The 56,593-nt window shown below is 61.3% G+C and carries 53 protein-coding genes (1 of these 53 cut by a window edge); 22 read left to right on the top strand and 31 right to left on the bottom strand.

Annotated elements, in window-relative coordinates; genetic code table 11:
- Positions 1-113 precede the first annotated feature (113 nt).
- The 23 genes from INS80_RS03540 to bchF form a co-directional block, all read right to left on the bottom strand.
- Positions 114-1,061: an acetamidase/formamidase family protein gene (locus INS80_RS03540; protein WP_192964298.1), complete on the bottom strand. Its 948-nt coding sequence runs from the start codon at positions 1,059-1,061 to the stop codon at positions 114-116.
- Between the two features lie 38 nt (positions 1,062-1,099).
- Complete coding sequence (locus tag INS80_RS03535) at positions 1,100-1,840, bottom strand: FadR/GntR family transcriptional regulator (protein ID WP_192964297.1); 741 nt, start codon at positions 1,838-1,840, stop codon at positions 1,100-1,102.
- Positions 1,841-1,932: 92 nt separating this feature from the next.
- Positions 1,933-2,679, bottom strand: a complete 747-nt coding sequence (locus INS80_RS03530) for a DUF1028 domain-containing protein (protein WP_192964296.1) — start codon at positions 2,677-2,679, stop codon at positions 1,933-1,935.
- Positions 2,676-4,466: a gamma-glutamyltransferase family protein gene (locus tag INS80_RS03525; protein WP_192964295.1), complete on the bottom strand. Its 1,791-nt coding sequence runs from the start codon at positions 4,464-4,466 to the stop codon at positions 2,676-2,678. Before INS80_RS03525 ends, INS80_RS03530 begins: the two co-directional genes overlap by 4 nt.
- 18 nt (positions 4,467-4,484) lie before the next feature.
- Positions 4,485-5,366, bottom strand: a complete 882-nt coding sequence (locus INS80_RS03520; protein WP_192964294.1) for an ABC transporter permease — start codon at positions 5,364-5,366, stop codon at positions 4,485-4,487.
- Position 5,367: 1 nt separating this feature from the next.
- A complete protein-coding gene (locus tag INS80_RS03515; protein ID WP_192964293.1) occupies positions 5,368-6,312 on the bottom strand; it encodes an ABC transporter permease in 945 nt (314 codons plus the stop codon).
- 97 nt (positions 6,313-6,409) lie between these two features.
- A complete protein-coding gene (locus INS80_RS03510; RefSeq protein WP_192964292.1) occupies positions 6,410-7,936 on the bottom strand; it encodes an ABC transporter substrate-binding protein in 1,527 nt (508 codons plus the stop codon).
- A 57-nt stretch (positions 7,937-7,993) separates the two neighbouring features.
- Positions 7,994-9,097 carry an ABC transporter ATP-binding protein gene (locus INS80_RS03505; RefSeq protein WP_192964291.1) on the bottom strand — a complete coding sequence of 368 codons (1,104 nt, stop codon included), beginning with the start codon at positions 9,095-9,097 and terminating at the stop codon, positions 7,994-7,996.
- Positions 9,094-10,110, bottom strand: a complete 1,017-nt coding sequence (locus INS80_RS03500) for an ABC transporter ATP-binding protein (protein WP_192964290.1) — start codon at positions 10,108-10,110, stop codon at positions 9,094-9,096. The genes INS80_RS03505 and INS80_RS03500 overlap by 4 nt, the downstream gene beginning before the upstream one ends.
- 478 nt (positions 10,111-10,588) lie before the next feature.
- Positions 10,589-11,803 carry a 5-aminolevulinate synthase gene (gene hemA / locus INS80_RS03495; protein WP_192964289.1) on the bottom strand — a complete coding sequence of 405 codons (1,215 nt, stop codon included), beginning with the start codon at positions 11,801-11,803 and terminating at the stop codon, positions 10,589-10,591.
- Positions 11,800-12,606, bottom strand: coding sequence for a putative photosynthetic complex assembly protein PuhE (puhE, locus tag INS80_RS03490; protein WP_192964288.1), 807 nt, complete (start codon positions 12,604-12,606; stop codon positions 11,800-11,802). Before puhE ends, hemA begins: the two co-directional genes overlap by 4 nt.
- A 78-nt stretch (positions 12,607-12,684) precedes the next feature.
- Positions 12,685-13,827, bottom strand: coding sequence for a magnesium-protoporphyrin IX monomethyl ester (oxidative) cyclase (gene acsF / locus INS80_RS03485; protein WP_192964287.1), 1,143 nt, complete (start codon positions 13,825-13,827; stop codon positions 12,685-12,687).
- Positions 13,824-14,120 carry an O2-dependent cyclase accessory protein gene (locus INS80_RS03480; protein ID WP_192964286.1) on the bottom strand — a complete coding sequence of 99 codons (297 nt, stop codon included), beginning with the start codon at positions 14,118-14,120 and terminating at the stop codon, positions 13,824-13,826. The genes acsF and INS80_RS03480 overlap by 4 nt, the downstream gene beginning before the upstream one ends.
- A gap of 19 nt (positions 14,121-14,139) precedes the next feature.
- Entirely contained in the window at positions 14,140-14,658 is a 519-nt protein-coding gene (puhC, locus tag INS80_RS03475) for a photosynthetic complex assembly protein PuhC (protein ID WP_192964285.1), read from the bottom strand.
- A 6-nt stretch (positions 14,659-14,664) separates the two neighbouring features.
- Positions 14,665-15,294, bottom strand: a complete 630-nt coding sequence (gene puhB, locus INS80_RS03470) for a photosynthetic complex putative assembly protein PuhB (RefSeq protein ID WP_192964284.1) — start codon at positions 15,292-15,294, stop codon at positions 14,665-14,667.
- Between the two features lie 24 nt (positions 15,295-15,318).
- Positions 15,319-16,089 (bottom strand): photosynthetic reaction center subunit H, encoded by a 771-nt coding sequence (gene puhA / locus INS80_RS03465; protein ID WP_192964283.1) that lies wholly within the window; start codon positions 16,087-16,089, stop codon positions 15,319-15,321.
- Positions 16,090-16,104: 15 nt separating this feature from the next.
- The gene (locus INS80_RS03460; protein ID WP_192964282.1) at positions 16,105-17,547 is read right to left on the bottom strand and encodes a PucC family protein; all 1,443 of its coding nucleotides are present in this window, start codon (positions 17,545-17,547) and stop codon (positions 16,105-16,107) included.
- Positions 17,544-18,215 carry a magnesium protoporphyrin IX methyltransferase gene (bchM, locus tag INS80_RS03455; RefSeq protein ID WP_192964281.1) on the bottom strand — a complete coding sequence of 224 codons (672 nt, stop codon included), beginning with the start codon at positions 18,213-18,215 and terminating at the stop codon, positions 17,544-17,546. The genes INS80_RS03460 and bchM overlap by 4 nt, the downstream gene beginning before the upstream one ends.
- Entirely contained in the window at positions 18,215-19,120 is a 906-nt protein-coding gene (bchL, locus tag INS80_RS03450) for a ferredoxin:protochlorophyllide reductase (ATP-dependent) iron-sulfur ATP-binding protein (protein ID WP_192964280.1), read from the bottom strand. The genes bchM and bchL overlap by 1 nt, the downstream gene beginning before the upstream one ends.
- A gap of 52 nt (positions 19,121-19,172) precedes the next feature.
- Entirely contained in the window at positions 19,173-22,742 is a 3,570-nt protein-coding gene (locus tag INS80_RS03445) for a cobaltochelatase subunit CobN (protein ID WP_192964278.1), read from the bottom strand.
- Complete coding sequence (bchB, locus tag INS80_RS03440) at positions 22,732-24,252, bottom strand: ferredoxin:protochlorophyllide reductase (ATP-dependent) subunit B (protein ID WP_192964271.1); 1,521 nt, start codon at positions 24,250-24,252, stop codon at positions 22,732-22,734. The genes INS80_RS03445 and bchB overlap by 11 nt, the downstream gene beginning before the upstream one ends.
- Positions 24,249-25,514, bottom strand: coding sequence for a ferredoxin:protochlorophyllide reductase (ATP-dependent) subunit N (locus tag INS80_RS03435; protein WP_192964269.1), 1,266 nt, complete (start codon positions 25,512-25,514; stop codon positions 24,249-24,251). Before INS80_RS03435 ends, bchB begins: the two co-directional genes overlap by 4 nt.
- On the bottom strand, positions 25,511-26,011 hold the full coding sequence (gene bchF, locus INS80_RS03430; protein ID WP_192964267.1) for a 2-vinyl bacteriochlorophyllide hydratase: 501 nt from the start codon (positions 26,009-26,011) through the stop codon (positions 25,511-25,513). Before bchF ends, INS80_RS03435 begins: the two co-directional genes overlap by 4 nt.
- 303 nt (positions 26,012-26,314) lie before the next feature.
- Between bchF and INS80_RS03425 the strand changes: the two genes are divergently transcribed.
- The 6 genes from INS80_RS03425 (at position 26,315) to idi (ending at position 32,525) form a co-directional block, all read left to right on the top strand.
- Positions 26,315-27,100 carry a cobalamin B12-binding domain-containing protein gene (locus INS80_RS03425; protein WP_192964266.1) on the top strand — a complete coding sequence of 262 codons (786 nt, stop codon included), beginning with the start codon at positions 26,315-26,317 and terminating at the stop codon, positions 27,098-27,100.
- Positions 27,100-28,509, top strand: coding sequence for a transcriptional regulator PpsR (gene ppsR / locus INS80_RS03420; RefSeq protein WP_192964265.1), 1,410 nt, complete (start codon positions 27,100-27,102; stop codon positions 28,507-28,509). Before INS80_RS03425 ends, ppsR begins: the two co-directional genes overlap by 1 nt.
- Positions 28,510-28,581: 72 nt before the next feature.
- Positions 28,582-29,490: a chlorophyll synthase ChlG gene (gene chlG, locus INS80_RS03415; protein WP_192964264.1), complete on the top strand. Its 909-nt coding sequence runs from the start codon at positions 28,582-28,584 to the stop codon at positions 29,488-29,490.
- Positions 29,487-30,806, top strand: coding sequence for a BCD family MFS transporter (locus INS80_RS03410; RefSeq protein ID WP_192964263.1), 1,320 nt, complete (start codon positions 29,487-29,489; stop codon positions 30,804-30,806). Before chlG ends, INS80_RS03410 begins: the two co-directional genes overlap by 4 nt.
- Positions 30,807-30,810: 4 nt before the next feature.
- Positions 30,811-31,989, top strand: coding sequence for a geranylgeranyl diphosphate reductase (locus INS80_RS03405; RefSeq protein ID WP_192964262.1), 1,179 nt, complete (start codon positions 30,811-30,813; stop codon positions 31,987-31,989).
- A complete protein-coding gene (gene idi, locus INS80_RS03400; RefSeq protein WP_192964261.1) occupies positions 31,986-32,525 on the top strand; it encodes an isopentenyl-diphosphate Delta-isomerase in 540 nt (179 codons plus the stop codon). The genes INS80_RS03405 and idi overlap by 4 nt, the downstream gene beginning before the upstream one ends.
- Positions 32,526-32,534: 9 nt before the next feature.
- Here idi and INS80_RS03395 read toward each other — a convergent pair whose 3' ends face one another.
- The 5 genes from INS80_RS03395 to crtA all read right to left on the bottom strand — a co-directional run bounded on the left by INS80_RS03395 (position 32,535) and on the right by crtA (position 37,130).
- A complete protein-coding gene (locus INS80_RS03395; RefSeq protein WP_192964260.1) occupies positions 32,535-32,777 on the bottom strand; it encodes a hypothetical protein in 243 nt (80 codons plus the stop codon).
- An 89-nt stretch (positions 32,778-32,866) separates the two neighbouring features.
- Entirely contained in the window at positions 32,867-33,730 is an 864-nt protein-coding gene (bchO, locus tag INS80_RS03390) for an alpha/beta fold hydrolase BchO (protein ID WP_192964259.1), read from the bottom strand.
- Between the two features lie 3 nt (positions 33,731-33,733).
- The gene (locus INS80_RS03385) at positions 33,734-35,413 is read right to left on the bottom strand and encodes a VWA domain-containing protein (protein ID WP_226892546.1); all 1,680 of its coding nucleotides are present in this window, start codon (positions 35,411-35,413) and stop codon (positions 33,734-33,736) included.
- A complete protein-coding gene (gene bchI / locus INS80_RS03380; RefSeq protein WP_192964258.1) occupies positions 35,410-36,411 on the bottom strand; it encodes a magnesium chelatase ATPase subunit I in 1,002 nt (333 codons plus the stop codon). Before bchI ends, INS80_RS03385 begins: the two co-directional genes overlap by 4 nt.
- Positions 36,408-37,130, bottom strand: a complete 723-nt coding sequence (gene crtA, locus INS80_RS03375) for a spheroidene monooxygenase (RefSeq protein ID WP_192964257.1) — start codon at positions 37,128-37,130, stop codon at positions 36,408-36,410. Before crtA ends, bchI begins: the two co-directional genes overlap by 4 nt.
- Positions 37,131-37,235: 105 nt before the next feature.
- Between crtA and INS80_RS03370 the strand changes: the two genes are divergently transcribed.
- The 3 genes from INS80_RS03370 to tspO are packed head-to-tail and all read left to right on the top strand — an operon-like array spanning position 37,236 to position 40,323.
- Positions 37,236-38,798, top strand: a complete 1,563-nt coding sequence (locus tag INS80_RS03370) for a phytoene desaturase (protein WP_192964256.1) — start codon at positions 37,236-37,238, stop codon at positions 38,796-38,798.
- Entirely contained in the window at positions 38,795-39,844 is a 1,050-nt protein-coding gene (gene crtB / locus INS80_RS03365) for a 15-cis-phytoene synthase (protein ID WP_192964255.1), read from the top strand. Before INS80_RS03370 ends, crtB begins: the two co-directional genes overlap by 4 nt.
- Positions 39,841-40,323, top strand: a complete 483-nt coding sequence (tspO, locus tag INS80_RS03360; protein WP_192964254.1) for a tryptophan-rich sensory protein TspO — start codon at positions 39,841-39,843, stop codon at positions 40,321-40,323. The genes crtB and tspO overlap by 4 nt, the downstream gene beginning before the upstream one ends.
- A gap of 21 nt (positions 40,324-40,344) precedes the next feature.
- Here the strand turns inward: tspO and crtC are convergent, their stop codons facing one another.
- The gene (gene crtC, locus INS80_RS03355) at positions 40,345-41,232 is read right to left on the bottom strand and encodes a carotenoid 1,2-hydratase (protein WP_192964253.1); all 888 of its coding nucleotides are present in this window, start codon (positions 41,230-41,232) and stop codon (positions 40,345-40,347) included.
- Between the two features lie 32 nt (positions 41,233-41,264).
- On the bottom strand, positions 41,265-42,803 hold the full coding sequence (gene crtD, locus INS80_RS03350) for a 1-hydroxycarotenoid 3,4-desaturase CrtD (RefSeq protein ID WP_192964252.1): 1,539 nt from the start codon (positions 42,801-42,803) through the stop codon (positions 41,265-41,267).
- Positions 42,804-42,901: 98 nt separating this feature from the next.
- On the opposite strand from crtD, the gene INS80_RS03345 reads away from it, so the two are divergent.
- From INS80_RS03345 to dxs, 13 genes are all read left to right on the top strand, one after another.
- Positions 42,902-43,816, top strand: coding sequence for a polyprenyl synthetase family protein (locus tag INS80_RS03345; protein ID WP_192964251.1), 915 nt, complete (start codon positions 42,902-42,904; stop codon positions 43,814-43,816).
- Positions 43,816-44,892, top strand: a complete 1,077-nt coding sequence (locus tag INS80_RS03340) for a methyltransferase (RefSeq protein WP_192964250.1) — start codon at positions 43,816-43,818, stop codon at positions 44,890-44,892. Before INS80_RS03345 ends, INS80_RS03340 begins: the two co-directional genes overlap by 1 nt.
- A 122-nt stretch (positions 44,893-45,014) precedes the next feature.
- Entirely contained in the window at positions 45,015-45,992 is a 978-nt protein-coding gene (gene bchC, locus INS80_RS03335) for a chlorophyll synthesis pathway protein BchC (protein ID WP_192964249.1), read from the top strand.
- On the top strand, positions 45,989-47,017 hold the full coding sequence (locus INS80_RS03330; protein ID WP_192964248.1) for a chlorophyllide a reductase iron protein subunit X: 1,029 nt from the start codon (positions 45,989-45,991) through the stop codon (positions 47,015-47,017). The genes bchC and INS80_RS03330 overlap by 4 nt, the downstream gene beginning before the upstream one ends.
- Positions 47,018-47,044: 27 nt before the next feature.
- Positions 47,045-48,610, top strand: coding sequence for a chlorophyllide a reductase subunit Y (bchY, locus tag INS80_RS03325; RefSeq protein WP_192964247.1), 1,566 nt, complete (start codon positions 47,045-47,047; stop codon positions 48,608-48,610).
- A gap of 70 nt (positions 48,611-48,680) precedes the next feature.
- Positions 48,681-50,225, top strand: coding sequence for a chlorophyllide a reductase subunit Z (gene bchZ, locus INS80_RS03320; RefSeq protein WP_192964246.1), 1,545 nt, complete (start codon positions 48,681-48,683; stop codon positions 50,223-50,225).
- 3 nt (positions 50,226-50,228) lie between these two features.
- Positions 50,229-50,450 (top strand): cytochrome PufQ, encoded by a 222-nt coding sequence (pufQ, locus tag INS80_RS03315; protein ID WP_192964245.1) that lies wholly within the window; start codon positions 50,229-50,231, stop codon positions 50,448-50,450.
- Between the two features lie 154 nt (positions 50,451-50,604).
- Positions 50,605-50,754: a light-harvesting antenna LH1, beta subunit gene (gene pufB, locus INS80_RS03310; protein ID WP_192964244.1), complete on the top strand. Its 150-nt coding sequence runs from the start codon at positions 50,605-50,607 to the stop codon at positions 50,752-50,754.
- Between the two features lie 11 nt (positions 50,755-50,765).
- Positions 50,766-50,933, top strand: coding sequence for a light-harvesting antenna LH1, alpha subunit (gene pufA, locus INS80_RS03305; protein WP_192964243.1), 168 nt, complete (start codon positions 50,766-50,768; stop codon positions 50,931-50,933).
- A 174-nt stretch (positions 50,934-51,107) separates the two neighbouring features.
- Positions 51,108-51,947, top strand: a complete 840-nt coding sequence (gene pufL / locus INS80_RS03300) for a photosynthetic reaction center subunit L (RefSeq protein WP_192964242.1) — start codon at positions 51,108-51,110, stop codon at positions 51,945-51,947.
- A 3-nt stretch (positions 51,948-51,950) separates the two neighbouring features.
- Positions 51,951-52,940, top strand: coding sequence for a photosynthetic reaction center subunit M (gene pufM, locus INS80_RS03295; protein ID WP_192964241.1), 990 nt, complete (start codon positions 51,951-51,953; stop codon positions 52,938-52,940).
- Positions 52,941-52,944: 4 nt separating this feature from the next.
- Complete coding sequence (gene pufC, locus INS80_RS03290) at positions 52,945-54,090, top strand: photosynthetic reaction center cytochrome PufC (RefSeq protein ID WP_192964240.1); 1,146 nt, start codon at positions 52,945-52,947, stop codon at positions 54,088-54,090.
- Between the two features lie 278 nt (positions 54,091-54,368).
- Positions 54,369-56,294: a 1-deoxy-D-xylulose-5-phosphate synthase gene (dxs, locus tag INS80_RS03285; RefSeq protein ID WP_192967172.1), complete on the top strand. Its 1,926-nt coding sequence runs from the start codon at positions 54,369-54,371 to the stop codon at positions 56,292-56,294.
- 123 nt (positions 56,295-56,417) lie between these two features.
- On the opposite strand, the gene INS80_RS03280 is transcribed toward dxs, so the two are convergent.
- Positions 56,418-56,593, bottom strand: partial view of a chemotaxis protein CheB gene (locus INS80_RS03280; protein WP_192964239.1) — the end only. The gene runs 3,061 nt beyond the window's last position; the window shows 176 of its 3,237 coding nt (coding positions 3,062-3,237); the start codon falls outside the window, past its right edge; the stop codon is at positions 56,418-56,420.

Here is a 56,593-nt window from a genome sequence, read left to right as displayed (position 1 = left end):
TCGGGAATCCGCAAGGAAGGATAGATCAGGCAGGTTCATTCGCCGATTGTTGAGGCCTCATATTTGCGGACGCCCCAAGTCAATACGGTCGCCCCTTGGCTGTCACATAGAACTTAATGATCCGAGGCGCGTACCAGTTGTGCCTTTGGCATCATCATGTGCACGCCTTTCTCACGATTGACCGTCTGGGTAATACGAAGATCGCCAGCTAGGCTGCACAGCATATAGGCTTCTTCCCTGCTGATGCCGAGACGGGCGCATGCTACTGTGATCATTTGACGAAGGGCCATTTCAGCGCAGACATCCAAGGAGGGATGCATCCCCATGGTGATATAGTGCGTAGGTGTTTCGGCCTGGGGGTAGTCCAAAGCGATATCCCGGCGCAGGGTCAGCCGAAAACGGCCCTGCAAGGCGGTCTCGATAGCCGTGATGCAGACCTCGCCATCGCCCTGTGCCGCATGGCCGTCGCCACACGAAAACAGCGCGCCCTCAGTGTAGACCGGCAGATAAAGGGTGCTGCCCGCCGTGAGTTCCTTGTTGTCGATGTTGCCGCCGTGGCTGCGGGGCTCGATTGTCGAGATACGCCCCCACTCCGGCGGCGGTGCAACCCCCATCACGCCAAAGAAAGGGTTGAGCGGCAACGCCTTGCCCCAGGGCAATTGCGCCACCTGACGTGTCGCGTCGAGCGGCAGAATGGTCTTTACCCGGTTTGGAAACTCCAGCGGCAGGGTTCCCGCTAGGGGGCGGACCATGTTGTAGCCCCAATCCTGTCGCAGCTGAATGTCAAGAACATCGACCTGAAGCACATCGCCGGGCATCGCCCCTTCTACGGCCACAGGTCCGGTCAGAATGTGCCCCGGCATCCCCGGCAGCCCGGCGGCGTGGATGTCGAGCAGCTCGCTCGGCACGTGGAAACTGCCACCCGGTAGCATGTCCGGCCCGCCAGAGACCGTATTGATCACCACCTCCTCGCCACTGTTTATAGTCATGGCGGGTGGGTGTTGCGCGTCGAAAAAACCCCAGTGGCAGGTCTCCGGGGAGGCGTTGAGTTCATGGAGCATACTCGGGTTGTCCTTATTGCATCTGTTCAAGGCGCCAGCTATTTGCCGTTGTCCAGATCGATCAGCTCTGTTTCCCAGCTGCTGTCGGATGGGCCCATTTCATCTCTTAGCGCATCAAACCGCGTTGTCAGGTGGTCCCGCATGGCCGTGCGTGCGAGGTCAGGGTCACCTGCCGCAATCGCTTCGATAATGGTGATGTGCTCGCAGTTGGACACTTCCAGCGATGGTTCGCTTCGGGCCCTGGCCCGGATCCGGATCCAGTCGGGGTTTTCACGTATCTTGTCCAGCAGGGCAAAGGCCGTCAGCAAGGGGCGGTTGCGGGCGCATTGCGCGATCAGGCGGTGAAACGCGCCATCCCAAAGTTCGATCGCTTCGGGGCCGCTCGATTCAAACTGGCGCTGCGCAAGCCTGCGCAGTCGGGCAAGCTCATCCGGGCCCATGCGGCGGGCGCAGAGGGCGGCGAGCTCCGGCTCGATGCACAGACGCGCCTCCATCACTTGAAGCGCATTGGTTTCTCCGGCGATCTTGGCCGCCAGGTCTGCCGTTGGGTCTGCAGGCTGTCCGGCGAAGGTGCCTTTGCCCTGTTTGCGCCAGACAAGTCCCTGCTGTTCAAGGCTGTCGAGGGCCAGACGAACAGACCTGCGACTGACATCGAAATTCTCGGAAAGAACCCGCTCGGTCGGCAATTTTCCGTCAGCGGGAAGGCTGCCTGATTTAATCAGCTCAAGAACCTTCTGTTTGATGGGTTCTATGGGTGCGGAACGAAGTGAAGACGACATGTTTGGGATATTACTCGTGTGGATCTTGTGATCACGCGCAAAAATGCCATGAGGTGGATGCAGCGCGCCATGAGGGATACGCGCTGCGGGCATCACTTGTCCACCGCTTTAGATCGGCTGGCTCGCCCTTCCGCGATGCGTTTTGCCTCCGCATCTGCGATGTCAGCATCTATTCCTTCGCGTGTGGGAAATCCCGAGAAATTGGTGCGTCCGGGCATGCCTCTGGCAAAATGCACGTAGCGTTCCTGCGCGACATCCCAAAGACGGGCCAATTCCTCCAGTGGGTCGCTGTGGTCGTCAGCACGAATGTCCAGCCAGGCGTGATCTTCGCCCCGGTGAATGATCAGGCCCGCTGCCTGGCGGCCGCGTTTGTCGCCCCCCGCGGCCTCGCCAGCTCGCATGGCGGTGATGAGCCGCTCGGCAAAGGGCAGGTTGGCGTGCTTTTGATAGGCCTCAGAGGTGGCTTCGATTACCTGCGGCCCAGTCAGCATGTTTCCCGCAACTGAGTGATCATCTGCAATCAGATGCCCGGCCCAGTTCACGCAGTCGCAGCCTGTGTGCGCAGCAAAACGACCTTGCGCATCCATCATATGAGCCTGACGTATGGCTTGCCCCTGATCGCGGGCGACGAAATCGGCCAGCACATCTTGGGCGGATTCACCGGCTGCCAGACGTGCGCGCCCCTCGGTGCCCCATACCGGATTGCAGAACGCCTGCGAGGCGACGGCCACGGTCGGCCCTACGAATGGGACCGCCGCGCCGCAGGCAAAGAAACGGGAGGCCACAATCAAACCGATTGCTCCATCCGCAGGATCGCGGGCTATCACGGACCAGGTCATCGGCCCACCGCGTAGGCTTGCATCAGACGGGGGGTTGCTGCGGCGCGCAGCATCCCGTCCGGCTCGCGCAGGGCTGCGGTCAGACGCCCCACGGTCCAGGGATCGGCCACCACGACATTGTGCCCGCGGTCACGCAGCTCGCCTATCACTGCTTCGCCAAAGGCTGGTTCGACCATCATTTCGGCGGGGCGCACTTCACGCGGGAAGAAGGAACCCTGGAAATGCATCGAATGGAACAGGGGAGCATCCATACATTGCTGAAGTTCCATGCCCCAATGAACAAAGCGCAGGAACCAGATCAACTGCCACTGATCCTGCTGATCGCCGCCCGGTGTGCCAAACACCAGCTGGGTGCCGTCTTTTTCGGCCAGGCTGGGAGTCAGCGTAGTGCGGGGTCTGCGTCCCGGCGCCAGCGAAGTTGGCAGGCCCTCTTCAAGCCAGAACATCTGCGCCCTCGAATTCAGGGGAAAGCCAAGACCGGGGATCACCGGAGAGCTTTGCAGCCAGCCCCCGGACGGTGTTGCGGCCACCATGTTACCCCAGCGGTCGATCACATCAAGATGCACGGTGTCGCCCCGCTTTTCGGTCAGGTGCGACATGGTCGGCTCTTGCGCTGCAACCGGCCCAACGTTGAAGTCGCGCGCAGAACGTTCAATGTAAGCGTCGGCCAGATGCTCGAACCCCGGCACCCGCCCCGGGCGTTGCTCGGTCGAGGCCTGGTCCGTGATCAGCTTGCGGCGCTCGCTGTTGTATTCCTCGCTCAACAGATAATCCATCGGGATCTCGCTTTGAGCGGGATCGCCGTAATAGGCTTCGCGGTCGGCGTAGGCCAGCTTCATCGCTTCGGTCACGGTGTGCACGAACTCCACGCCAAAGGGGTCCATCGCACCCAGATCAAACCCTTTGAGGATCGCAAGACCCTGTAGCATGACGGGCCCTTGGCTCCAGGCATGGGTCTTATGAACGGTCCAGCCTTCGTATTCGTAGCTCAGAGGAGCTTCATAGGTGGCGCGCCATGACTTCAGATCCTCGGGTGCAAGCACGGCGCTGTGTTTCTTGTCCGACACATCCATGACATATGCGTCCTGCAGGTAGTCGAAGATGGCGTCGGCGACGAACCCCTCGCGCCATTCATGACGTGCGGCGTCGATCTGCTGTTCACGGTTATCGCCTGCGGTCTCTGCAAGCTCGACAAGGCGTTGATAGGTATCGGCCAGATCCGGGTTCTTGAACAGTGCATTGGGTTCGGGCGCCTGGCCGCCCGGTGTCCAGACGGCGGCAGAGCTGGGCCATTCATCGGCAAAGTAGTCGGCGAGTCCCGCGATGGTGTTTGCCACACGGGGCAAGACGGGGTGTCCGTCACGCGCATAGGAAATCGTAGGGGCCATCACCTCGCGCAGGCTGAGCGATCCGTGATCACGCAGCATCAGCATCCAACCGTCAAAAGCACCCGGCACCACTGTGGCCAGCAGGCCTGAACCGGGTATCAGGGTCAGGCCCTGCGCTTTATAGTACTCAATTGTGGCCGCTGCAGGGGCAGGGCCTTGCGCGCACAGCACTTCCGTCTTGCCGGTCTTGGCTGAGTGGAAGATGGCCGGCATATCGCCGCCGGGACCATTCAGATGCGGCTCGACCACCTGCAGTGTCAGCCCCGTTGCCACTGCTGCATCAAAGGCATTCCCTCCCTTTTCCAGAATGCTCATGCCTACGGTCGAGGCAATCCAGTGGGTCGAGGTCACGGCCCCGAAGGTGCCACGGATCTCGGGCCGTGTAGTGAAGTCGGACATAAAAGTCTCCGTGTTGAGTTAATGTTCGCGGGGGTCCAGCGCATCGCGCAGACCGTCGCCGAGAAGGTTGAAACCGAGGACGACCAGGAAGATGGAGATACCTGGCCAGAGCGCCATCCAGGGCGCCTGGTTGAGAAAGTTCTTGGCCGTATTCAGCATGGATCCCCAGCTTGGTGCCGGTGCCTGCTGGCCTAGTCCGAGGAAGGAAAGAGAGGCCTCTGCGATGATCGCGGTGGCAATCGTCAGCGTTGCCTGAACCAGGATCGGCGGCAGAACATTGGGCAGGATATAGCGCCGCAGGATCTTGGGTGTGGGCAATCCGATCGCAAGGGCGCTGTCGACGTAATCCTCGGACCGCACGTTCAGAACTTGCCCACGTGTCAGGCGGATGAAGATCGGCGTTGCCGAGATGCCGATGGCGATCATGGCATTGGTCAGGGACGGGCCGAGAAAGGCCGCCAGTGCGATGGCGAGGATCAAGAAGGGTGCGGCCAACAGCGCCTCGGTGCAGCGCGAGATAACGGCATCGATCCAGCCGCCGAAATACCCAGCAAGAATGCCCAGTGGCACGCCGAGCGCCAGTGCGATGCCGACCGAGACCACGCCCGCCAGCAATGAGGCCTGCGCCCCCCAGACAAGGCGGGACAGGACGTCGCGACCAATCTCATCCGTCCCCATCCAATGGGCCGCGGAGGGCGCTTTGCGCACTGCGCCCCAATCTGTTGCTGCCGGATCCGGGATCGGCAAGATCGGCGCCAGGATCGCGATCAGGATAAAGAAGACGACGAGGATGCCACCAAGAAGGGCACTGCGATGCGCGCGGAACTTTTTCCAGACGCGGTTTTCAGAAGCGCCGCCCAGTGTGGCATCGGCAGAGACAGGGGCTGAGGCATCGTTCATGTCATTGCCCTCTCAGACGCGGGTTGAGGATGAAGTAAAGGACGTCGGCCAGGAGGTTCATCAGGATGAAGCCGACCGCTGTCACGAGAACAATGCCCTGCACCACGGCGTAGTCGCGGTTGAACACGGCATCGACGACCATTTTGCCAAAGCCCGGGATGGTAAAGATCTGTTCAGTCAGAACCGCTCCGGCCACCAATTCTCCGAACAATAGGGCGGTTAGGGTCACGATCGGGGTCAGTGCATTGCGAAAGGCATGTTTCAGGACCACGCGGCGCTCGCTCAGGCCCTTGGCGCGGGCGGTGCGCACATAGTCAGCGCTCAGCACGCCCAGCATGGCCGAGCGCGTGTGACGCATCATCGTTGCGGCAAGCGCCGTTCCCAAAACGAAAGAGGGCATGAGCATGGTTCGTATGGACTGCCCGAAGTCTTCGGAGAGGGGCACGTATCCGGAAGCAGGCAGAAGCTGCCATTTAACGGAGACCAGCAGGATTAGCATGATCCCGAGCCAGAAATTCGGGATCGACAAGCCCGAGAGGGCGACCACGTTCGCCACGTAGTCGGTCAGCGTGCCCTTGCGATAGGCCGACAAAATGCCGGCAGGCACCCCGATCACAAGAGCGAAGATCATGGACATCGCCGCAAGTTGCAGAGTAACGGGCAGTTTTTGCAGCATCAGTTCGGTCACCGGCTGATTGGTGCGAAGGGAAATACCCAAGTCGCCCTGCAAGGCGTTGGTGATCCAGGTGAAATACTGCACATGGATAGGATCGTTCAGTCGGTACTTCTCTCGCAGAAGTTCCAGTACTGCCGGGTCACGCTCTTCCCCTGCGAGTACCAGCAGAGGGTCCCCGGGCAAGAGTTTTTGCAGCGCGAAGACAAAGATTGAGATCAGAATGATCGTCGGCACCGCAATCAAAATGCGGCGCATAAGGAACAAGAGCATTGGCGAAAACCTGGTTTCTTGGGGAACCTCGTCCGAGCCGGGACTGAGACGGAGGGCACGCCGCCCCGGTGTTGGCCAGGGCGGCGAAGAGGCGCTATTACTCGGTCCAGGTGACGCCTTCGAGGCGGATCATCCCGTCCGGATAAGGTGTGAAACCGTCAAGTTGACTGCTATGCGCCCAGATCCAGGTTTGGTGATAGAGGTAAACGATCGGCGATTCCTCGACCAGGATGTCGCGCGCGGTATCATACGCGGCCTTGCGGTCCTCGGTGCTGGCGGCAACGCGCGCAGCATTCAGTGCCTCGTCCACGGCAGGGTTCGAGAAATGACTGTCGTTGATGCCGCCATCAGTGGTCATGAACTGGTGGATATTGCCATCGGGATCGACGCGACCCGACCAGCCGATCTGGCTGGCTGTGTAGTCTCCGGCGGACTGATCTGCCAGCAGCGTTGCGAACTCCTTTGAAGTGATTTTCACGTTGATACCGGCCTCGGCCGCCATGGCCTGCACCACTTGCATCAATTGCAGCGGAACGGTCGTGTTGGGCACCTGCACTTCCAGATCAAGCCCGTCGGGATAGCCTGCCTCAGCGAGCAGAGCTTTGGCCTTGGCCACGTCGCGGGCCGGCACCGGATGGTCGGTGTCATACCAGGGGGAGGTCGGCGGGTAAGGCTGGTTGCCTGCGGCAAAGGCGCCTTCGAACACCACTTGGTTTATGGCTTCGCGGTCAATGGCATAGCTGAAGGCCTGGCGCAGACGTTGGTCGTTGCCCCAGGGGTTGTCACCCTTTGGCCCGTTGTTCACGTTGAAAGTAATGCCCTGATATCCAAGCGAGACTGCGCTGGCGACTTCGATGTCGTTGTTGGCATTCGCTTGCGCCAGATCGGTGGCTGCCAGACGCTCCAGCATGTCGATGTCGCCCGACTGTAGGTTGGCAAGACGGACGGTGGTATCCGGGATCGGCAGGAATGTGACGCTGTCGAATGCAATGGCGTCCGCATTCCAGTAGTCCGGGAACTGCTTCAGTACAATTTTGTCCTGAGCAACGCGCTCTTCAAAACTGAACGGGCCCGAACAAACGGGATTGAGTCCGAAATCCGCGCCAGCGGCTGCGGCAGCGGTGGGCGAGATCATCATGCCGGCGCGGTCAGCCAGTTGCGCCATGAGCGTGGCGTCGGGCCCCTTGAGGTTCAGCTTGATTTCATATTCGCCGGTCACCTCGGTTGACGTGATCGAGGACAGCTCCGACTTGCGGCGTGACTCGTCCATGGTCTTGGACCGCTCGATGTTTGCAGCGACCGCTTCGGCGTTGAATGGGGTACCATCGTGGAAGACGACACCCTCGCGCAATTGCATGGTCACCGTCATGCCATCTTCTGAGACTTGCCAGGCCGTGGCCAGCTGCGGAATGATTTCCAGTTCGGGTGTGATGTCGACCAGCTTGTCGCACATGGAGGCATAGACGATGCGGCCGACAAAGGTGCGGGACTGATCCGGGTCAAGCACATCGGCATCCGATTGCAGGCCGATACGCAGGTCTTTGGCGCTTACGCCAGTGGCGGCCATGCCGATTGCGGTCGCACCCAGCAGGGCGGCCATCAGTGTCGGTTTAAGGTTTTTCATGTCAGTATCCTCTCTGTCGGTTGAGTGTTTTTCTTTGGTTCCAGGTGTTTGTGGTTTTTATGTTCGCGGGGGCTGGGTTGTGCGATGGGTAACGCTGCCGCCCTCGATCGCCTCTCGATAGAGGGCGAAACGCGCTTCGGCGCTCTGGGAGTGCTCAATTTCGGCTGTTGCGTTCGTCATTGGAGCGATCTCTGCCCAGCGGTGACAAGCCACCTGATGATTGTCATCGGCAACAGGATCCAACTGCGGAACAGCCGTCTTGCACCGCGCTTCGGCAAAGGGACACCTGGTATGGAACCGGCATCCGGGCGGGGGCGCGGCGGGGCTGGGCATCTCACCGGTCAGCCGGACCTGCCTCTCCTCCCCTGAGGAACGCGGTCCGGGGATCGAGGCCAACAGCGCCTGTGTGTAAGGATGGCGCGGCTGGGCAAACACGGCCTCTGTCGTGCCCATCTCGACGATCCGGCCAAGGTACATGACCGCGACGCGGTCGCTCATGTGGCGGATCACGCCCAGATCGTGCGCGATGATGACCAGCGTCAGCCCGAGCTCTTCCTTGAGGTCGGCCAGCAGGTTTATCACCTGTGCCTGAACCGACACATCAAGGGCTGAAACCGGTTCGTCGCCGATTACGAGTTTCGGCCCCGAGACCAGCGCCCGGGCGATACCAATCCGTTGACGTTGTCCCCCTGAGAATTCGTGTGGGTACCGATTGGCATGCTCGGCGGGCAATCCGACCTTGCGCATGATTTCAGAGACCCGTGTGCGCCTTTGGCTTGCCTTCAGGTCTGGAGCGTGCACTTCCAGCGGCTCTCCGATCAGCTTGCCGACGGTCATGCGCGGGTTGAGCGATGAGAACGGATCCTGGAAAATGAACTGCATCTCGCGGCGAAGGCGCGTCAATTGGCGGCCACTGGCATCGCTGATGTCCTGCCCGTCAAACATCATCTGTCCAGATGTCGGTGACAGAAGTCGCATCAGCAGCCGCGCAAGAGTGGACTTGCCGCAGCCCGACTCTCCAACGATGGCAAAGGTTTCGCCCTGTTGGATCTGCAGCGAAACATCGTCCACGGCCCGCACCAACGGGGCCTTGTTCAAGAAGCCCTTACCGCCGAAGTGCTTTGTCAGGCCTTGGGCCTCCAGGATCGTGTTCGAAGTCATGCCTGCACCGCCGTGTTCTGCTCCAGTGGTGCGAAATGGCAGGCAACGCTGTGGTCCGTGCCAAATGCCCGCAGCTTTGGGCGCGCACTGCAAGCACTGGCTGAAAAGGCGCACCGGTTGCGAAAACGGCACCCCTTTGGCATGTTGCGGATCGCCGGGACTGAACCGGGAACCGTGCTCAGGCGGGTGCCGGGCTGATCAAAGCGCGGCATCGCGCTCATCAGGCCGATGGTGTAAGGGTGCTGGGGATTGCTGAAAATCTCCTGAGCGCTGCCTTGTTCAACCACTTCACCGCCATACATCACAGCAACACTGTCTGCGATTTCCGCAACCACACCCAGATCATGCGTGATCATGATCGTTCCCATGCCTGTTTCGCGGCGTAGCTCGCAAATCAGGTCTAGAATTTGCGCCTGAATGGTCACATCGAGGGCTGTGGTCGGCTCATCCGCGATCAACAGCTTGGGATCATTGGCCAGGGCCATGGCAATCATAACCCGCTGGCGCATACCACCAGACAATTGGTGCGGATACTCTTTCAGGCGCTGTTCCGGCGCCGGAATTCCAACTTTTTCCAGCATGAGGCGGGCCTGTTGCTCCGCCGAGCTGCGCGTGCTGCCCTGATGCTGCGTAATGGATTCCACAATTTGATTGCCAACCGTAAAGGATGGGTTGAGCGAGGTCATCGGCTCTTGGAAGATCATCGCGATCTGATTGCCACGCTGGTCTGCGGGCAGGTTATCAACCTTCAGGTCATAGGTTTTACCCATAAATTCCAGTTTTCCCGACAAAACATCGGAAGACCCCTTGGGCAAAAGGCCCATGATCGACATTGCGGTAACGCTTTTTCCGCATCCCGACTCGCCGACAATGCAGAGGATTTCACCGGTCGAGACCTTAAGGCTTAGCCCGTTGACCGTGGCAGCATCGTGTCCACGAAATTGGAGCTTGAAGTCCTCAAGCCGCAAAATGTCTTTTGCGGGATCTTCTTCAAGAACTCTTTCCGACGACATGCTCGGATCCTCTCTTTTCTTCTGGATTCGAACCAATTGAACCAATGTAATATTGGTTTGCTATGTTTAGCCTGTCAACTGTCTGAAGTTTTTTTGATTGCCATCAAGAAGGAAGCGCACACAATCGAGGCACTGCCCGGATGTGCGATGGGACATGTCCTGCCGTCTGCGGTACTTTATTTACGGTAAGCGGAAGAGCGCAGGATGCCGTGTGGTGGGCCAAGGCACGCAAAGGTGATGCCTTCGAGAAAGCTCCTTGAGAGTATTCCGGGTCCCTTGGAAAAACGGAAGCGAGCCGATCAGCCGGACTTGATGAGCCATCTTATGCAGCCAATGCGGCTGACCGATCTTCAGTCTCGGATCTGGTTGTGGGGACCAGCGGTCAAAGTGGCCCGACCGACTTCAGTATCCGTTCAATCCAGAACTCAAGGTATTCGCGGGCGGTATCCTTTCCCCGCCTGTGGCCGACGAAGATGGATCAGGCGACGGCCTGAGCAATTGCGCATTGCTTCCAAAGCACGGTGAGCGCTTCGACCAAGTGGTCGATGTCCGCATCCGAATGCAGCGGACCAGGTGTAAAACGCAGCCGCTCCGTGCCTTTTGCTACGGTGGGATAGTTGATCGGCTGCACGTAGATCCCATAGTCGCGCATCAGAATGTCCGCCAGTTGGCGACACTTTACCGGGTCCTTGATCATGACCGGGATGATATGGCTGTCGTTTGGCAGATGCGGGATGCCGCGGGCGTCCAGCTTGGCCCGCAATTGGGCAACCTGGCGGCGCTGAAACTGGCGTTCATGGTCGGAGTGTTTGAGATGGGCAATGGCCGCCTGCGCTCCGGCGGCGACGGACGGGGGAATGGCGGTGGTAAAGATGAAGCCTGATGCAAAGCTGCGCACGAAGTCGCACAGAGCATGAGAGCCCGCGATATAGCCACCCATACACCCGTAGGCCTTGCCCAGGGTTCCTTCGATCAGATCTATGCGATGGGCAAGACCGCGCTCCTCGGAAATGCCGCCGCCGCGCGGACCATAAAGGCCGACCGCGTGCACTTCGTCGAGGTAGGTCATGGCGCCATGCGCCTCGGCGACTTCGATGATCTCTTCCATAGGGCAGATATCGCCGTCCATCGAATAAACAGACTCGAAGGCTACGATCTTGGGGGCATTGGCTGGCAGGGCGGCAAGGTGCCGGTTCAAATCTTCGGGGTCGTTGTGTTTCCAGATGCGTTTTTCTGCCCGCGAATGGCGGATGCCTTCGATCATCGAGGCATGGTTCAAGGCATCTGAAAGGATGACTGCGCCGGGCAGCCGCGACCCCAGCGTTCCCAGTGCGGCCCAGTTCGACACATAGCCCGAAGTAAATAGTAGGGCGTTGTCCTTGCCATGAAGGTCCGCCAGTTCTGCCTCAAGCGCCACATGGTGACAGTTGGTACCTGAAATGTTGCGCGTGCCGCCCGCGCCTGCGCCACATTGGTCGATGACCTCTTTCATGCGTGCGGTCACCGTCTCGCTTTGCCCCATGCCGAGATAGTCATTGGAACACCAGACCGTCACATGGTCAGGGGTTTCGGCATCATGGGATGTGGCACGGGGAAAGGCTCCGCAGTGACGCTCAAGTTCGGCGAAGACACGGTAGTTTCCCTCCTCGCGCAAGGCGTCGAGTTGCTCGGTGAACAAGGCGTCGAATGTCATGATGTTCCCTCCGGTGTCTTTCGTGCTTGTGTGGTCGGCGCGGGCATCATCCAGCGCCAGAGTTTTGCGTCCGGCAGTGGCAGGACCATTAGCCAGTGTTCCAGCAGGGCCAGCGCAGTGATGGCTGCCAGCAGGGCAAATCCCGCCGCCGCGCCTGCGGTCTCGGCCGCCCAGAGCCGCTCCAGCCAGCAGGCGGTCGCAAAGGCCAGCGCGCTGACAGAGACCGGAAACAGCCAGTTGAGCGCCCGCGTTCGGAAATGGCTTGGCAGATGCGCCAGGGCCTGCGGGATGAATTCGGTGCTAAAGCGCGGCACTCCGAGATAAAGGTTCAACTTGGCCGAGATCCGCGCGAAATAGAGAACAATGAAGGTCCACAGACCCACAGGATTTTCCGCGCCCCAGCCGGTGATTGCCATCGTGAGCAGGACTGTTAGCAAGGCCATCTCATGATAGGCCACGGTGCCCCAGGCGCGGATGAACCGCTCCCATTCCGGTAGGTTGGGTGGGCAGGGGCGCTGCACCGGGCCGGTGACGATGCCGGTCAGAAAGGCCAGTTCGATCCACCCCCAGAGCGCAAGCGCGGCCAGAAACCCGAGGTATGCGCCAGACACGTCGCTGCTGGTCAATGTGGCCCAGTACGTCCAGCCGCCCCAGACAGCCAAGGGCAGTGCTGCAAATGTCATCACAGCGGGCAAGCGGCCACCGCGGCGGTCCGCAATGCGCACCGCAAGCAGGATCGCCCCGGTGGAAAACCACCACAGGAACAGGGCGCTGAGCGCTGCGATCCAGGGCTGGGCGAACATCACGGCGCCGTGGCCCTGCGCCCCGCCGGGTGGCGGGGCAGGGGATGTAACCGGACAGGGTGCGGGCGTCGCATGGCCTCAATACGCCGGCTGAAGGCGCGTGTGCTCGGGCACGCGATGGCGTTTTGCCGGGATGGTATAGAGTGAAACAAATGCCAATGCCGCCTTGGCGGATCCTGTCATGCGTCCCATGAACCCGCCGATACCTCCGGCTTCCTTGGCGCGGGCGATCTGCTTGTTGGCGGTATATAGCCGTTCCAGCCCCCGCTGCCAGCGCGGGTTTTCGATGTCCAGCGTGATCGGGAAGATCTGCTCCGACAGTTTAGAGGTCTTGGTAAAGACCTCATGGGCGTACCAGTCAGGATCGACGCCAAGCGCCGCATGAAAGGCTGGGCGCTGGTGATCGCGCACATACATGGTCGCATAGACCGCCGTGAGGAAGAACTTGATCCACAGCACATTGTGCCCCGATGTCAGCTTTGGATCGGTCTTCATCAGTAGGGCAAAGGCCTCACCGTGGCTGAACTCATCGTTGCACCATTCTTCAAACCATTTGAAGATCGGATGGAACCGGTGTTCGGGGTGCGCCTGAAGGTGGCGGAAGATGGTGATGTAGCGCGCATAACCGATCTTTTCCGACAGGTAGGTGGCGTAGTAGATGAACTTGGGCCGGAAGTAGGTGTACTTTTTCTTCTGCGTCAGAAAGCCAAGGTTCACCGCCACGCCCGCTTCGCGCAGGGCATCGTTGATAAAGCCGGCATGGCGCGCCTCGTCCCGGGCCATGAGTTGAAACAGCTGTGTGATATCGGCGTTGGAGCCGCGCCGCTTCATCTCCTTGTATAGAACGCAGCCCGAAAACTCAGCCGTGCAGGAGGAGATCAGGAAGTCGATGAACTCCTTGCGCAGCTGCGGCTCCATCCCGTCCCAGTCCACGTGATACCAGGCGTCGGTCTTGCGAAAGTGGCCCTTGTTCGGATCAGAGACCATCTGCGCGATCAACTCGTCCCATTCGCCGCGCACAGAGCTGACATCCAGAGCGTCCAGCTCGTCGAAATCCGTGGTGTAAAAGCGCGGCGTCAAGAGCGTGTTCTGCATCGCAACTTCGGTGGCGGCGGTGCTGTCGAACTTGGCTTGCTCTTCCTGGATGGCAAGGCCTTCCTCGACGGTGGTGGCATCGGCGGTGTGGCGCGGCGCCGTGGTTTTCGAGGTTTGAATATTCATAGCGTGGCCTCCTCGGAGAAGGAAAACTCGCAGAGCTCCATCACCTCAAGATCCCCGGTCAGCCGGGTCCAGAAACGCTCCAGACGGCTCGCGCGCAGGATCACCGCCACACGGTCCTCGCGGACGATCTGGCCAAAGGGGGCCATGATCTCAGGGCCTTTGACCTGAACCTCGTCGCCGGGGTAGATCACGGCTCCGTTGTTGAACCGCACATGCGCGTGCAGGCTTTCGAATTTATGGCTGATCTCGACGGTGCAGGGTGCCCGTTCGATGTCTCGTGTCAGTAGTCCCATGGCAAAGCCCTCCCAAGGCTTATGGTTTTGCGTCCCCGTCACGGCGCTGGGCCGGGACCGGAACACTTTGCGCAAGCAGCCTGGCGAAGGCCGCTGCGTTGTCGGCGCCAAACCCCATAAGGTCAGCGCGCCACCCCGTTGCGGGGTCGATGATGGCCATGCGGCCATTTTCAAAAGCCTGAAGCGTGACAGCTCCTGTGGCTGGCAGTCCCGCCTTGCGGCGTTCAAACAGCACCACGCGATGCACGCCGGAGATAAACCCGCCGTCTTCGGGCGACAGATCGGCAATAAGTGAGCCGTGCGCATCCAGAACCGTCACGGCGCCAGAGATGTCCGAGGTCAGATGCAGATGCACCTCGCGGATCAAAGCAGATGTCGGCGGCGTGCTTTGCAATGGGCGCCCCATCAGGACGGATAGGGTCGTCAGCACAAGGATCACCATCACCAGAGCGAACATGGCACGCACCATGACCCGCGGCACCATGGTGTCCGTATCGTGATGGATCCGAGGCCTGTCGGGGTGATGCGTATCGCTCATGGCAATCTACTCCGCTGCAACGGGCACGGGCCCGGTCTGATTGTCCTCATGCTTGGACTGGATTGCGGATCGCGCGTTCACACTCAGAAGGTCCGCCACCTCTTGCGCTGCCGGAATGCAGCGCAGGGCAGGCTGGGCCGGAAAGCGCCAGGGGCGCACATGCGGCCAGAGCACCACATAGGCCAGCCGCGTCTCGCCCAGTGTGTCAAAGGCAATGGTGCCGGTGCCGTCACGGCGCAGGTCGATGTCCGCCCGTGCGATCTGGGTGTAGGGCAGGTTCAGCGTTACCGTCAGCGCCGCGCCGACGCGCAGCACCACGCGTTTGTTGGTGACAGTATAGACTGCCGCGCGCGCCTGAACCCAAGCCGTGATCGTCAGCAGCGCGCCGACAATGGCGGCCAGGATCAGGAATGGCACCGATAGTGCAACCGCCTGTCTCAGCGGCACAAGATCCACCACTGACACAAACCGCCACAGGGCCAGCACCACGAAGTAGCCCATGATCCACCAAAACCCGGTGGCGCGTTTGGTCAGCGCCCACCAGTTCGGGCGGCCCTGCCACAGGATGTGCTCGCCCGCGGGTGGGTGCTCTGGCAGGCCGGGAACAGGCTCGGTCTTGAAATCGTCATGGCTCATGGCTGGTCTCCCGCGAAAATGGGTCTAAAGCTGCGGCTCTAGCCGGTCCTTGGAGGCATAAAGCGTCCCGCCGCCGTAGTAGGCAGAGACCTTGTCCTCTTCGAGTTTGGTGATCTGGGTCTCCGAGACGATCATCGGTACATCGGCAAAGTTTTCGGCATAAAGCGATTTGACGATGACTTTGGGGCCGAAAATCCGCGCCAGCGTCATCGGCACAAGACGTTTTGTGCCGTCGCTTTCGAGCTTGTATTCCAGGTAGCGCACCATCTGTTCGGGCACGTCGACCCACATTTCGGTGACCATGCCCATGACCTTGCCGTCGCCAGAGATGACAGGCAGGCCGCGTGGATCACGGCCCGCGACATGAAAATAGCCTTCGACCTGCGCCATTGGGCGGATCTTTGGGTGGCCATGTGCGTCGAGTTCAGCCTCGTTGCGCCGTGGCGCCCAGGCAGCAGGGCCAACACCATCCACCAGCGGGTTGCCGGTCGGCTCGTAAGGAAAGCCATCGGCGTCATTGGTGCGCGCCAGGGCCAGGCTGTCATTGGGGCGGTCCTCGGGCTGGCCTGAGGGGACGGTCAGCTCTCCGCGATCATGGGGCAGTTTGAAGGTCTTGTCCGCAGGTAGGGACCAAAACGAAATGGCGTGATGATCCTCGCCATCCTCATCCTTGAGGGGGAAGCCTTCGCGCATGTTTTCGCGCTGGATGTAGTAGATCAGCCCGGCGAAAAAGATCCAGAACAGCCAGATTGAAAGGCTGGCGAGGTCGAATTCGGCAAAGAAGGGATCGGTCATGGTGTCCTCCGAGGGTCAGGTCGGGAAATCGGCAAGGCCGATCCGACTGGGCGTGGATGCCGCCGGTCCCCAGGACTGTGTCCTGCGGCGAACAAGTGGGCCGAGCGCGATAAGTGTGGCGAAGATCAGCGCGATCTCGGTGTGATAGACGAATGAATAGCCGGTGGCCGGTGTGGCAACGGCTGTGCCCCATTGGCCCGTTGCGGCAAGGGCGTTGACGCTGTCACGCAAACCGCCGCCAAGGGCGATGGCAAGGCCCGAAGCGGTGGCCTGCGCCGCCCCCCAGGCCCCTAGCGCCAGGCCGCGCCCTGCCAGATCGCCCGTGGCCATGGTCATGGCGGCGCTCAGCGTGGCAACAGCAAACAGGCCGCCGCCAAAGCCGATCAGCGTAGAGCCGACAAAGAACAGGCTGCCCGATGCCATGGGGGCGGCAAAGATGACCGCGGAGAATGCGACAAGGCCAGCGATCAACCCCGTTGCGGCAAGGCGGTATGGATTGGCGCGGCGGCTCATCCGGCGGGCGGCCAGGGCAAACCCCGCCAAGGCGCCACAGGCCCAGAGCGCGGTCAGCAGCGTGGTGGAAGAGACGGAAAGGCCAAGGATCTCTCCACCGTAGGGCTCCAGCAGCACGTCCTGCATGGTAAAGGCCATGGTGCCAAGGAAGACCGTCACCAAGAGCCGCCCCGCTTCACCACCACGGGCCAGATCCTGCCAGGCTGCGGCAAAGCGTGGCCGCGGACTTGCGCGTTCACAGGCGGTCATGGGGCGCAGTCGCTCCTGTCGCCATAGGGCCACCAGATTGAGCAGCAAGGTCGCCACGGCCGCGCCCTGGACCACCCGGATCAGCCGCAGCGGCGAATAGTCTGTCAACAGCCACCCTACCAACAGAGCCGAAAGCCCCATACCGACTAGAAACATGACATAAAGCAGCGCCACGACGCGGGGGCGTGTCTCATCACTGGCGCGATCTGCGGCCAGCGCCAGCCCAGCGGTCTGGGTCATATGCATGCCGAGGCCGGTCATCAGAAAGGCCAGCGCGGCCAGAACCTCTCCGGCAAAGGGCACATGGTGGACGGTATTGCCCTCCAGCACCAAAAGGGCAAAGGGCATCACCGCAAGCCCGCCCATCTGCCACAAAGAGCCGAACCAGAGGTAGGGGATCCGCTTCCACCCGATGGCGGAGCGGTAGGTGTCAGAGCGAAAGCCCAGCAGCGCCCGGAAGGGGGCAATCAGCACCGGCAGGGCGATCATCACCGCAACCAGCGTGGCCGCAAGGCTCATCTCCACGATCATCACCCGGTTCAGCGTGCCCAGCAGCATGACCCCGGCCATGCCCACCGACACCTGAAACAGCGACAGGCGCAGTAGCGCGGCAAGCGGCAGCGTCTCTGAGGCCGCATCCGAAAACGGCAACAGACGCACCGAGAGTTTGCGAAGCTGAGCGGGCGAAACGATCACGGGCGCACCTCCAGCGCATGAGAGATGTAAAAGCCGACCGAGACGCGACCGATATCCTCGACCCTGCCGGTCTGGCGCAGACGACGGGACAGACGCTGTGTGCCGTGCGGGACCATCACGGGCGAGCGGTCGCTGCGCGGAAAGAGCTTGCCGCTATGCCACATGGCCATCAACAGCGGCGTGCGCGGCGGCACGGTAAAGACGATGCTGCCACGGGTCCGCTTTGCCAGCCCATCAAGGGCGGCGTGGATATCGTCTTCGCGGTAGTAGATCAGGCTGTCCATGGCCATCACATGGTCGAACTGGCCAAGGTCCTTGGAGAGCATGTCACCCACCTGAAACTGCACCCGCGCTTTCAGCGTATCGGGCAGGCGGCGCTGGGCGATATCGATCAGAGAGGGAGAGATATCCACGGCGGTAACCCGCGCGCCGCGCGCCGCCAGTTCGGTGGCCATCAGCCCGGTGCCGCAGCCCGCGTCCAGCACCCGCGCGCCAGTCAGATCCGCAGGCAGTCGCTCCAGCATACGGGCGCGCATGGCATCCCGGCCGCGCCGCACGCTCTGACGAATGCGCGAGACCGGCGCGTCCGAGGTCAGCTGGTCCCAAACCTTGGTCGCGGTGCGGTCGAAATAGTGTTCGACGCGGGAACGGGTGGCTTCATACTCCATCAGTCGAACCCCAAAAGCTCAAAGATATCTCGGTCTTCCATCGGCGCCGGAGCCAGCGGGTCGGTGCCGCGCCACAGGGTTTCGGCCAGGCGGATGTATTCAGCGCGCGCGGCGATGATGTCGTCCTCATCGGGCATCTCGAACAGCGTTTTCTTTTTCAGCCGCGAGCGCCGGATTGCGTCTACGTCGGGCATATGGGCGATGCGTTTGAAGCCGACCGTGTCGCAGTAGCGATCCACCTCGTCGGTGTCCTTTGACCGGTTCGCCACACAGCCGGCCAGCCGCACCTTGTAGTTCTGTGATTTCGCTTGAACGGCGGCGATGATACGGTTCATCGCGTAGATGCTGTCAAAATCGTTGGCGGTCACGATCACCGCACGGTCCGCATGCTGCAAGGGGGCTGCAAAACCACCGCAGACGACATCTCCGAGCACGTCGAAGATCACCACGTCCGTATCCTCAAGCAGGTGGTGCTGCTTGAGCAGCTTGACTGTCTGTCCCACCACATAGCCACCGCAACCGGTCCCCGCGGGTGGGCCGCCCGCCTCGACGCATTTCACGCCGCCCCAGCCTTCGGTGACAAAATCCTCAGCTCGCAGCTCCTCGGGGTGGAAATCCACCTCTTTCAGGATGTCGATCACGGTGGGCTGCAGGCGTCCGGTCAGGGTAAATGTGCTGTCGTGTTTTGGATCGCAGCCGATCTGCAGCACCCGCTTGCCCAGTTTGGCAAAGGAGGCCGAGAGGTTCGATGAGGTTGTAGATTTGCCGATGCCGCCCTTGCCATAGACGGAAAAGACCTTTGCCCCCTCGATACGGGCAGAGGCATCCTGATGCACCTGAACAGAGCCTTCACCGTCCTGTCCGCGCGACAAGACCGGGGCGGGGATATTGTCTCTGGGACTCATGGTGTTCTCCGTTTGGGTGCTTCAAGGGCGGGGGGTATGTAGCGTCTTTGGGTCATTCTGCGGCCAGGCCTTCCATCCGGTCTTCCAGCGCGTCGGCTGCGTCTTGAAGTTGGGCCAATGTCTCGGCATCCGGGCGCCAGTATTGACGATCAGAGGCCTCCAGCAGTCGCCCGGCCATGCGGCTAGAAGCGGTTGGGTTGAGGTCGGCCAGGCGATTGCGCATTTCCTCGTCCAGCACGAAGGTCTCGCTCAGCCGCTGATAGACCCAAGGCTCTACCGTGCCGGTGGTTGCGGACCAGCCGAGGGTATTGGTGACCTGTGCCTCGATCTGGCGCACACCTTCGGCGCCGTGATCGAGAAGCGCCTCATAGAACTTGGGGTTGAGGCTACGGGCGCGGGTTTCCAGTGCCACCTGGTCAGAGAGCGTGCGAATGCGGCCCGCGCCGCGCGTCTGGTCCGAGATATAGACAGCGGCATCCGTGCCGCGCGCCCGCTTGACCGCCCGGCTGATGCCGCCCAGCGTGTCAAAGTAATGGTCCACCGTGGTAACGCCAAGCTCGACGCTTTCGAGGTTCTGATAGGCCACCTCGACCCGTTTCAGCGTGGCCTGCAGGAGTTTTGGGTTGGCGCAGGCCTTGCCATCCACGCCATAGGCGAAACTCTTGCGGCTTTCAAAAGCGTCGGCCAATTCGTCCTCGTCGCCAAAGGCCGAGGCATCCACCAGTTGGTTGACGTTGGAGCCATAGGCGCCTTCGGCGTTTGAGAATACCCGCAAGGCGGCTTCTTCGATGGAGCAGCCTGTGGCCTCCATATGTGCCAAGGCATGGGCGCGCAGGTGGTTCATCTCCAGCGGCTCCTCTGCCTGTGCGGCCAAAAGCGTCGCCTCGGCCAAAAGACGGGTCTGCAGAGGCAGCAGGTCGCGGAAAATGCCGGAGAGGGTCATCATCACGTCAATGCGAGGGCGTCCCAAGTCCGAAAGCGGGACCAGCGACGCGCCGCTCAGACGCCCGAAGCTGTCAAACCGGGGCTTTGCGCCGATCAGTGCCAGCGCCTGCCCGATCGGCCCACCATCGGATTTGATATTGTCCGACCCCCAGAGCACCAGCGCCACTGACCGTGGCAGGCTGTCGTGGGTGTCCAGCAAGAGCTGCGCCTGACGGGCACCTTCTCGGCAGGCAAACTCCGTTGGCATGCGAAAGGGATCAAACGCATGGATATTGCGCCCGGTGGGCAGGATATCGGGGTTGCGGATCAGATCGCCGCCGGGCACCGGGGGCGTAAAGCCCCCGGCAAGGGCATGCAGCAGCGCGGGCATTTCGCTGTTGCGCCCTAGTGCTTTGGCCATATCTGCGCGGCGCTCGCCCTCGGCCTTGGCGGCGTCCAGATAGGCGGTTTGGGTGGCTTCGGGCAGCGCGGCTCCAAGCTCGTGCAGACCTTCCGGGATAAGGGCCTCTTCGGTTTCCAGCAGCCGCAGCCAAAGCTTGTCTGGCGGCCCCTCCAGATCGACCGAGGCGGCCTGTTCAGCAATGAGCGTTTCGAGATCCGCGCGCTCTTCTGCGCCCTTGGGGAGGGAGCGCCAGCGCGTCAGACTGTCTTTCAGCTCTGCCAGCCCTTTGTAGAGACCCGCCTGCGCCAGGGGCGGCGTCAGGTGGCTGACAGTCACCGCATTGCTGCGCCGCTTGGCCAGGGTCGCCTCGGAAGGGTTGTTGGCCGCATAAAGGTAGACGTTCGGCAGATCTCCGATCAGCCGGTCGGGCCAGTCGCCGGGGCCGGATCCGGCCTGTTTGCCGGGCATGAATTCCAGTGCGCCATGCATTCCGAAATGCAGCACCACATCGGCCCCGAAGTCTTCCCGCAGCCAAAGGTAAAACTGTGCAAAGGCGTGAGACGGCGCAAAGCCGCGCTCAAACAAAAGCCGCATGGGATCGCCTTCGTAGCCAAAGCCGGGCTGGACACCGACAAAGACATTGCCGAACCGCTGCCCCAGGATGAAGGTGCCGCGCCCGTCGGATTGAACCTTGCCCGGAGCCGGTCCCCACGCCGCTTCGATTTCGGACGGATGCGGTGTGCGCCGCACCATGGTGTCCGCGTCCACATGGGCGGCGACGTTCGCCTCTTGCCCATAGGTGCTGGCGTTGCCGCCGAGAATGGCGCTGCGCAGGGCCTCGACGCTGTCCGGTGGCGTCAGATCGTAGCCGTCGCGGTGCAAGGCGTGCAGCGTGTTGTAAAGCGAGCGGAACACGCTCAGATGTGCGGCGGTGCCGGTGGCGCCTGCATTTGGAGGAAACCCGAATAGGACGATGGCGACGCGGCGCTCGGCGGTGCGGCGCTGGTGGTTGGTCACCTGACGGTTCACCTTGTCGGCCAGCCGGTCGATCCGCTCGGGGCAGGGGGCCATGGATTTGTCCCCCGCGCCCTTGCAGCGGTATGCACAACCGGTGCAGCCCTGCACGCCATGCCGCCCAGCAAAGACGGTGGGGCAGGTGGCTCCATCCAGTTCTGGCAAGGCGATCAGCATTGTGGTCTCGATGGGGCCGAGCCCTTGGGCAGAGGCGGCCCATTGGTCAAGGGTCTGGAATTCCAGCGGATGTGCGGCGATATAGGGAATGTCGAGAGCTTTCAGCACGTCAATCGCAGCGGCGTTGTCGTTGTAGGCTGGACCGCCCACCAGGCTAAAGCCGGTGAGAGACAGCAAGACGTCGATTTTGGGGGAAGCTTCGGATTCGGCACCCACAAAGAAGGCCTCAATCGCTGGCCTCGCATCCAAGCCTCCGGCAAAGGCGGGGAGAACCGCCAGACCCCGCGCCTCTAGAGCGCGGATCACGGCATCATAATGCGCGCAATCTCCGGCCAGAACATAGGAGCGCATCATCAGCAGCCCTACTGTTCCCACGATTTTGTCGGGCCGGGGCAGGCATTCTGGGTCGGTCGTGATCCGTTCGGGCAGATCCGGATGGTATAGTCCGGTTTCGGGGTAGTCGATGGGCGCTGCCGCCTTGGCGCCGAGCCACTCGGGGCGGGATGTTGCGTATTGCCCCAAAAGGTGGCGCACAAGCGAGGCCATGTTGTCATCCGAGCCACCCAGCCAGTACTGCATGACCAGGAACCAGCTGCGCAGATCCTGTGCTTTTCCCGGGATCAGACGCAGGATACGGGGCAGGCGGCGGAGCATGCGCATCTTGCGGGCCCCGTCTTCAGAATTGGGCTTGGAGGACCCGCGCAGCCGCTTCATCAGCTTGCCCATCCCCGAAGGCGGGCTGGCCATGTCCAGTTTGCCAAGGCGGGTCAGTCGAACGATCTGCGGGTCGGCAATGACGCCGACCATGGCATCTACCTGTTCGCGGGCCTGTCTTAGATCCTCAAGGATCGGAGCGATATGCTCTTCCAGAAACAGCAGATTGGCAAGGATCATATCCGCCCCGGCAATGGCTTCGCGGGCCTCGCTCAGCGCCAAGGGTGTCTCTCCCCATTCGGCGGCGGCGTGTACCGAAACCTCAAGGCCCGGGAACTGCTCGGTCAGGCCCGGAGCGACCCGCGCCATCGGCCCCGCGGCATGGCTGTCCAGCGTCAGAATGACGACGCGATAGGGGCGTGGGCCTCTGATATGGATATCATCGCGCATAATGGGCCTTGGCCTCGTAGAGGGTTTCCACGCCGATCTCCGCAACCCCTTGTGCGGCAGCAAAGGCTTCGGTGTTGCGGCGGGCCTTGCCGCGGACAAAGAACGGCACCTTGCGCAGCTCTTGTTCGGCAGCGGGGTGCCAGATGATGTTGGCGCTGTTGCTGGTGGCCGGAGCGGGAGCATCAGCAGGCCTGCGCGAATGCAGGCCCGCGTGGTGGCTTGGCCCGGCATTGTCGTTGAATTCGAAATCCTCGCGGAACATGGTCAAGAGATGCTCTTCAAGCCCCATGACAAGCGGATGGACCCAGGTGTCAAAGATGACATTCGCGCCTTCGATCCCCATCTGCGGGGAATAGCGCGCCGGAAAGTCCTGCACGTGCACCGGCGCCGAGATCACCGCGCAGGGGATGCCAAGCCGTTTGCCGATATGGCGTTCCATCTGGGTGCCTAGGATCAGCTCGGGGGCGAGGTCGGCAATCTGCGCCTCCACATCAAGATAGTCATCGGTGATCAGGGCTTCGATGCCAAAATCACGGGCAAGGTTTCGGATCAGGCGGGCTTGCTCGCGGTTGTAACAGCCCATGCCCACGACCTCGAACCCCATCTCGTCGCGGGCAATGCGCGCGGCAGTTGCCACATGGGTGCCATCGCCAAAGACAAACACCCGTTTGCCGGTCAGGTAGGTGCTGTCGACACTGGCTGAATACCAGGGCAGGCGCAGGCGCGCCTCATCAAGGCGCGGCGATACCCCAAGGGTATTGGCCACTTCCGTGACAAAATCGCGTGTTGCGCCGACGCCGATCGGCACGGTGCGGGTGTAGGGAATATCCAGCTCCCGCTCCATCCAGCGACAGGCGCTTTCGCCGGTTTCAGGATACATCAAGACGTTGATATGCGCCGCACCAAGGCGCGCGATGTCACTGGGTGTTGCGTCATAAGGCGCGCAGACATTGACCGAAATGCCCATGTCAGACAGTAAGGCGGTGACCTCGGTGATGTCGTCGCGATGCCGAAAGCCGAGCGCCGTCGCTCCGATCAGGTTGGCCGTGGGTAGGGCGCTGCGCGGGCCTCGTTTGGCAAGAGCACGCACGATCTGAAAGAAGGTCTCGTCGGCGCCGAAGTTTTCCTTGCGCTGATAAGAGGGAAGGTCGAGCGGGATGACCGGAACCGGCAGACCAAGCGCATCGGATATGCCGCCGGGGTCGTCCTGTATCAGTTCCGCCGTGCAGGACGCGCCGACGATCATCGCCTCGGGCTGGAAGCGCTCGTAGGTCGTCTCGCAGGTGGTGCGGAACAGCTGTGCGGTGTCAGAGCCAAGATCGCGCGCCTGAAAGGTGGTGTAGGTGACGGGCGGGCGTTGGTTGCGTCGCTCGATCATGGTGAACAAAAGGTCCGCGTAGGTGTCGCCCTGCGGGGCATGCAAAACAAAATGCAGCCGTTTCATTCCGGTGGCGACGCGCATGGCACCGACATGGGGCGGCCCTTCGTATGTCCAGACCGAGAGTTTCATTCGGCTGCCTCCAGCATGAGGGTAGCGCGGCGGCGCAAGGGGCGTGCAAAGAGTTCGGCCAGATCACCGGCCTGTTCGTAGAAATGCACGGGCGTAAAAACCAGTTCGATCGCCCACTTCGTTGTCAGCCCTTCTGCTTCAAGCGGGTTGGCGAGGCCCAAGCCGCAGACGGTTAGGTCAGGCTGCGCGGCATGCAAGCGGTCCAGCTGCAGATCCACATCCTGCCCCTCGGACAGGACGGGCCCAGGCTCGATCAGTGCAAGCTCCGGTCCCATCAAGGCGGAATGCAGGAAGGGCGTGCCGATTTCCAAGGCCTTCATTGCGCATTCACGGGTCAGGAAACGGGCAAGCGGGACCTCAAGCTGGCTGTCCGGGAAAAAGAAAACCGATTTGCCGCGCAGAACCTCGGCGCTGCGGGCAATGGCGTGGCGGGCGCGGGCGCGCGGAGCTTCGGTGACCCGGTCCACCACCTGTTGATCTATCCCGAAGCTGCGCGCGATGGCGGAAAGCCAAGCGGTGGTGCCCTCGTCGCCAAACGGAAAGGGCGCCGGTATATGCTTTGCCCCGCGCCGGATCAGTGCAGCGTGGGTATCTCCAAGGAAGGGTTGCACAAGGGCAAACTGTGTGCCCGGCCCAACAGATAGCGAATCCTCGGTGCGCTGCGCAGGAAGCACGCCAACGCGATCAATGCCGATCGCATCTAGCAGCCCAAGCATCTGATCCTGCACCACGTCAGGAAGGGCACCTGCAATCAAGAGTTGCGTTTGATCATTTTCCGTAAGGGTTGGGACGATCGCGGACAGGCAGGCATCCTCACCCTGTGTGAACGTCGTCTCGATGCCGCTGCCGGAGAAATTGATGACCCGCACGCGTGGAGCGTGCCGCGCCGAGAGGCGCTCGGCCGCCTTTGCAAGGTCCAGTTTTATGACCTCTGACGGGCAGGAGCCGACCAGAAAGAGTTGCCGAATGTCAGATCTGCGTGACAGAAGTCTGTCTACTTCGCGATCCAGTTCCTCTTGTGCACAGGCAAGCCCGGCCAGATCGGCTTCCTCGAGAATCGCCGTGCCAAAGCGAGGTTCCGCAAAGATCATCACACCGGCGGCGCTTTGCAACAGGTGCGCACAAGTGCGAGATCCGACCACCAGGAAGAAGGCATCCTGCATCTTTCGGTGCAACCAGATGATGGAGGTCAGGCCACAAAAGACCTCTCTCTGACCTCTTTCCCGAAGAACAGGGGTATCTGTGCAGCCCCGCCCGCTCATGCCGGAATTCCGCTGGGGGCAGAGTCCTCAAGTCGCGCGCGCCGCAGTTTCAGCAGGAATTGCGCTGCGTTGATGACATAGAGCAAATAGGCCGCAAGCGCCGTGGTCATCAGGGCGGCTGGGGTCATCCAGCTCAGCAGAAGGCCGAAAATATACAGTGAATGCAATCCGATGACTAGGAAAGAGACCATATCCTCCCAAAAGAATGCCGGGGCGAGCAGATATTGGCCGAAGACAACTTTTTCCCAGAGCGCGCCTGTGACCATGATCAGGTAAAGAACGGCGGTTTTGATCACGATCGAGAGTGTTGCGGCATGGTACCCCTCGCCGGTGGCTAGATAGCGCACCACAAGCGCGAGTGAGATTAGGAAGATCAAAAACTGCAGTGGTGCCAGAATGCCCTGCACCAAAGTCCAACTTGTGGCATCCCTCCGGGCGCGCTGTTCGGGGGTGTAAAGTCGCCCCGGCTCACGCTGATTTTGGGTTGCAGCACCCATGGTTTCACTCCCTTGAACCTGGTGTCAACGGTAGGTCCGGGAATCGGTATGTGTCAATTTAAATTTACATATCTTAGCTCATGGTTGAGGGGCTTCTTGACGTATTCCGGAAATCGCACTTGTTTTTAGGTTATGATTTTACTATAAAATATTGGAGGTGGCGAAGGTGGGGGGCTTGAGTTGCATTTACTGTCTAACACCTTTGACATTTCGGACGGTCTGATTGACACTGTTGTTGTCGCGATCATTGCAAGGCCCTGTTCAACCTGCGGTGCACCCGGGACACGAACGGGAGCGATTGCCATGTACGAGGACGACCCGAATAGAAGAAGAGCTGCGCTAGTTGGACATGCCAGAGTATCGACCTTTGCGCGGCATGTGCTGGGAAAAATCAGCAAGTTACCCTCACATAGTCGACGTGACAGAGCCAAAGCCTTTGCGCTGTGGCTTGCGGATTTCTGTTGTGGGGATCTGTATTCCAATAATCGTGTCCACGACGAACTTGAGCGCCTTAGGCTGACTGGAGATGATCTTGTTCTGCAGTGCATTCCGACAGCCGCTGCCATACTGGGGGAGCGCTGGTGTGCGGATGACGCAGGGTTTGCCGAAGTTTCGCTTGGCTCCGCACGGCTGTTGATGCTGTGTCGCGCTTATGTCCCGGACTGGACCTGGGTCGCCCGTAAAGGAAATGGCCCCTGTTTTCTCTTATGCACCTTTGACACCGAACAGCATCTTATTGGAAGCGCCGTGTTGGCATATCGTTTGCGTAAGGCGGGGTTCTCCGTCAATTGTCTCGTGCAGGCTGACATGGCTCAAATCGTTGAAAAGTTGCGCAGTGCAGAATTTGATTCACTTCTGATCTCATGCAGTACCACCGCGAGCCTTGAAACTGCGGCGCAAGCCGTTAAACACATTCGGGAAAAGGTAAAAAGACCGCCCTTCATAGGTCTTGGCGGTGCAATGGCGCACTCGGCGAAGGCGCTCGGCAAAAGGATTGAAGTGGACTTGATTACGAACAACCTTGATGCGGTGGTCTCAAAGGTCTCCGCTGGCTGCCTGCGGGATGACTCCGTCGAGGCGGCAGAGTAATGAGCGCCGGCGACAATTCACAAGTGCCAACGGGCTTTTTGCCTGTCATCGATCCTGAAGACCTGCCAGGCATTTTTGCTGCGGCTTCTGACTATGCATTTGTTCTGTCCAGTGCCGGTGTCGTACAGCGTATCGTGTGTCGCAATTCCGAGCAGCTGGCCCATTGGCAAGGTCAACACCTGCGTGATTTCCTGACTGAGGAAAGTCGGCCAAAGCTTGACGATCTTCTTGAGGGGCGCGGCCAACAGAAGGGCCGGGACGGCTGGATCGAACTGAACCACGTGGATGGCGCTCCTTGGCCCTTCCCCGTGCGCTACACTGCTCATCCCATCGGCTCGCATGGTGACATCCTGCTTCTTGGGCGAGATCAGCGGCTTGTGGCGGAAACACAGCAACAGCTGGTCAACGCCCAGATCATTCTGGAGCGCGGCTATGAGGAACGGCGCGAATACGACGCCCGATACAGGATGTTGCTGGCAAATACGACGGATCCTTTCCTGTTTGTTTCTGCCACGGATGGGCGAATCCGGGATCTCAATGCGTCTGCGGCCAGCCTGCTTGGTGCGAGCCGCGATGATTTGACCGGCGCGCTGGTGGCGCAGGAGTTCAAAGACCGACGCCGCGGCGAATTTGTCGATAACCTGCTGAACCTTTCGTTCGCTGAGAATGCCCACGACATCACCGTTCAGACAAAGCGCACACGCCGGGATGTGCGGATCTTCCCGACGGTGTTTCGTGCCGCAGGCGAGCGAATGATCATTTGCCGTCTGGCGTCCGAGACTACAGGGCAGCAAGTTGATGATCTTTTGACCCGTAATCTGAATGCTCTGTTCGAGCAGGGCACTGACGCGGTGGTATTCACCGATGCGAAAGGCGGGATCGAAACTGCGAATGACGCCTTTCTGGACATGATCGACATGGCGCGCCAGTCCGATGTTAAGGGCCTGTCGCTGGGGGATTTCTTTGCCCGGTCACAGATTGATCTGGGTGTGGTGCTGGAAAACGCCTTGCGATCAGGGCACATGCGTATCTACGCGACCAAACTGATCAACGCCTTTGGTGCAGAAACACCGGTGGAGATGTCGGTCACCTATCTTAACAACCGCGAGCACCCGTCGGTTGGTTTTGTGATCCGCGACGCAAGCCGGGTCAATGCGTTCAGGAGTGCACCAAGCAGCCCCGGACTGTCTGCTCCCATGGACAAGGATGTGGCGGAATTGGTCGGCTCCGCCTCTTTAAAAGAAATCCTCGCCGAATCGAACGAGGTCATCGAGCGGATCTGCATAGAAACCGCCGTTGAGCTGACGCGCAACAACCGCGCGGCAGCGGCTGAGATGCTGGGCCTGTCCCGTCAGAGCCTTTATGTAAAGCTGCGCAAATACGGGCTTTTGGAAAAATCAGGCAGCTGAGGCACCGCAGAGACTCTCTTTCGTGACATCCACTCACTTGCGTGACATCCATATGTCAGGCAATGTAGACACATGAGTGTCATTCAAATCATACAGTCACGCCGCTGGCCTGACCCCATGGCCGTTCTTCAGCTAGTGAAGCCCATCACCTGGTTTCCGCCCATGTGGGCCTACCTCTGCGGCGCCGTGTCTGCTGGGGCCGGGGTGAATGGCAAGTGGGGGCTTGTCATCCTCGGGATAGTTCTGGCAGGGCCGGTTGTCTGCGGTATGAGCCAGGCCGCCAATGATTGGTGTGACCGCCATGTCGACGCCATCAACGAACCGGACCGGCCAATCCCGTCTGGGCGTATCCCGGGCCGATGGGGGCTTTGGATCGCTGTCTTCATGTCGGGGCTGTCGCTCCTGATCGGATGGCAGCTTGGCGCATGGGGGTTTGCGGCGACAGTCGTTGGGGTTGTGGCGGCCTGGGCCTATTCCGCCGAGCCGGTCCGTTTGAAGCGATCAGGCGTTTTGGGGCCAGGGCTGGTCGGGTTGAGCTATGAAACCCTGCCTTGGATCACCGGCGCTGCGGTTCTCAGCGCCGGCGCGCCGGAACGGCATCTGATTGCCATTGCGCTGCTCTATGGGCTCGGAGCTCACGGGATCATGACACTCAACGATTTCAAGGCTTTTGAGGGCGATCGTCAAACAGGGGTCAACTCCTTGCCGGTAACTCTGGGGCCAGCCCGCGCCGCTAAGGTGGCGGCTGTGGTTATGGCGGTGCCGCAGCTTGTCGTCATTGCCGCCCTCTTCCTGTGGGACAGGCCCATGCATGGTGTGGGTATCGGTCTCATGCTGATGGGGCAGGTTTGGGCCATGCGTATTTTGCTGGAAGACCCACAGGGCCGTGCGCCATGGTACAATGGAACAGGTGTCGTCATGTACATTTCGGGAATGATGGTCGCGGCCTTTGCGCTGCGCGGATTGAGCGCTCCTTTATGACCCTGTCCTGGCTCAATATCCTCCGCCTTGGCCTTGTGCAGATGGCCCTTGGCATGGTCGTCGTGCTGACCACCGCGACCATGAACCGGGTGATGGTGGTTGAGCTGGCGTTGCCGGCCCTGCTGCCCGGTTTGCTCGTATCCTTCTACTATGCAACGCAGATCCTGCGTCCGCGCTTTGGTCACGGCGCCGATGCACGTGGTGGACGGAGGGGGCCATGGATCGTTGGTGGCGTCGCGTTGCTCGGGCTTGGGGCCATAGGCGCGGCAATATCTGTGGGTGTCATGGCATGGTCCGTGCCCTCTGGAATTGCGCTGGCGGTTCCGTCGTTCATTCTGATTGGGCTCGGGATCGGAGCGGCAGGGACGAACCTTCTGGCGCTGTTGGCTGTCCGCGTTGCGGCAGAGCGGCAGGCCGCAGCCGGAAGCGCGGTCTGGATCATGATGATCTTCGGTCTTGCCGCTACCGGGATTGCCGCCGGGCAGCTTCTTGATCCCTATACGCCCGCCCGCCTAATGGGGGTGACTGTCGGCGTTTCAGTGCTGGCCCTCGTCTTTGCAACCCTCGGCACCTGGGGTCAGGAAAGGTCGCCGATGCCGTCGCTGGTAGAGGTCGACGCACGGCCTGCTGGCAAAGCGGCCTTTCGGGACATCCTGCGCGAACTCTGGAGCTGTTCTCGCGTGCGCCGTTTCACGATCTTCGTCTTTGCTTCGATGCTGGCCTACAATCTGCAGGACCTCATTCTTGAACCCTTTGCCGGGCACGTTTTTGAACTCAGCGTCGGTCAAAGCACGGCCCTTGGCGGGATGCACCATGCGGGTGCGTTGCTTGGGATGATTGCAGTGCTGCTGTCGGGTACAGCCTTGCGCCGTTGGGTTGCTGTTCCGATGCGCCTCTGGGTCATTGGTGGCTGCCTATTGTCGGGTGGCGCGCTGGTGGCTCTGGCCTTTGGGGGGAGCCGCGCGCCGGTCTGGCCGATTGAGGCGAATGTCCTGACGCTGGGTTTTGGCAACGGCGCTTTTGCGGTGGCCGCGATCGGCGCAATGATGAGTCTTGCGCGTGAGGGAGAACAGCGGCGTGAGGGGCTGCGCATGGGCCTGTTCGGGGCCGCGCAGGCGATTGCCTTTGGACTGGGCAGTTTTCTGGGCACCGCAGCAGCCGACGTGATGCGCGCGCTGACCAGTGATGATGCTGTTGCCTATGGAGCCGTTTTCGCCGCAGAGGGGCTGTTGTTCCTGCTTGCAGCGGGGCTTGCCTTGTCGCTTGGGCTCAGCGCCGATCAGGCGGATGAAAGGGAACTCGTACCGGGAGAATAGCCAGATGTTTGACGTGATAGTTGTAGGCGGAGGGCCCGCGGGCGCGACCGCTGCGGAGGACCTCGCCCGTTCCGGGTGTAGCGTCGCCTTTTTGGATCGCGACGGTCGTATCAAACCCTGTGGCGGCGCGATCCCGCCTCGCTTGATCCGTGACTTCGAGGTGCCGGATTCGCAGATCATTGCCCGGATCACCACCGCCCGGATGGTGTCCCCGACTGGTCGAAAGGTCGACATCGGCATAGAAAACGGCTTTGTCGGTATGGTGGATCGCAAGGATTTCGATCCTTTCCTCCGCGACCGCGCTGAGGATGCCGGGGCAGTTCGGCTGACCGGAACCTTTCTGCGTCTGTCGCGCGAAGGCCGACGGTGCTTTGTCATCTATCGAAACCGGGACGATGGCGCTGAGACCCGCGTCGCCTGTCGCATCGTAATCGGCGCCGATGGGGCCCGCTCGCGGGTTGCCGAACAAGAGATCGCTGGCGGAGTGGAGACGCCACTGGTCTTTGCCTATCACGAGATCGTCGCAGCGCCAGAACCGTCAGAACATTACGATCCCGAACGCTGCGATGTCATCTATGACAGCCGGGTCAGCCCTGATTTTTATGGCTGGGTGTTCCCGCATGGGGCCTCTGCTTCGGTTGGTATGGGTACCTATGTGCGCTCGGTGGATTTGAAGGCGGCGACAGCGGGGTTGAGGGCGTCCTCCGGCCTTGCAGAGTGTGAAACCTTTCGCCGGGAAGGCGCACCCATTCCCCTGAAACCTTTGAAACGCTGGGACAACGGACGGGATGTGGTTCTCGCTGGAGATGCTGCCGGCGTTGTCGCTCCCAGTTCCGGTGAAGGCATATACTATGCAATGATCGGCGGTCGGGTTGCAGCCTCTGCCGCTCTGGCAGCTTTGGCCACCGGTGAACCCGCGCAGTTGGCCCTTGCACGCAAACTGTTCATGCGAGAGCACCGGATGGTGTTCCGCGTGTTGGGGCAGATGCAGGGCGCTTACTACAAATCGGACATGCGCCGCGAACGGTTTGTGAGCCTGTGTCATGACGTGGACGTCCAGCGCCTGACGTTCGAGGCCTACATGAACAAGAAGCTGGTGACCGCGCGGCCCCTGGCGCATCTGCGGATCGGCTTGAAAAACCTCGCGCATCTCAGCGGGCTGGTGCGGCCGGAATTCACATGACGATAATGATTCCCGCCTGGGTTGCAGGCAGGCTGACGCCCGTTGAAAAGCTGGAGGCACACCGGCGGGGCCTACGGCACAAGGCCGTTTCCGTTTTCGTGCTGCGCGGCGAACAGATTTTGCTGCAACGGCGAGCTTTGGGTAAGTATCACACGCCCGGTCTTTGGACGAATACCTGTTGTACGCATCCGCACTGGGATGAGACAGGTTTGGATTGCGCCCGGCGGCGCCTTGACGAAGAACTTGGCCTCAGCGGGCTCACCCTGCGGCGTGGTGGACAGGTCGAATATCGTGCAGATGTGGGAAATGGTCTCGTGGAGCATGAAGTGGTTGAGATCTTCACTGCGCAGGCGATTCCGAGAATGACCCTTTCGCCCAACCTCCACGAGGTGATGGACCTGAGATGGGTGACGCGCTTTGAGCTGACGCAAGAGATCGCTGCGACTCCTCGGCGTTTCACCCCGTGGCTTAAGGTCTACCTTGCAAACCACGCCCATATGATCTTTGCCAAAGAGCCCGATGTTGAGCGGCTCTGATCCACTAGATTACAGGATCACGAAGAGCATCAGTAGCACCGGAGCGATGCAGGCAAAGTTGAAGCAGAACAACATCGCGAGCCGCCCGGCTTTTGGAAGCCAGGGGTTTTGCGTGTGAAGATCACCGTAGCCTTCAAAAAGCACGCCAAGGGCCTGAGCCTCACCCGCGCGCTGACCGCGCTGTCGCTCGAACGCACGAATGCCCTCTTCGTAGCGTTGTTTCAGCGTTTCTTCGTCAATCTTCTGGCTCATCGGTTACTCCTCGCACGCGCTAACGGAGGGGATGTAGAACACCCTTTGGGCTTGTCCAGAACAAAGCCTGCAGTCAGATGCCAGTGTTCTTATGGCGATGTCGATTGGGTCCATTGACAGATTATGTTGAAAACTTTGTCCGGATCCTCCTCATGGGCCAGATGACCGAGGCCATCGAGGCAGATCACATCCGTATCTGACATTCGCGCAGCGGCCCGCTCAGCAACGGTGGGAGCTACAGCGCCATCGCCATCGCCAGTGATAAAGTGTACTGGGTTCTCAATCCGGGGCAGGGCAGCAAGTAGCGGCTCCAGATTCCAGTTGGCCATCATCTGCAATGCTCCGGTAACATGGTTCTGATCCCGCAATAGCCGCGCATAGAGCCTGTAGCCGTCTGAAGTGAGATGCGAACCGGTGCCTTCGATCAGGCGTTTGGCGACCTCGGGTGTGGCCATCCTGGCAAACAGGGCGGGCAAGATTGAACTGCCCGCAAGCACCCGGGCCATCAGTGGAAAAAGAAAACCGGCAACGCCATCGAATGGTGCTAGCGCCGGATTGATGCCGATGACCATCGGGCGCTGGTGCCAAAGATTCGGACGGAGGGTCAGCTCCAGCGCCAGTGCAGCCCCTGCAGAGTGGCCGACGATGGCTATTGGAGACCAGCTTTCGGCGATCGCCAGCGCGGCGATGTCTGCGGCCATTGCAGCAAGGCCTGCGCGCATCGCCGGAGACTGGGTGAAGCCGTGCCCGGGCAAGTCGACCATTATGACCCGATGGGTGTGGGCCAACAATGGCGCCAGCCCGCGCCAGCTGTGGGTCGCACCGCCAGCGCCATGCAGAAGCAGGATCTCCGGCCCGTCCCCGAGCGTCTGCACATGCCAGCGATGCGGCGCACATGAGATCTGCCGGGAATGGGCTGCAAACGGCCAATCCGAAGGAGGCGGCCAGCGCATGGCTCACGCCAGACTGTCATGTAAAACCCGGCTTAACCCCTCGGCGGCGGCGTGGGGCAGGGGCGTGTAGTTGGCGCCGAGCAGAGCCGCAAGCACTGCCAGCTGATCACGTGGTCTGCGGCCAACGTCGATAACCGTTCCAGGCAAGCCAAGCCCATAGATCCAACGCGCCATCTGCTGGGCATCCTTTTGGGCTGCCGCCCGGTCGGCAGAACCATCCAGAGCCACATTTGCGCGGCCATCCGTCAACAGAGCCAAAGCCGGACTCAGCCCGTGTCGCTGTGCGACCAATGCTGTTTCTCCCGCGATTTTCAGCGCTGCGGCCAGCGGCGTGCCTCCGCCACCGGGCAGGGCTGCAAGGCGTCGGCGGGTCTGAACAAGAGAGCGGGTTGGTGGCAGCAACAGCTCAGCGGCCTGGCCCCGAAAGGCAATCAGGGCCACATGGTCGCGCGTGGCATAAGACTGCGAAAGCAACAACTCCACCGCGCCCTTTGCCTCTGCGAGCCTCGCAAGGGCGGCGGACCCCGAAGCATCAACCGCAAAGATCAAGAGTCGGTCCGAGCGATCCTCGAACCGCCGGACGTGCAGGTCCGATGGCCAGATTCTCGGGCCGGGCGTCGCCTCTGCACTGCGCCTGATCTTTTGCCAAGGGGCTGCGGCGCGCAGGGTGGCAATAATATCGAGCCTTTCGCGGCCGCTTGGCCGTTTGCGCCGCGCTGGCAGCGGACGTCCGCGACGGTTGCCGGTCTTCCTTTGTCCTGCGCCTGATGCGCAGCGCCTCACAGCACTTGTTCCGCCCGCAAGTCGGCTCAGAAGATCCGTGGGAAGAACAGCACGGACGGCCTCGAGCAAGATACTCTCAGGAAGGCTGTCGCTGACAGTCGCCGGATCGACCGGCCGGGAGGTGTCTGGCGTGTTCGGCGATGGGCTGTCCTTTGCGTCCGGAGGCACCGGTGAGTCGGGCAGGCAGGTTGCGCGGTGCGCCAGGCTCAGCGCTGCGGCTTGGGCAAGATCACCTGGCTGAACGTTGTCCCGCTCTTGCAAGCCGGCAATCGCCTGAGCGCTGCGCAGGGCAAAAAGGGGCGCCCGCAAGCTGTTGACGCCAAACCTGCAGGCCAATGCAGCCAAGGTGGCGGTGTCTTCGGCTGCGTGGCTCGCACGAGCGCCCCGGAAAGGTGATGAAGGTACAGCTGAAAGGTGAGGATTCTGAAGGCGCTCATCCTCGGACAGTGATACATGCAGCGCCACGCGCTCCACCAGTGCAGCGTCGATCCGGTCGTCTGGTTCTTGCCCTTCATCCAGTAGCAGGACCGGGCCCGTCCCCTTGCGGTCAAGCCTTTGGCTCAGAACTGCGACGATTTCTCGGGGCAGGCGCTCTGCCATCGAAATCAGGAGCCAGCCGGGCCTGTCCAGCAGCCCTTCGCGCAGAATTGCGCGCCCCTCAACGAGGGTTTGAGCCAGATCCAGACCGCCGGTCAGCGCTTCCAACCCGATGCCCGCATGGATGCGGACGGTCTGCGCTGGCAGTGTGGCGACCACGGCATCTCGAAGTGGGCCAGCTCTGGCCTGCAAGATCACGCCTTTGAGACCATCGGGATCGCGCGCTGCCATGCGCATGGCCAGATTGGCGCGTTCCACACCTGTCTGGGGCAGGCTGTCATCTGGGCGCGCGGTAGAGGTCATCCCAGGACTTCTTCGGTGCAGCGGGTCACGCGTGTGACTGATCCTGCCTCATCCAGCGGGTCGCGGCGCAGACGATGGGAGAGGGCAATAGGGGCAATGCGGCGCAGGTGGTCGCGCACAACCCTTGGCGCGGCCTCATAGGCGGCGAGCGCGCGTCCGGCCCGGATCAGTGTCAGTTCCCCGCGTAGTCCGTCGGCGCCAAGTGTCATGCAGAGTTCAGCAGCATCGCGCAGTGCTGCCTCGGGCACTTCAATCGTATCCAGGGCGCGACGTGCAGTGAGGATCCGATCGCGTATCCAGGCCTGCTCCGGCTCCCAGGTGGCCAGAAAGGCATCTGGGTTAGTTTCGAAAGCATCACGGCGCCGGATCACTTCGATCCGCTCTTCGATATCGGTCGGAGAGGTGATGTCTACCGACAGGGCGAACCGGTCCAGTAGCTGCGGGCGCAGTTCTCCCTCTTCGGGATTGCCCGAGCCGACGAGAACAAAACGGGCCGGATGCCGGATCGACAGACCGTCGCGCTCAACCAGGTTTTCCCCCGATTGCGCCACATCCAGCAGAAGGTCAACGATGTGGTCCTCCAGGAGGTTCACCTCGTCTATATAGAGGTACCCCCTGTTGGCCTGCGCCAGAAGGCCGGGTTGAAACGTCTTTTCTCCGTGCACCAGGGCGCGCTCTATGTCGAGCGCACCGGTCACGCGGTCTTCTGTCACGCCAAGGGGCAGGTCCACCACTGGGGTTGGGCGGCTTTTGAGTTCGGCCTCGGCAACAGATGTCCAGGCCGGGACAGCCTCGGGTGTTTCAGAATTGATCGGACAACCCCGAACCACCGTGATCGGGGGCAGCAGTGCTGCCAATGCACGCACAGCGGTGGATTTGCCGGTGCCCCGATCGCCAAATACCAGAACGCCAGACAGGCGTGGTTCGACTGCGGTGAGGATCATTGCCGTTTTCATGGCGTCCTGTCCGACGATGGCGGCAAAGGGGAATGCGGTCATGTCTCGGCTCCGGTCATCAGATGGTTGAAGGATTGTTTTGTTGCGGGGCCCGGCCATTGGCCCTCGATGTCGAGGACGCGAAACCGGGCATATAGTTCTTCGCGAAACCAGTTGCCCTCGCGCACGGCGCGGATGGCTTTGGCATGGGGGCCGTCTTTGCGGGCGAACTGAGCCATGCTGGCCGTGTCCGGCCATATCGAGAAAGTTACTTGGTGGAGTAATGGCACCTCGCCGATGCCTATCTTGAACAGGACGTTCGGGTCGCGGCCAATGCCTGCAGAGATATCCGGTACCCGCTGCCAGAAGCGCAGGCTGCGCAGGGGCTTTACGGTAGCACGGGTGAGCGCGGCCAAAGGGCCGCGGGAGTGGTCTTCCTCTGGTCTGAATGGTTCAACGCCGGCCCAAGATCCGCGCGCAGAGGTTGGCATGAGAAAAAACGTCACTTCGGCGCTGGCCCTGAGACTGTATGCGGTGAACGGCTTGGCATGAGCCAGCCTGTGGCGGGCGGCGGACAGAGATGGCCAGGCGCAGAGCACGGCAACCTCGTCGGGAAACAGTCTTGGGGTGAATCCCTCACCGACGCCGGTGCCGCAGAGCTTCCAGAACTCAAGACCAACAACCCTTGGCAGCATCAGCCGTGCCGCGCCCATCATGAGAAAGGCCCAGGTGCGAAGGCGCGGACCGTCAAAACGATAGAGGCTTAGCGTGACGACCTGCATGCGGTCGACTCTCCCTGTGACTGCGTGTCAGTTTAGTGTGACACGTTCGGCGCTGTCGGGAAAGAGATGATTGTCAATTTAAATTGACAGTGCTAGCGTTTCTCTATGATGACACGCGTCGATCCCTCGCTTGCTCCAATGGCCGCCCGCATGGAGGCGCCCCATGCCGTCGTCATCGGCGCGGGTCTTGGCGGTCTTGCTGCGGCTATGCGGCTGGGTGCCAAGGGGTATCGCGTGACGGTCCTCGACCGGCTGGATGTGCCGGGGGGGCGGGGCTCGGCGCTATGGCGACAGGGGCATCGCTTTGATCTTGGCCCGACGATCGTGACGGTGCCGGATGTGTTTCGGGATCTATGGCGCGCCTGCGGCCGGTCGTTTGACGCGGACGTGGATCTGCGGCCTCTTGATCCTTTCTATGAAATCCGCTGGCCCGACGGATCCCGCTTTGAAATGTCAGGGGACGCGGCCCGCGTGCGCAAGCAGATTGCACAGCTGTCGCCTCAGGATGTGGCGGGCTATGATCAGTTTCTGAGCGATGCAGAAGCGCGCCATGCCTTTGGGTTCGAGGATCTGGGGCGCCGCCCGATGCACCGTCTGTGGGATCTGATCAAGGCGCTGCCGCGCTTTGGCCTGTTGCGGGCAGATCGATCCGTCTACACCCATGCCGCCAGGCGGTTTCGCGATCCGCGCCTGCGCATGGCCTTCTCATTTCACCCGCTCTTTATTGGCGGGGATCCGTTCCGGGTGACCTCCATGTACGCACTGGTCAGCCATCTCGAGCAGGCCTTTGGGGTGCACTATGCCATCGGCGGTGTCGCAGCCATTGCAGAGGCCATGGCAAAGGTGATCGCCGCCCAGGGCGGCGTTCTGCGGATGCAGGCGGATGTTGATGAAATCCTCGTCGAGGGTGCTCGCGCCTTTGGCGTGCGTCTTGATGATGGCGTGGTTCTGGAGGCTGACGTGGTGGTGTCCAATGCCGACGCTGGCCACACCTATGGGCGGCTCTTGCGCAAACGGCCTAAGCGGCGTTGGACTGACGCAAAGCTCAGGCGGTCCCGTTGGTCCATGGGGCTGTTTGTTTGGTATTTTGGTACCAAAGGCACGCGGGATCTCTGGCCGGATGTCGGGCACCATACGGTGCTGAACGGGCCGCGCTATCGGGGCCTTGTGGATGATATCTTCATCAAGGGGCGGCTGGCAGAGGACATGAGCCTTTACGTGCACCGACCCTCTGTGACCGATCCGGGCGTTGCTCCCGATGGAGGCGATACCTTTTACGCTCTCTCGCCAGTACCGCATTTGGGCGGAAAGACTCCGGTGGATTGGAGCGAAAAGGCTGAACCCTACCGGCGGCGCGTGCAGGAGGTGCTTGAAACGCAGCTTTTGCCTGGGCTGAGCGGGCGGCTTACGGCCTCAGAGGTGTTCACCCCCGAAACCTTCCGTGACCGCTACCTGTCGCCCTACGGAGCCGGGTTTTCGCTTGAGCCACGTATCCTTCAAAGCGCCTGGTTCCGCCCGCACAACATCAGCGAAGAGGTGGATGGTCTTTACCTTGTGGGTGCGGGGACCCATCCAGGGGCCGGGCTGCCGGGCGTGGTTTCCAGTGCCGAGGTGCTGGACAAGCTGGTGCCAGATGCTGCGCAGGTAGCCGCGGGGAGGCTCTCATGATCAATGCTGTGGATATGGACCATTGCCGCGAGGCGATCCGCCATGGCTCACGCTCCTTCCATACGGCAGGGCGGCTTCTGCCTGCAAAGGTCCGGGATCCTGCCCTTGCACTTTATGCCTTTTGCCGTCTTGCAGACGATGCGGTCGATCTGACCGAGGAAAAGGCAGATGCTGTCCTGCGCCTGCACGATCGCTTGTCGCTTGTCTATGAGGGGCGCCCGCGCAATGCGCCGCAGGACCGTGCCTTTGCGGCGGTGGTCGAGGATTTCCAGATGCCCCGCGCCTTACCCGAGGCCCTGCTAGAGGGGCTGGCCTGGGATGCAGAGGGGCGCTGGTATGAGGATCTAAGCGCGCTTACTGCCTATAGCGCGCGGGTGGCCAGCGCCGTTGGCGCAATGATGTGCGTCCTGATGCGGGTGCGTGACAGGGACGTGCTGGCGCGGGCCTGCGATCTCGGCGTTGCGATGCAACTGACCAATATCGCACGAGACGTGGCCGAGGACGCAGAGGAAGGACGCCTCTATCTTCCTTTGGAATGGCTGCGGGAAGCCCGTATCGATCCGCATGCATTTCTCAATGCTCCGGGAGCTGCTCCGGAACTCATTGGTGTGGTGCGCCGCCTGTTGGATACGGCGGGCTGGCTCTATGCTCGCTCTGAGACGGGAGTTAAGGGCCTGCCCGCCGCCGCCCGGCCCGGCATATTTGCGGCGCGCTATATTTATGCTGGGATCGGCAGGCAGCTGCGGCGCGCAGACTGTGATCCGTTCCGAGGACGAGCGCATACCAGTGGCGGCCAAAAGGTGATGTGGCTGATGCTGTCCGCGATGCGGGCGGCAGGCACGTCCATAATGCCGCGTTCGGCGCTGATCTACGCTCCGCCCCTGCCGGAAACGGCATTCCTCGTTGAGGCTGCGGCAGCGCCGGAGACGGCCTTGCGAGGCTGGTCCGAGACCTTGATCGAAACAATGGCGCACCTGGCAGAGCAGGATCAAAGGCGCAGAGCTCGCTTGATGCCGGAGCGCAGAAGCTCTACCTCTATGATATGACTTACGCACTTTTTGCCATCTTCCTTGGGGCCTGTTTCGCGGCCGGGGCCACCGGAGCGATGTTTCCGCCAGGGGCCTGGTATCGCGCGCTGAACAAGCCAAACTGGACCCCGCCGGACTGGCTTTTCCCGGTGGCCTGGACAACGCTTTACCTGTGTATGGCGGCCGCTGCGGCGCGGGTCGCCGGGGCGGAGGGGAGCGGGCTCGCCATGGCGCTGTGGGCTTTGCAGATTGCGCTGAACACGCTGTGGACGCCCGTTTTCTTTGGTCTGCGTCGGATCAGGGCAGGGATGCTGGTGCTGGTCCTTCTATGGGGTGCTGTTGCGGCTTGCATGGTTGCGCTCTGGCAGGTCGACTGGTTGGCAGGGTTGTTGTTTCTGCCATATCTTGCATGGGTTTCGATCGCCGCAGCGCTGAATGCTGCGGTGTGGCGTTTGAACCCGGATGTCGCCAAAGGTGGCCAGGACGTGGCTACCTGAAGCGGCGTGTGATCCATCGCATCACTCAGAAAAGCGCCAGCGCGAAACGCGCGGCACCCGCATGGCCAGCATGGGTTTGAGCAGCGGGGAGCGAAAGCGCCTGAGATCCAAAGCCTCGTGCACACCTGTCGTCATGTGCCCACCAATCTGCGTTTGGACCGCTGAGCGCGTGTAGAAGGGGGCATCCAACATGGCGAGGCATTGGCGCGGCAGAAACCCTGGATCAGCGCGGGTTTCACGGCGCACCGCCCACAGCGATCGGGGCAGGGGGGTTAGGGGCGGCGCCGTGATGGGGCGAGGCACGCCGCCCGCGTCAAATCGGATCGCCTGAGCTAGGGTGCTGCCATCGCGGCGGATAGCGTCATAGAAACAGGCTGCGCTGCCATCAGGCATCGGAAACCGCCCCCAAGTCCAGAAGGAGAAATCCTTCTCCAGCGCCCGGATGCCGAAGTTGGCGTCGAAATACCCATGCCCCTGCCAGGTGTTGCCGTCTCCCTCCAGATCGACCTGGACACCTGCGGATGGGGCGAAGGGCCGCCAGACGTGGGCACCATCGCGGGTCAGCGGAAGCTCCACTTGGGTTACGGCACTAGGAGTAAGCGTGATTGTACCGCGCAGATACCCAAAGGCGGGCGGGGCGCCGCGCTCATTGACTGAGATGATCAGCCGGTCTCCGGTCCAGGACATGCTGGACGGGCCTATGGTCAGCCTGTTTTCTGTTTGGCGCAAAGCGGAGGACCCCCGGTCGGTCATGGTAAATCGCGCGCGCGGGCCATAGGTGGCCACGTTCATACACACATGGTTGTCAGGGGCGCGGCGCCTGCTCCAGGCATACCAGGGGGAAAACACAGAGCCGATAAAAGCGATGACCGACAGGGCGCGCGTGCCGCAATCTGATAGCGCATCCATGTACCACCAGGCATAGCCGTCGGGAGGCACTTTCAGGTCAAACCGAGGTCCCTCATGATCACGTCGGCCGCGTGCTGTCCTGAGAGCGCAGCCATCGGAACTCCCGCCCCCGGATGGGTGCCTCCGCCCGCCAGGTAAAGCCCCCGCACTGGCGTTGTCGCCCTCGGCCGTTTTAAGGCCGCGGTCAGCCCGTGCGGGCTCTGCCCGTATAGGGATCCTGCGCTGCCTGGAAAAAGTCTCTCGAAATCGCGGGGCGTTGCCTGGCTCATCTCGCGTTGCCTCTCCAGAGGCGGCGCGATTGGTGTCAGCGTCAGGCCAAAACCTGCAAGTGTGCGGCAGATCCGTTTCAGGCATACGGTGGCCTCCTCAAAGGTGTCTTGTGATGCATCACCCGAAAGAGGTGGAGCATTGAGAATGACTTCGAACCGTTCCGGCGTGCCATCTGGTGCGGGTCTTCCGGTGCCCCGGTCCTGAGCGCACAGGTAGATCGAGGGCGTCTGAGGGATCCGTCCAGCAGCGAGGTCGGCAAACTCACTCAGAGGATCCGAAGCGAAGAACACGTTGTGATGAGCCAGTTGGACTCCTTCGGCGCTGGCGGCAAAAGACAGCACAAGCGCAGAGTGACTGCGCGGCAGTTTCAAGGTTTGAGGTGCCACATGTGCGACGTCCGGACCAAGTAGACCCCGCGCAAGAGCGCGGGGATCGCCGTTGAACACCACCGTATTCGCATGAAGGCAGCTCCCATCGGAAAGCGTGACACCGCGCACTTTCTCTGCCGAAGCATCGATACTGGAGACAGCTGTTGCCAGTCGCAGATCACCGCCAAGGCCGATAAAACAGTTGGTCATTGCCTCTGCAAGCCGTGTCATGCCGCCATCAATGCGCCAGACGCCTCGGGCTTCGGCGTCCCAGATCAGAGACAAAAGTGCGGGCGTGGCACCCGGGCTGCCACCGACATAGGTGGCATAGCGTCCAAAGAGTTGCGCGAGTCGTGGATCGGCAAACCGGCGTTTGAGGTGACTGCGCATGGTCGCGTAAGGCAGCAGCAACGGCAGGTTTTTGGGATGTCTCAATGCTGCATGCAAAAGAGCTATTTGTCTCGGATCTCCGGACTTCATCATTGGCCTTTCAAAGGCCTCGAAAAGATCGCTGGCCTCGCGGCAGAAGCGAAGGAAGGCCCTCACCGCCGGTTCAGCGGCAAAGGCGGCCACGGCGTCGGCGCTTTGGTCTGGGTTTGAGAAAAGGTCCAGGCTGCTGCCGTCCGGCCAAAAGTGCCGGGCCAGAACCTTTTGCTCAACCATGGTCACATGTTGGTCCAGACGGGTTCCGCAGGCTTGGAATAAGTCGTCGAACACTGACCTTAGGGTCAGAACGGTGGGACCGGCCTCGACCGGACCGGCGACAGAGGGGACCGTACGAATCTTGCCGCCCGGCGTCTGCGCGCGTTCGATCAGTGTCACGGACATGCCGCCAGCCTGAAGCCGCATGGCTGTCGCCAAGCCGCCCACCCCGGCACCGACCACAAGAGCGGCGAGAGGTTTGGAGCTGTCTGTGGCGGGCTGCTTCGTCATAGAGGAATTCTTGACTCGTTTTGCAAACATGTCCACTTTAATTGACACAGTGATGTCATATTTGAGTGACATTCAGTTTTCCTGGCGGGAGAGGCACTATGGACCTGAAGCTCCGGATCAATGCGGCGGTAACCGCAGCGGTAAGTCACGCGCAAAAAGGAGATGCCGCTGCAACTTGTCCTGCATCCGCCGGTGGCGCCAGTGTTCAGGCTCCGGCCCGGCTGGCGGCGGCGCTAGACTATGCCACAAGTCCGGGAGGAGCGCGCATCAGGCCGACCATATTGGTATCGGTGGCTCTGGCCTGCGGAGACGACCATCCACAGGTCACGAATGCGGCGGCGGCGGCGCTTGAACTGATGCATTGTGCCAGCTTGGTGCATGACGATCTGCCGTGTTTTGACGATGCCGACATGCGGCGTGGAAAGCCTTCGGTGCATCGGGCCTTTGGTGAACCGCTTGCGGTACTGACAGGGGATAGCCTGATCATGCTCGCTTTTGAGACGCTGGCAAAGACCGCTCAGGAGGCACCGGACCGGATGGCGCAGTTGGTGTCGGCTCTGGCCCGCCGCAGCGGTATGCCGGAGGGCATCTGTGCAGGACAGGGCTGGGAAAGTGAGCCGGTCATTGATCTGCATGCCTACCATCGTTCGAAGACGGGTGCGCTGTTCATTGCGGCCACCCAGATGGGCGCCATCAGCGCCGGACAGGAGGCTGAGCCGTGGTTTGAGCTTGGCGACCGCATTGGTCAGGCCTTCCAGGTTGCCGACGATCTGCGAGATGCGCTTTGCAGTGCGGCAGAGCTGGGCAAGCCGGTTGGTCAGGATGATCTGCACGGTCGCCCGAATGCGGTGGCGCGATACGGCATTGAAGGGGCCGCCCAGCGGCTGCGCGATATTCTGGCCGGAGCCATTGCCTCTATTCCGGCCTGCCCGGGTGAGGCGGCGCTGGCCCAGATGGTCAACCATACGGCCAAGCGCATCATGCCCGAAGCCGCCTTGGCGGCCCGCAGCTGATGGCTTTGGCGCTGACGCCTGGGTGGTTCTACCGTCTTGTTGCCCGACCTGGTCTGCAGCGTCTTGCCGCGCGCCTGCCCATAGCACGTCGTTTTGCCCGCCGGGACGGTGCGGGGCTTTTTGATCTCGTTCAAGGGTTCGTGCGGGCTCAGGTCCTTCTGGCGCTGGTGGAGTTGGATCTGCCGAGACGGTTGCTTGCGGGCCCGGAGAGTGTGGAGACGCTTGCGCGTTTCGCCGCGCTTCCCCCGGATCGAATGCAGATACTCTGTCAGGCCGGTGCCGGTATCGGGCTTTTGCGACGCCTCAAAGGCGGGCGGTTTGGGCTGACCCGGCAAGGGGCTGCCTTGACCGGGGTGCCGGGCCTTTCAGAGATGATCCGCCATCACGGTGCCTTTTACCGGGACATGAGCGACCCGGTTGCGCTGCTTCGCGGCGACGTCGAGACCGAACTGGCTGGGGTTTGGCCCTATGTCTTTGGAGGCTCCGCCCCGCCCGAAGTCGCTGCGCGCTATTCCGATCTGATGGCCCAGTCGCAGCGGCTTGTGGCGCAGGATACATTGGCGCAGATCAGCCTCACTGGCGTGTCGCGCCTGCTGGATGTGGGTGGCGGTACTGGTGTGTTCCTTGATGAAGTTCATCGTGTGGCGGATGGAGTCGAGCGGGTGCTCTTTGATCTGCCCGAGGTCGTTGCGGGATGCACTGATGCCTCGATCACGGTCGTTGCCGGTTCCTTTCGAACCGATGCACTTCCGAAAGGGGCCGATGCCATTTCGCTGATCCGGGTGCTCTATGATCATGACGATGAGACCGTGATGCGCGTGCTTTGCAAGGTCTTCGAGGCTTTGCCTTACGGTGGGCGGATCATCATTTCCGAACCGATGTCGGGCGGCACACGGCCCGATCCTCACACCGATGTCTATTTTGCCTTCTATACTTTGGCCATGCGCACCGGGCGCTGCCGGTCAGCACAGGAGCTTGGCCAAATGCTGCGCCAGGCCGGGTTCGGACAGCCGCAAATGCCGCGCTCGCAAAGGCCTTTCGTGACCTCTGTACTGAGTGCGGTCAAGCCAGGCTGACAGCATACGCGCGAAAATGCGTCACTATGAATTGACATTAATAGGTGTCAATGTAAGCTTACACATAACTGGGAGGATGCTCTGACATCGAAAGTCGATTCGAAGCAGAGCGGGGTAAGATGATGCAAACAGATGCAATCTTGTTGAAAGGTCCGGGCGATTTGGCAATCGATTGCCTGACGCTCAGCGAGCCTGGCGCCAGTGATCTGGTGGTTGAGGTGGCGCATTCCGGCATTTCCACCGGGACCGAGAAACTCTTTTACACGGGCAAAATGCCTCCCTTCCCCGGCATGGGATATCCTTTGGTGCCGGGATACGAGGCAAGCGGCATCGTGGTCGAAGCAGGCCGCGATAGCGGGTTTTCCACAGGCGATGCGGTCTTTGTTCCCGGCGCCAACTGTTTTGATGGCGCGCGCGGATTATTTGGCGGTGCAGCGCGGTATCTGGTGACCGATGCGGCGCGAGCAGCGCGGATTGATAGCGGCATGGGAGCAGAGGGTGCTCTTTTGGCTCTGGCTGCGACAGCGCGCCATGCCATGGCAGGGCTGGATCGCGGCCTGCCGGACTTGATCGTCGGTCATGGCGTGCTGGGCCGTTTGCTGGCGCGGCTTGTTTTGGCGGCTGGCGGCCCGCCGCCCACGGTCTGGGAGACCGCTCCTGCGCGTCGCACCGGAGGCGATGGGTATCGGGTGATCGATCCCGAAGAAGATCCGCGCCGCGATTACAGCACGATTTATGACGCTTCCGGCAACGGCAGTTTGCTGGATCTGCTGATCGGACGCATCGCCAAGGGCGGCGAGGTTGTTCTCGCTGGTTTTTACACCGAACCGCTGAGCTTTGCTTTCCCGCCCGCCTTCATGAAAGAGGTGCGCTTGCGCGTGGCGGCGGAATGGCAGCCCAAAGACCTGGAGGCCACGCGTGCCTTGATTGAAGTCGGTGCGCTCTCCCTGTCCGGGCTCATTAGCCACCGGGCCAGTACAGATGACGCGCCGCAGGCCTATCGCACCGCCTTTGAAGATTCGACCTGCCTCAAGATGATCCTTGATTGGGATCCGCGCGCGGCGGGCCATGACGACCGCCCAAAGGAGCATGCCGCATGAAGGACGACGTGACCAAAGCCGACGCCCCAAAGCTAAAGGACGATATACGGTCCTTTGATCAGCGGCTGCGAGAGGAGGCAGATGCCGATCTGGCTGATGTACTGCCCACCGAGACGACCAAAATGACGCAAATCATCGCGATCTACGGGAAGGGCGGCATTGGCAAATCCTTCACCCTCGCCAACCTCAGCCACATGATGGCAGAGCAGGGCAAGAGGGTGTTGCTGATCGGGTGCGATCCAAAATCCGATACGACCTCTCTTCTGTTCGGCGGCAAGGCCTGCCCGACGATTATCGAGACCTCCACCCGCAAGAAACTGGCCGGCGAAGAGGTCGCTATCGGCGATGTCTGCTTCAAGCGCGGCGGTGTATTCGCGATGGAACTCGGTGGTCCCGAGGTAGGTCGCGGTTGCGGTGGGCGCGGTATCATCCATGGCTTCGAACTCTTGGAAAAGCTCGGCTTTCATGACTGGGATTTCGACTATGTTCTGCTGGATTTCCTCGGCGATGTGGTCTGCGGCGGCTTTGGCCTGCCGATCGCGCGGGATATGGCGCAAAAGGTCATCCTTGTCGGCTCCAACGACCTGCAATCGCTTTACGTTGCGAACAACGTGTGCTCCGCGGTCGAATATTTCCGCAAGCTGGGCGGCAATGTGGGCGTGGCGGGGCTTGTAATCAACAAGGATGATGGCAGCGGCGAGGCGCAGGCCTTTGCAGAGGCAGCTGGAATTCCGGTGCTGGCAGCCATCCCGCAGGCTGACGACCTGCGCAAGAAAAGCGCCAACTATCAGATCGTTGGCACCCAGCAAAGCCAATGGGGCGCGCTATTTGCCGAACTTGGGATGAACGCGGCTGTGGCGCCCCCGGTGCGCCCGACGCCACTGGATCAGGACGGGCTGCTGGCCCTGTTTGACGGATCGGAAACCGGCGCGGATGTGGTGCTGGAGCCTGCCAGCGATGCGGACATGCGCGGCAAGGACGCTGAGCCCAAGGCCAGCCTGGAGGTGATCTATGACGACGCCTGACCGCAGCGCAGCCCTGAGGTTCACCACATGAGCGAGCGCATCTACGACAGTTCTGGCGAAGCAGAGGTTATGACCGGAGCCGAAAGGTCTGACCCGGTCGGCACCACTCCTGACGGACCAGACAGCCTTGGCTGCCATTCTGGCGCAGAGATGGAAAAGGCCGCGCGCATGGCCGGCCAGTCAGTGCTGCTGGACCAGTTCGCCAAGGACTATCCGCAAGGCCCCCATGACAAGCCGCAAAGCATGTGCCCGGCCTTTGGCTCCTTGCGGGTCGGCCTGCGCATGCGGCGGGTGGCGACGGTTCTGTCGGGCTCCGCCTGCTGCGTTTACGGGCTGACCTTTGTCAGCCATTTCTACGGAGCGCGCCGGTCGGTGGGCTATGTGCCTTTCGATTCTGAAACACTGGTGACGGGCAAACTGTTCGAGGATATCCGCGAAAGCGTCCATGCCCTGGCGGACCCGGACAAGCTTGATGCGATCGTGTTGACCAACCTATGTGTGCCAACCGCCTCGGGCGTGCCGCTGCGTCTGTTGCCGGATGAAATCGACGGTGTACGCATCGTCGGGATTGATGTGCCTGGCTTCGGTATTCCCACCCATGCCGAGGCCAAGGATGTTCTGGCCGGAGCCATGCTGGATTTTGCGCGCCGCGAGATTGAAGCCGGACCCGTGGCCGCGCCGGAGGGTGGCCGCGACGACAGGCCCACAGTTGCGCTATTGGGCGAGATGTTCCCAGCCGATCCGGTGATGATAGGCGCCATGCTTGCTCCGATGGGGCTTGCGGCGGGGCCGGTGGTTCCCTGCCGGGAGTGGCGTGAGCTATACGCCGCGCTGGACTGCGGCGCGGTGGCGGCAATTCACCCGTTCTACAGCGCCAGCGTCCGTGTATTCGAGGCCGCAGGCCGTCCCGTCGTTGGCTCTGCACCCGTTGGCGTGGAGGGCACGCGTGCCTGGCTTGCTTCCATTGGCGAAGTCTTTGGTGTACCGCAGGCGCAGATTTCTGCCGCGCAGAACGCCTTCCTTCCCGCTATCACCGCAGCTTTGGCCAATGCGCCAGTAAAAGGGCGGATCACGGTGTCAGGTTATGAAGGCTCTGAGCTATTGGTCGCGCGTCTTTTGATCGAAAGCGGAGCTGAGGTACCATACGTGGGCACCGCCTGTGCCCGCTCGCGCTGGTCGGCGGAGGATGCGGCCTGGCTTGAGGCGCAGGGTGCCAAAGTCACCTACCGCGCTTCACTTGAGGATGATCTGGCGGCGATGGAGGCTTTACAGCCGGATCTGGCCATCGGCACGACGCCTGTGGTGCAACAAGCCAAGGCGCTGGGCATTCCCGCGCTCTATTTCACCAACCTGATTTCGGCGCGCCCCCTGATGGGTCCGGCCGGGGCCGGAAGCCTGGCGCAGGTGGTCAATGCGGCCATCGCGGGCAAAGACCGCATGGAAGCCATGCGCGGCTTTTTCGAAGGCGTTGGCGAGGGTGAAGCGGCTGGCGTCTGGGAAGGGGAGCCGAACCGCCGCCCCGACTTCCGCAACCGCTACGCCAAGAAACTGGAGAAACAGGCGCGTGCAGCCAAGGCGGAGCAGATGATATGAGGTGTATTTGCTTGTCCGTCCTGTCGCACAGCGCAGATCACTTTGGCAGCACAAGGCCGGAGGTCTTGCCATGCTGATCCAGGATCATGACCGCGCTGGGGGGTATTGGGGGGCCGTCTACGCCTTTACCGCCGTCAAAGGGCTGCAGGTTGTGATCGATGGCCCCGTCGGCTGTGAAAACCTGCCGGTAACCTCGGTGCTGCATTACACTGATGCCTTGCCCCCGCACGAGCTGCCGATCGTTGTCACGGGGCTTGGCGAGGAAGAGCTGGGCCGCGATGGCACCGAAGGCGCGATGAAGCGAGCCTGGGGCACACTTGATCCGGCCTTGCCCGCCGTGGTCGTGACAGGTTCCATTGCCGAGATGATAGGTGGCGGCGTCACGCCCGAGGGTACCAGCCTGAAACGCTTCCTGCCGCGTACGATCGATGAGGACCAGTGGGAGGCCGCGGACCGCGCCATGACCTGGCTTTTCACCGAGTTCGGTCAGACCAAGGGGCGGATGCCAAAGGAGACCGCCCGTCCCGACAGTGCCCCGCCGCGCGTAAATATCCTGGGGCCGATGTATGGCACCTTTAACATGCCGTCCGACCTTGCGGAAATCCGTCGTCTGGTCGAAGGGATCGGGGCCGAAGTGAACATGATCATGCCGCTGGGCGCCCATCTGGCGGAGATGCGCAATCTGGTGAATGCAGACGTGAACATCTGCATGTACCGCGAATTCGGACGCGGCCTGGCCGAGGTTCTGGGCAAACCCTATCTGCAGGCGCCGTTTGGCGTAGACAGCACAACCAGATTCTTGCGCACATTGGGTGAGCTTCTGGATCTGGATCCAGAGCCTTTCATCGAGCGCGAAAAACACTCGACGCTGAAACCGGTCTGGGATCTTTGGCGCTCTGTCACCCAGGATTTCTATGCCACTGCGAGCTTTGCCATCGTAGCAAATGAAACCTACGCCCGCGGGGTGCGTCATTACCTTGAGGGAGATCTGGGTTTCCCCTGCGCCTTTGCGGTGGCGCGCAAGGCAGGCACCAAAACCAACAACCCCGAGGTGCGCGCCCTCCTGGAAGCTAAGCGCCCGCTGGTGGTCATGGGATCGATCAACGAGAAAATGTACCTTGCGGAGCTGCGCGCGGGGGGCGGTGGGGGGCATGGGCCGCAACCGACCTTTATCCCGGCAAGTTTTCCGGGCGCAGCCATCCGGCGTCATACCGGCACGCCGATGATGGGTTATGCCGGGGCGAGTTACCTCTTGCAGGAGGTCTGCAACGGGCTGTTCGATGCGCTGTTCCACATTCTTCCGCTTGGTTCTGAAATGGACGCGGCAGAGGCCACGCCAACACGGCTGCGTCGGGACATGCCCTGGGACGCCGATGCACAGGCGGCGTTGAACCGCATCGTGGCACGTCACCCGGTTCTGACCCGCATCTCCGCCGCCAAACAGTATCGCGATGCCGCCGAACGGGCTGCGCTGGAGGCCGGTGCGGGGCGGGTTGCCATGGACACGGTAGCCGGACTGTTCCCTGCTGCCAGACCATCCGCAGCAATGGACAACACAACGACCCTGACGGCGGCCCACGCCAGTGCGGGGCATACACATGACAAGGAGGAATGACTTATGGCCGAGATGACCACCAACATTCCAAGGCGGCGGCAGTCGAACCGCCGGGGGGTTGAGTTCTACACCTACTTCACGCTGATCCTGCTGGTGTCGCTGCCCACTGAAACGGTCCGCTACACCGTTGAGATTGCCAGGCGCCGAACACTGAACCTGCGCGGGCCTTTGGCACGGGCCTGGGCCGAGGCGGAACACATCACGCCGATGATCTTCGCAGTCTGAGACTGCAGGTCCGCGCCCAAAGGCCGGATGCAAGCGACATGGCCCTCAAAGGCCATCCGAACTGACTGCCCAGATGGGTGGACAGGCGGGGAGGGTGACTCCCCAACCCGGCCGCAGGGGGTGCGGCGTCAGGCAACGTTCCGGAGGAAAGTACATGTCTGAAAAAGGTGACCTGTCCTTCACAGGTTTGACCGACGAGCAGGCCCAAGAGCTGCATTCCGTCTATATGAGCGGCCTCTGGCTGTTCGCGGCGGTTGCCGTGGTCGCCCACCTGGCGACCTACATCTGGGCCCCGTGGTTCTGAGGAGAGGCGATATGGCAAAGTTCTACAAGATCTGGCTCGTATTCGATCCGCGCCGTGTGTTTGTGGCACAGGGTGTTTTTCTCTTCCTGCTGGCGGTGATGATTCATCTCGTGGTGCTGTCGAACGGTGTGAACTGGTTCGAGAACGCCGCGCAATCACGCGCTATGGCAGCCGAGTAAGCCAAAGGGTCCGCCGTAAAGGCGTGCCCAAACTTCCGCTGCGGGCGGGAGGCATTCTGCCCGCAGCGAACCGACCAGAGCCAATGTCGGACGAGGTTTCGCACGATGTTGAACAACAGAGATGACGGCCCGGCGCAGCTTTGCGAACTGGCCGCCTAACGCGGAGAAAAGAAGATGGCCTTGCTCAGCTTCGAAAAGAAATATCGCGTCCGCGGGGGGACGTTGATCGGCGGCGATCTGTTCGACTTTTGGGTTGGCCCATTCTACGTGGGCTTCTTTGGAGTTACGACCGCCTTTTTTGCCATACTCGGGACGATCCTGATTTTTTGGGGTGCAGCGCAGCAGGGGACGTTTAATCCCTGGTTGATCAATATTCAGCCGCCCGACTTGTCCTATGGGCTCGGTATTGCGCCCCTGAACGAAGGCGGCCTGTGGCAGTTCATTACCATCTGTGCCACCGCAAGCTTCATCAGTTGGGCCCTGCGCGAGGTGGAAATCTGCCGTAAGCTTGGCATGGGTTACCACGTGCCCTTTGCCTTCAGTTTTGCCATCCTTGCCTATGTCACGCTGGTGATTTTTCGCCCGATCCTGATGGGGGCCTGGGGTCATGCCTTTCCATACGGGATCTTCAGCCATCTAGATTGGGTCTCGAACACCGGCTACGCCTATCTGCATTTCCACTACAATCCGGCGCATATGCTGGCGGTGACCCTGTTTTTTACGACGACGCTGGCGCTGTCGCTGCATGGGGCGCTGATCCTGTCGGCGGCCAACCCGGAAAAGGGCGAGATCATGAAAACGCCCGATCACGAAGACACCTTCTTTCGGGATTTCATCGGCTATTCGATCGGAACTCTTGGCATTCACCGCCTTGGTTTCCTCTTGGCGATCAACGCTGTTTTCTTCTCAGCCGTTTGCATCATCATCTCGGGCCCCGTTTGGACCAAGGGCTGGCCGGAGTGGTGGAACTGGTGGTTGGAACTGCCCATCTGGGCCTCGCAAATCGGGATGTAAGCCATGTTTAGTGTCGAATATCAGAACATATTCACCCAGGTACAGGTCCGTGGGCCCGCTGAAATGGGCACCGACGACCTTGGCACGCTGACCGAGGACCGGACGACCTGGGCCGGATTTTCCAAACTGCTTGGTTGGTTTGGAAACGCTCAGCTCGGCCCCGTCAATCTTGGCATGGCCGGTGTGGTCTCGATTGCGTCGGGCATCCTTTGGCTCAACATCATCGGCATCAATATGCTGGCGCAGGTGGGCTGGTCGATACCTGAGTTCATCCGTCAGCTGTTCTGGCTGGCGCTGGAGCCGCCAAGCCCGGAATACGGCCTTTCCATGCCGCCGCTCAACGATGGAGGCTGGTATATCATTGCCAGCTTCCTTCTGCTGTTTTCGGTCATGGCCTGGTGGTATCGCAGCTGGCAACTGGCGGCCGAGCAGAAGATGGGCAAGCATGTCTTCTGGGCCTTTGGGTCCGCCATCTGGCTGTTCCTGGTTCTGGGGCTGTTCCGGCCGATCCTGATGGGCTCTTGGTCCGAGGCGGTGCCTTACGGGATTTTCCCGCATCTGGATTGGACCACGGCCTTTTCGATCCGTTACGGAAACCTCTACTACAACCCTTTCCACTGTCTTTCCATCGTCTTTCTTTATGGCTCTGTCCTGCTGTTTGCCATGCATGGCGCGACGATCCTGGCGGTCACCCGCTATGGGGGTGACCGCGAGCTGGAGCAGATCATCGACCGGGGCACCGCAACCGAGCGCGCCGCTCTTTTCTGGCGCTGGACCATGGGGTTCAATGCCACGATGGAGGGGATCCACCGCTGGGCGTGGTGGTTCGCAGTCCTGACCCCGATCACCGGCGGCATTGGAATACTGCTGACCGGGACAGTGGTCGATAACTGGTTCATCTGGGCACAGGAACACAACTTTGCGCCCCAGTATGACGGCAGCTTTGGCTACGAGGCTTACGGGTCTTACGAAGCCTTCATCGGGAAGGAGTGAGACGATGTTTCCCAAGTGGTTCGACAAGTGGAACAGGGAGAACCCGACCGACATCTATGGTCCGGCGATCTTTGTCGGCAGTATCGTGGGCGCGGTTGTGGTTGCCGCCGCGCTGGTCACGCTCGGACAGCCTGCGCCAACCGACAGCATGCAGACCGGCCCGCGTGGCACCGGCATGCATGTGCCCGAGTTTGTCTCGGATCTGGCAACACCCGATCCGGACATAGAAGATGTCTTCGAAGATCCGCCTTACATCCCCGAAGGCGGAGAAGACCTGGCCAAGGACGTCTACGAAAACGTCCAGGTGCTGGGGGATCTGACCGATGCCAATTTCAACCGACTGATGAATGCCATGACGCAGTGGGTTGCCCCCGAAGAAGGCTGCGCCTACTGTCACGGGGACGGCGATCTGGAAACCTATGGTGAGGACACCCTTTACACCAAGGTTGTCGCGCGCCGGATGATCCAGATGACTCAAGGCATCAATGAAAACTGGGATGGCCATGTCAATGCCAACAAGCAGGTTGGCGTGACCTGCTATACCTGCCATCGCGGCCAGAATGTCCCATCTGACATCTGGTTCCGTATCGCGCCCGTTGAAACGGCGGCAGTTGCGGGGTGGGGGGCAATTCAGAACCGGGCAACGCTGCGCAGCCAGTATACGTCGTTGCCGACGGATGCGCTTGAGGCCTATCTGCTCGACTATGGCCGGATCGGTGTCCATGACCTTGATAGCCGCGTGGCGGCCAACCCTGCCGACCCCGGCGTGGCAACGATCCAGGACACTGAGCGCACCTATGCACTGATGAACTACGTGTCCAATTCCCTCGGGGTAAACTGCACCTTCTGCCACAATACACGCGCCTTCTACGAAGTGGCCGAGGTTACACCGCAATGGTCCACTGAACAGCTGGGGATCGGCATGGTGCAGGATATCAACAACGAATACCTTGTGCCGCTGAAGGATATCTACCCAGCCGAGCGGCTTGGCCCGATCCATGCCGACGCGCCCAAGGCCGCCTGCAAGACCTGCCACAAGGGATACCAGCAGCCGCTTCAGGGCCTGAACGTCATCAAGGACTGGCCGGAACTAGCTGCATCGGGTGCGCCGGTTTATGCAGTGCCGGAAGAGGTCACGGCCAACGAGTGATGCCCATGCAAGATGGGCATCTTTATCGGTGCCCGCCTGCAACGCTTCCGGTTCCCGGTCCCACGGAGCCGGAAAGCGGGGGCCGATTGCCCCCGTGCCTTCCTGTTGGCGACAGGAGCAGGCACCGCGCGTGCAAATGCGTCTGACGCGCGCGCGGTGCTATTCCTAATCGGGGCGGCTCTTGCGATACAGAGGGCTTGCTTCGGATACATCACCGTAATCCTTGGTTGCGGACCCCTCATACGCCGGAGGCTGCCATGACATGTTCTGAAAGCGAGATGCGAGGCGATAAAGCGCCCTGTTCAGGGACTTCAATTCTGGAAAGGATTGCTGGGCCTGCCGACCTCAGAGGCCTTGACGATGCACGCCTTGCCAAAGTGGCCGATGAGTTGCGGGCTGAAGTCATCCTGGCAGTCAGCCAGACTGGCGGGCATTTGGGATCCTCGCTCGGGGTGGTGGAGTTGACCGTCGCCTTGCATGCGGTGTTCAATACGCCGACCGACAAACTGATCTGGGATGTGGGTCATCAATGCTATCCGCACAAAGTGCTGACCGGTCGCCGTGACCGGATCCGAACCCTGCGCCAAAAAGACGGGCTGTCGGGATTCACCAAGCGCGACGAAAGCCAATATGATCCATTCGGGGCTGCGCATTCCTCCACATCAATCTCTGCGGCGCTGGGCTTTGCCACGGCGCGCGACATGGGGCAGGCGACGGGCGACGCCATCGCCGTGATAGGGGATGGGGCGCTGAGCGCCGGCATGGCGTACGAGGCGATGAACAACGCAGGGCAGGCTGGGCGACGGCTATTCGTGATCCTGAACGACAACGAGATGAGCATTGCACCACCCGTTGGGGCAATGTCTGCCTATCTTTCTGAGCTTCGCAAAGGGGCAGAGGGGGCAAGCTTTGCCAAGGACATGGAAGCTTTGATGCCGCCGCCGATGCGTGCGGGGGCGCGGCGTGCGCGTGCGCTGGTGACGGGGCAGGATCAGGCAACTATTTTTGAAAAGTTGGGTTTCGACTACCTCGGTCCGGTAGATGGCCACGACATGTCCGCGCTTCTGGCCACGTTGCGGAACGCGCGAACGCGGGCAAGAGGGCCAGTTCTGATCCATGTCTGCACCATCAAGGGCAAGGGCTACGCACCGGCGGAAACCGCGGCTTGCAGATACCACGGCGTGTCGACTTTCGATGTCGCGACCGGCATCGGGGCAGCGAAAGCAGCGTCCACGCCGAGCTATACAAGTGTCTTTGGCCATGCGCTGTGTGATGTGGCGGCTCGCGATCCGGACGTGGTGGCCGTGACGGCGGCGATGCCTTCAGGCACCGGCGTAGATCTGATGGCGGAGCGTTTTCCGAACCGTGTGTTCGACGTGGGCATAGCCGAACAGCACGGTGTGACCTTTGCCGCAGGTATGGCTGCCAGCGGCCTGAAACCGGTTTGCGCAATCTATTCGACCTTCCTGCAGCGCGCCTACGATCAGGTCGTGCATGACGTCGCGCTGCAGGGTTTGCCGGTGCGTTTTGCCATCGACCGGGCAGGGCTGGTCGGCGCGGATGGGGCTACCCATGCCGGGGCCTTTGACATTGGGTATTTGTCGAGCCTACCCGGCATGACGGTGATGGCAGCAGCCGACGAGGCCGAGTTAATTCATATGCTTGAAACCGCGATCGACCATGACGCTGGACCCATTGCCTTTCGCTATCCACGCGGGAGCGGGACTGGCGTTCCCTTGCCGGAACGGGGCAATGTGCTTCGCATTGGCCAAGGCCGAGTGTTGCGCGAAGGCACCGATCTGGCCATCCTGTCCTACGGTAGCCTGCTGGCGGAGGCGCTGATGGCGGCCGAGTTGCTTGATGGCGAAGGCATCAGCGTGACTGTGGCTGACGCTCGGTTTGCCAAGCCGCTCGATATCGGCATGTTGCGACAACTGGCATGTCATCACGCAGGTTTGATGACCCTTGAGGCCGGCGCCGAAGGTGGGTTCGGTTCGCTCGTTCTGCACGCCCTTGCGCGGGAATGTCTGCTCGACGGCGGCCTGAAGGTGCGCACGATGACGCTTCCTGACCGCTACATCCAGCAGGCCAGCCCGCAGCAGATGTACGAGGACGCCGGTCTTACGGTCTCAGACATCGCGGCTACCTTGCGCAAGATGGCTGGCGTCGAAGAGGCCAGGGTTGTCTCCCTGCGCAAGGCGTAAGCGCGCCTTGCCTTGGAAATTGGTGCGCACCTGACACCTTTAGACGCCTGTCACCGATGTACGGGTGTCCCACATGTGCTGCCGTCTGGGGGCTGGCCCGCTGCGCCATGCGAAACGCCGTTGTCATTCGCTAGCGTCAAGTTCTTTGAGAATCTTGAATACACCATAGACATGCGTGGCCTTCCCCGCTTCGTTCACTGCAACATGCCCGGTGCTTTCTATCATTGCCCTGGAGCCGTCTGGCCGGGTGATTTCGTGTACAAAAGAAAAGGGTTCCTTGGACTCGAGGGCTTCTGCTG

This window comes from Phycobacter azelaicus, from assembly GCF_014884385.1.
GTDB lineage: Bacteria > Pseudomonadota > Alphaproteobacteria > Rhodobacterales > Rhodobacteraceae > Phycobacter > Phycobacter azelaicus.
This window is presented reverse-complemented; position numbering and strand designations above follow the sequence as displayed.

Bases quoted from the DNA above. Each gene is read 5' to 3' on its own strand.
- INS80_RS03535 (WP_192964297.1), bottom strand. From the start codon at position 1,840: ATGTCGTCTTCACTTCGTTCCGCACCCATAGAACCCATCAAACAGAAG.
- INS80_RS03345 (WP_192964251.1), top strand. From the start codon at position 42,902: ATGGACCTGAAGCTCCGGATCAATGCGGCGGTAACCGCAGCGGTAAGT.
- tspO (WP_192964254.1), top strand. From the start codon at position 39,841: ATGACTTACGCACTTTTTGCCATCTTCCTTGGGGCCTGTTTCGCGGCC.
- bchC (WP_192964249.1), top strand. From the start codon at position 45,015: ATGCAAACAGATGCAATCTTGTTGAAAGGTCCGGGCGATTTGGCAATC.
- pufC (WP_192964240.1), top strand. From the start codon at position 52,945: ATGTTTCCCAAGTGGTTCGACAAGTGGAACAGGGAGAACCCGACCGAC.
- INS80_RS03510 (WP_192964292.1), bottom strand. From the start codon at position 7,936: ATGAAAAACCTTAAACCGACACTGATGGCCGCCCTGCTGGGTGCGACC.
- INS80_RS03500 (WP_192964290.1), bottom strand. From the start codon at position 10,110: ATGTCGTCGGAAAGAGTTCTTGAAGAAGATCCCGCAAAAGACATTTTG.
- INS80_RS03395 (WP_192964260.1), bottom strand. From the start codon at position 32,777: ATGAGCCAGAAGATTGACGAAGAAACGCTGAAACAACGCTACGAAGAG.
- INS80_RS03530 (WP_192964296.1), bottom strand. From the start codon at position 2,679: ATGACCTGGTCCGTGATAGCCCGCGATCCTGCGGATGGAGCAATCGGT.
- INS80_RS03385 (WP_226892546.1), bottom strand. From the start codon at position 35,413: ATGACCTCTACCGCGCGCCCAGATGACAGCCTGCCCCAGACAGGTGTG.
- INS80_RS03480 (WP_192964286.1), bottom strand. From the start codon at position 14,120: ATGGGACTACTGACACGAGACATCGAACGGGCACCCTGCACCGTCGAG.
- INS80_RS03435 (WP_192964269.1), bottom strand. From the start codon at position 25,514: ATGAGCGGGCGGGGCTGCACAGATACCCCTGTTCTTCGGGAAAGAGGT.
- INS80_RS03515 (WP_192964293.1), bottom strand. From the start codon at position 6,312: ATGCTCTTGTTCCTTATGCGCCGCATTTTGATTGCGGTGCCGACGATC.
- puhC (WP_192964285.1), bottom strand. From the start codon at position 14,658: ATGAGCGATACGCATCACCCCGACAGGCCTCGGATCCATCACGATACG.
- puhE (WP_192964288.1), bottom strand. From the start codon at position 12,606: ATGTTCGCCCAGCCCTGGATCGCAGCGCTCAGCGCCCTGTTCCTGTGG.
- dxs (WP_192967172.1), top strand. From the start codon at position 54,369: ATGCGAGGCGATAAAGCGCCCTGTTCAGGGACTTCAATTCTGGAAAGG.
- bchZ (WP_192964246.1), top strand. From the start codon at position 48,681: ATGCTGATCCAGGATCATGACCGCGCTGGGGGGTATTGGGGGGCCGTC.
- INS80_RS03410 (WP_192964263.1), top strand. From the start codon at position 29,487: ATGACCCTGTCCTGGCTCAATATCCTCCGCCTTGGCCTTGTGCAGATG.
- crtB (WP_192964255.1), top strand. From the start codon at position 38,795: ATGATCAATGCTGTGGATATGGACCATTGCCGCGAGGCGATCCGCCAT.
- INS80_RS03505 (WP_192964291.1), bottom strand. From the start codon at position 9,097: ATGACTTCGAACACGATCCTGGAGGCCCAAGGCCTGACAAAGCACTTC.
- INS80_RS03540 (WP_192964298.1), bottom strand. From the start codon at position 1,061: ATGCTCCATGAACTCAACGCCTCCCCGGAGACCTGCCACTGGGGTTTT.
- INS80_RS03445 (WP_192964278.1), bottom strand. From the start codon at position 22,742: ATGCGCGATGATATCCATATCAGAGGCCCACGCCCCTATCGCGTCGTC.
- INS80_RS03405 (WP_192964262.1), top strand. From the start codon at position 30,811: ATGTTTGACGTGATAGTTGTAGGCGGAGGGCCCGCGGGCGCGACCGCT.
- INS80_RS03520 (WP_192964294.1), bottom strand. From the start codon at position 5,366: ATGAACGATGCCTCAGCCCCTGTCTCTGCCGATGCCACACTGGGCGGC.
- puhB (WP_192964284.1), bottom strand. From the start codon at position 15,294: ATGAGCCATGACGATTTCAAGACCGAGCCTGTTCCCGGCCTGCCAGAG.
- crtA (WP_192964257.1), bottom strand. From the start codon at position 37,130: ATGCAGGTCGTCACGCTAAGCCTCTATCGTTTTGACGGTCCGCGCCTT.
- INS80_RS03370 (WP_192964256.1), top strand. From the start codon at position 37,236: ATGATGACACGCGTCGATCCCTCGCTTGCTCCAATGGCCGCCCGCATG.
- chlG (WP_192964264.1), top strand. From the start codon at position 28,582: ATGAGTGTCATTCAAATCATACAGTCACGCCGCTGGCCTGACCCCATG.
- hemA (WP_192964289.1), bottom strand. From the start codon at position 11,803: ATGACATTCGACGCCTTGTTCACCGAGCAACTCGACGCCTTGCGCGAG.
- idi (WP_192964261.1), top strand. From the start codon at position 31,986: ATGACGATAATGATTCCCGCCTGGGTTGCAGGCAGGCTGACGCCCGTT.
- puhA (WP_192964283.1), bottom strand. From the start codon at position 16,089: ATGACCGATCCCTTCTTTGCCGAATTCGACCTCGCCAGCCTTTCAATC.
- bchL (WP_192964280.1), bottom strand. From the start codon at position 19,120: ATGAGTCCCAGAGACAATATCCCCGCCCCGGTCTTGTCGCGCGGACAG.
- pufB (WP_192964244.1), top strand. From the start codon at position 50,605: ATGTCTGAAAAAGGTGACCTGTCCTTCACAGGTTTGACCGACGAGCAG.
- acsF (WP_192964287.1), bottom strand. From the start codon at position 13,827: ATGAATATTCAAACCTCGAAAACCACGGCGCCGCGCCACACCGCCGAT.
- bchO (WP_192964259.1), bottom strand. From the start codon at position 33,730: ATGCGCTGGCCGCCTCCTTCGGATTGGCCGTTTGCAGCCCATTCCCGG.
- pufL (WP_192964242.1), top strand. From the start codon at position 51,108: ATGGCCTTGCTCAGCTTCGAAAAGAAATATCGCGTCCGCGGGGGGACG.
- pufQ (WP_192964245.1), top strand. From the start codon at position 50,229: ATGGCCGAGATGACCACCAACATTCCAAGGCGGCGGCAGTCGAACCGC.
- pufM (WP_192964241.1), top strand. From the start codon at position 51,951: ATGTTTAGTGTCGAATATCAGAACATATTCACCCAGGTACAGGTCCGT.
- ppsR (WP_192964265.1), top strand. From the start codon at position 27,100: ATGAGCGCCGGCGACAATTCACAAGTGCCAACGGGCTTTTTGCCTGTC.
- crtD (WP_192964252.1), bottom strand. From the start codon at position 42,803: ATGACGAAGCAGCCCGCCACAGACAGCTCCAAACCTCTCGCCGCTCTT.
- INS80_RS03425 (WP_192964266.1), top strand. From the start codon at position 26,315: ATGTACGAGGACGACCCGAATAGAAGAAGAGCTGCGCTAGTTGGACAT.
- INS80_RS03330 (WP_192964248.1), top strand. From the start codon at position 45,989: ATGAAGGACGACGTGACCAAAGCCGACGCCCCAAAGCTAAAGGACGAT.
- crtC (WP_192964253.1), bottom strand. From the start codon at position 41,232: ATGGATGCGCTATCAGATTGCGGCACGCGCGCCCTGTCGGTCATCGCT.
- bchY (WP_192964247.1), top strand. From the start codon at position 47,045: ATGAGCGAGCGCATCTACGACAGTTCTGGCGAAGCAGAGGTTATGACC.
- bchI (WP_192964258.1), bottom strand. From the start codon at position 36,411: ATGACCGCATTCCCCTTTGCCGCCATCGTCGGACAGGACGCCATGAAA.
- pufA (WP_192964243.1), top strand. From the start codon at position 50,766: ATGGCAAAGTTCTACAAGATCTGGCTCGTATTCGATCCGCGCCGTGTG.
- INS80_RS03525 (WP_192964295.1), bottom strand. From the start codon at position 4,466: ATGTCCGACTTCACTACACGGCCCGAGATCCGTGGCACCTTCGGGGCC.
- INS80_RS03340 (WP_192964250.1), top strand. From the start codon at position 43,816: ATGGCTTTGGCGCTGACGCCTGGGTGGTTCTACCGTCTTGTTGCCCGA.
- bchF (WP_192964267.1), bottom strand. From the start codon at position 26,011: ATGGGTGCTGCAACCCAAAATCAGCGTGAGCCGGGGCGACTTTACACC.
- bchM (WP_192964281.1), bottom strand. From the start codon at position 18,215: ATGGAGTATGAAGCCACCCGTTCCCGCGTCGAACACTATTTCGACCGC.
- bchB (WP_192964271.1), bottom strand. From the start codon at position 24,252: ATGAAACTCTCGGTCTGGACATACGAAGGGCCGCCCCATGTCGGTGCC.